Raw genomic sequence first — 55,021 nt, forward strand, 5'->3', positions numbered from 1 at the left:
CCATCCACAACCCACAATGTCACCCCAATGCACTGTCATTCAGCACTAACTGAACGGTATTGGGTGTAGCCCACATCCACGATGTCTCGAAACCTGCTGTGCGACCAGGTCGAGTTGAAGTCGCCGCTCACTATCACTCGGGGTAGCCCCGCGGATGCCGTCACCTCCTGCTTCAGCAGTTCCATTTCCGAGGCCCATACCGGCGTGGGGGACGGGTAGGGCGGTACGGGGTGCACCGAGTACACCCGGATGGGCGGGCCGGTGCCTACGTCGATGTCGGTGGACAGGTTCCACAGCAGGAACGTCGGTAGTTCTCGTTCGTTCGTCAGTGGGAAGCGGCTGTAGATGCCGGCGCCGCCTCCGCCTTCGGGGGTGGGACGGGTGAACTTGTAGGGCAGCAGATCTTCCAGACCCGCGGCGTCGAGGCCACTCAGGGCGCTGCTCGTGAGTTCTTGGACGGTGAGGATGTCGATGTCACGATCGATGACCTCGCGGACGATCTGATCGGGATCGGCCAGCCCGAGCATGAGGTTCGACTGCATGATTCGCAGAGTCGGGCCAGTGGAATCCTCCGATGCTGCGGCGGTCGAGCCGGGGACGTACAAGGGAGCGAAAAGCCCGACCCCCGTCGCGAAAGCAGCCGCCGACGCTGCGAAGAGGATCCATCGTCGTCCGAATGCGGCTACAACAGCGCCGATCACCGAGACGGAGAGAAGGAACGGTGTGAACGATGCGAGGGCCACGACATATCGGTTGTCGACCCGAGAAAAGTAGGCAAGCAACCCCAACAACGAGATCGACAGGCAGACCCCCGCCACCAATCTTGTAGCTGTTGTCCGCATTGTGCGGATCTTAACCGCACCGTTGGAAAGCACACCGCCCTAGCTCAGGAAGACCGCTGCTCGGTCGGCGAGGTCGAGTAGCGGGCCGGGAAGAATACCGAAGACGACGGTCGCGCCCACACCGATTCCGATCGTCAAGGTTGTAGCAACGCTCGGAGTCACTACCGTCGCGGTGCCGCTATCGGTGGGAGCCGGCTCGGAGAAGAACATCAGCACGATCACCCGGATGTAGAACACCGCAGCAATCGCGCTGCTCACTACACCCACCACGACAAGTGGTGCTGCGCCACTCTGCGCGGCTGCCTGAAAGACAGCGAACTTTCCAAAGAAACCACTTGTCAGCGGAATTCCGGCGAAGGCCAATAACAACAGTGCGAAGACCCCGGCGAGCAACGGTGACTGTTTGCCCAAGCCCGCCCAGCGTGAGATGTCGCCGACCTCACCGAACTCGTCCCGAACAACTGTAACCACTGCAAATGCCGCGACAGTGCTGAATCCGTAGACGAACAGATAGAACAGCGTCGAGGACAGTCCGGCAGCGTCGACGGCGATGAATCCGGTCAGAATGAAGCCGGCGTGCGTAATCGACGAATACGCGAGCATGCGTTTGATGTCGGTCTGTGTCACGGCCAGGATGGCGCCGATCAGCATCGTTGCGATTGCCACAGCCCACAGCGCTGGTCGCCATTCGGAACGGAGATCCGGTAGCGCTACGTAGAAGACCCTCGTCATAGCGCCGAACGCGGCGACCTTCGTTGCTGCCGCCATGAAAGCCGTGATCGGCGTCGGGGCGCCCTGATAGACGTCGGGGATCCACGAATGAAAAGGAATTGCACCGATCTTGAACAAGAGACCGACTCCCACCAGTGCGGTACCGAGTACCGCCAGGGCGTCGTTCCCGGTGCCAAAGGACACAGCATCACCGATATCACCGAGCGTGACGGAGCCGGCGTATCCGTACAGCAACGCCGATCCGAACAGGAAGAAGGCCGAAGAGAATGCGCCCAGAAGAAAATACTTCAATGCCGCTTCCTGTGACAGTAAGCGCCTTCGTCGGGCGAGTCCGCAGAGAAGATAGAGCGGAAGTGACAAGACCTCGAGGGCAACGAACATGGTCAACAGATCGTTCGAAGCCGGGAACAGCAGCATGCCCCCCAACGCGAACATCGTCAGCGGGAACACCTCGGTCTGGGCGACGCCGGCGTGCGTTGCTTGCCGCTCAGCCAGAGATCCTGGAACAGTCGAGGCTTGTGGCGCAAACGAATCCGCACGTGGTGGCGCTTTCTTGGGCGCGGCGCCCAGGCTCGGTTCGACCCTTCGCTCGGCGATCAGTAGTACCGAAGGGATCGCGATCAACAACAGGGTTCCCTGCAAGAACAATGCCGGGCGGTCGATGACAACCGAACCCATCATGGCAAGGCTGCCGGCGGAATCGCTTCCGTCCAAGGACAACGCAAGCACGACAACCGCTGCCAGAGCCGCGCCGATACCACCGATAGCGAGCCCGACATGTGCCGGATATCTGGCGGACCTGGGAAGAAATGCCTCCACGAGAACTCCGAGAACCGCGACACCGAAGATGATGAGCATCGGTGCCAGCTGGCTGTACTCGATACTCGGGGCCACCACAACTGCGTCACCGGTCATCTGATTCCTGCCTGTCCGTCAGCGGTGAGATCGTCGGAGTCGACCGAAATCACCGTCGTCGCTACCGCGGGCGAGATTATGTCGAGGATCGGTTTCGGGTACAGCCCCAACACGATCAGAAGCGTTATCAATGGCACCATCACGGCCAGCTCGCGTGGAACGAGGTCGTGCACATCGGCGTTCTTTTTTTCGAGTGGACCGGTCATGACCCGTTGATAGAGCCACAGGATGTAGACGGCCGACAGAACGAGCGCTGACGTCGCGACGACTGCCGCAACCTGGTAGCGGGTGAACGTTCCTATCAGGACCAGGAATTCACTGACGAAAGGCGCCAACCCGGGGAGCGAGAGAGTCGCCAGGCCGGCAATGAGGAAGGTACCGGCGAGGACCGGGGCGACCTTCTGGATTCCGCCGTAGCTGTCGATCGCGCGCGTGCCGCGACGCGAAACCAGGAACCCGGCGACGAGGAACAATGCTGCAGTGGAGATTCCGTGATTGACCATGTAGAGCGTCGAACCGGTCTGGCCCTGACTGGTCATAGCGAAGATCCCGAGGATGATGAAGCCGAAGTGCGAGATCGACGTGTAGGCGATCAACCGCATGACGTCGGTCGAAGCGATGGCAAGGATTGCGCCGTAGACGATTCCGATCACTGCCAGCGTCACGACGAGCGGTGCGAAATATTTCGATGCGTCGGGGAAGAGCTGTAGGCAGTAGCGGAGCATGCCGAATGTTCCGACTTTGTCCACGACGGCCATCATCAGTACCGCCGTTGCGGGTGTCGATTCGACTGCGGCTCCCGGCAGCCACGAATGGAACGGCCACAGTGGGGCTTTCACAGCGAAGGCGAACATGAAGCCGAGGAACAGTGCATTGAGCAATCCAGGTGAAACTCCGAGATCGCCGGCTGCCGCGGAAGCTGCTATCTCTCGAAAGTCGAATGTTCCTGTGCATACGTACAACCCGATGACGGCAGCGAGCATGACGAGTCCACCCAGGAGGTTGTACAACAGGAATTTCACTGCTGCGGATGCGCGGTGCGTGCCGCCGAACCCACCGATGAGGAAGTACATCGGAATGAGCATCGCCTCGAAGAATACGTAGAACAGCAAAATGTCGAGGGCACTGAACGACATCAACACCATCGATTCGACAGCGAGAATCAACGCGACGTAAAGGTGTGCCGACCGTCCGATCCGTGGGTCGTTCCACCCGGCAACAAGAAGCAGTGGCAGCAGAACCGCGGTCAGGAGGATCAACACCACGGCAATGCCATCGACCCCCAGCTCGTAGCGGGCACCGAATGCCTCGATCCACGAATGGGATTCGACGAACTGGTACCTTGCGCCTCCAGGCTCGAACCGAACCGCCACGACTACGGCGACGACGAGTGTGAGCAGCGACGCCACGAGCGCCACTACTTTCGCCCACCCTGCCCGTGCTTTCGGCATGGCAAGCGCAGCTGCCGCACCGATGATCGGCAACACCCACAATGTCGTCAACCAAGGAAAGGAATTCACCACACCATCACCGCCACCATCATCGCGAGGAACACAGCCGTGCCGAGCAACATCGTCAGCGCGTAGGTACGTACGAAACCGGTTTGCAGCCGGCGGATTCGGGTCGATACCGCTGCGATGATCGACCCGAGAGCGACGGTGGCGCCGTCGATTGCAGTGTCGTCGAATACCTTCGCGGCCTGGGTGATCTTCTGGCCGGGACGCATCAGAGCGGCCTCGTTGAAGGCGTCGCCGTACAGATCCCGTCGTGCCGCCGTCGTCACCAGCGAGACCGGTTCAGGTGCTGTGGTCGGTATCGGCGATCGCGCATAGCGGAGGTACGCCACGAGTACTCCGACCGCGACGACAGCAAGCGCCATGGATGTCACCAGCCAGGCTGGAAGTGTGTGTGACTCTTCGACTTCGCCGAAAACGGGCTCCAACCATGACGTCAACGATCCTCCGAGGGTCAACAGCGCCCCCGCACCGACCGACCCGATCGCGAGCACGACCATCGGCCCGGTCATCACCGAAGGCGACTCGTGCGGGTGTGCATCGGGGGCCCACCGCGCAGTGCCGAAGAAGGTCATCAGCATTACCCGCGTCATGTAGAACGCGGTCAGACCGGCTCCGAACAGGGTGACGACGCCGAGCACGACGCCGGCCACGCCACCTGCACCGAAGGCGACCTCGATGATCTTGTCCTTGGCGAAGAAGCCGGAGAAAGGTGGAACACCGATGATGGCGAGGTAGCCGAGGCCGAACGTCACGAAGGTGATCGGCATCGACTTCCGCAGCGCTCCGTATCGGCGCATGTCGACTTCGTCGTTCATACCGTGCATGACGGACCCGGCACCGAGGAAGAGGCCGGCCTTGAAGAAGCCGTGTGCGAGTAGGAGCATGATCGCGAAGGTGTATCCGGCAGGGCCGAGTCCGGCGGCGAGCACCATGTATCCGATCTGGCTCATCGTCGATGCGGCCAACGCCTTCTTGATGTCGTCCTTGGCGCACCCGATGATCGCACCGAAGACGAGCGTCACCGCGCCTACGACGACGACCGCGGTCTGAGCCGCTGGGGCCGCGGTGAAGATCGGTCCCGACCGAATGATCAGGTACACACCTGCTGTCACCATCGTGGCCGCGTGGATGAGTGCCGACACCGGGGTCGGCCCTTCCATGGCGTCGCCGAGCCAGGATTGAAGCGGCACCTGGGCCGACTTACCGCACGCCGCAAGGAGCAGCACCAAACCGAGTGCGGTCAGCGTCGACTCACTCACCGCATCGGTCCCCGTCAGCACCTCGGAAAAGGACACGCCACCGAACGTGGAGAACATGATCATCAACGCGATCATCAATCCGATGTCACCGACGCGATTGACGACGAACGCCTTTTTCGCTGCTGCGGCCGCCGAGGGCTTGTACTGCCAGAATCCGATGAGCAGATACGACGCGAGGCCCACGCCTTCCCACCCGACGTACAGGCCGAGGAAGTTGTCGGCCATGACAAGCAAGAGCATCGCGGCCAAGAAGAGGTTGAGGTATGCGAAGAATCGTCGACGATCGGGGTCTTCGCGCATGTAACCGATTGCATAGATGTGGATGAGTGAACCGACCCCCGTGATGAGCAACACGAAGCAGATCGACAACTGATCGAGTTGCAGACCGAAATCGACCTGCAGATCGGCAACGGGAATCCACCGGAACAAAGTCTGGCTCACGGCGCGGTCCTCGGCGGTTCGGCCGAGCATCTCCACGAAGGCGAGGACCGCGACGACGAACGACGCCGACGCCACGGCGGTGCCGAAGATATGTCCCCATCGGTCAGCGCGGCGCCCGCACAGCAGCAGGATGGCCGCGCCCAGTAACGGGAGGGTCGGTAGTAGCCACATATCAGTACTTCAGCAGATTCGCGTCGTCGACAGAGGCAGATCGGCGAGTACGGAATATCGTCATGATGATCGCGAGCCCCACGACGACTTCGGCAGCGGCAACGACCATGGTGAAAAACGCGAACACCTGACCGTCGAGATTGCCGTGCATACGAGCGAAGGTGACGAACGCGAGATTGGCAGCGTTGAGCATCAACTCGACACACATGAAGACCACGATTGCGTTGCGTCGAAGCAGTACTCCCGCAGCGCCGATCGTGAAGAGCAACACGGCGAGGTACAGGTAGTTCTCCGGATTCACGGCGCCTCACCTCGGTGTCCACGGTGCATCGGGTTGATCGAGAGCTCCGACGGCGATCCGTCCGGCAACCGAGCCGGCCAATCGACGGCATTGTGCCTTGCATACACGCCAGGGCTGGGCATGGGCGTGACGTGTGTGCCTTCGCGGAATCGCTCCACGGACAACTCCCGTTGGCCCTTGCGGGGGTGAAAGTGCTCTCGATGGGCCAGCACCATCGCACCGACCGTAGCGATGATCAGTAGTGCGCCCGTCAATTCGAAAGCCCAGAGGTACCGGACAAAGATGAGCTCGGCCAGGCCCTCGACATTGCCACCCGAATTCGCGTCGTCGAGTCCGACGAAGTCCGGTCTGCCCGACTCCACCGATGCGTTGCCGATAGCACCGATCAGTACGAGACCGAACCCGACTCCTGCCGCGACGGCGGCAGGGCGCTGCCCCGTCAGGGTCTCGACCAACGAGTCCGCGGAATCGACACCGACGAGCATCAGAACGAACAAGAACAGCATCATGACGGCACCGGTGTAGACGACTATTTGGACGACACCGAGGAAGAGCGCTCCCTGAGCGATATAGAAGATGGCAAGAATGATCATCGTCACGGCCAGAAAAAGAGCCGAATACACTGCCTTGGAGGCGCACACCATTGCGAGCGCCCCGAGGACGGCCAACCCGCCGAGCAGCCAGAATTGGACGGCCTCGGCGGTCGATGTGGTCACTGGACCGTGCCGCGGTAATAGTCCGCGGCCGTGGCATTGTCGGCCATGGGGTGAGGGGCCGGCTCCATTCCAGGCTCCAACGGAGCCAACAGGCGATCCTTCTCGTAGATCAGATCTGCTCTGTTGTCGTCCGCGAGTTCGTATTCGTTGGTCATCGTCAATGCCCTTGTCGGACACGCTTCGATGCACAACCCGCATCCGATGCAGCGCAGGTAATTGATTTGATACACCTGGCCGTACCGCTCACCAGGAGAGAATCGTTCCTCCTCGGTGTTGTCGGCGCCTTCGACGTATATCGCATCGGCCGGGCACGCCCAAGCACACAGTTCGCAACCGATGCACTTCTCGAGCCCGTCGGCGTACCGATTGAGTTGATGCCGACCGTGGTAGCGGCGCGCGGTCGGAACCTTCTCCTCCGGGTAGAACTCGGTGACCGGCTTCTTGAACATCGTCGCAAACGTCACGCCGAATCCGGCTACGGGGCCTAGAAATTCAGGCATCGCTTCGCTCCTTGTCGTCAGTCGGAAGATTCTGTCCGGGCATCGGTGGTACCGGGAAGCCGCCGGCCATCGGATCGAACGGTGAGGGACCAGCGGCCTCGGTCGGTGGCGGCGGTGACGGCTTGCGTCGCCGTCGGCGCACAAGAGCGACGACGGCGAGAGCGGCGACTACTGCGCCCGCGACGAACAATGCGACCGTCCACGATCCGTAGCCTTCGATGCGCAAAGCTCGGACCGTCGCGACGAGCATGATCCATACCAGGGACACCGGAATCAGGACCTTCCAGCCGAGATTCATGAATTGGTCGTATCGAAGTCGCGGAAGTGTGGCGCGGAGCCAGATGAACACGAACAGGAATCCCCATACCTTGAGGGTGAACCACAGTACGGGCCACCATCCGGAATTCGCGCCGTCCCACAAGCTCAGTGGGAAGGGCGCATGCCAGCCGCCGAGGAACAGGGTCGTCGCGAGAGCCGACACAGTGACCATGTTGACGTATTCGGCGAGCATGAACATCGCGAAGTTGAGCGAGGAGTACTCGGTGTGGAAGCCGCCCACCAGCTCACCTTCGGCTTCGGGTAGGTCGAAAGGGGCGCGGTTGGTTTCGCCGACCATCGAGGTCAGATAGATGAGAAACGATGGGAAAAGCAGAAAGATGTACCAGGTGTTCGATTGTGCTGCAACGATTCCTGAGGTCGACATGGTGCCCGCATGGAGGAACACGGCGGTAAAAGACAACCCCATCGCAATCTCGTACGAAATGACCTGAGCGGTGGACCGAATTCCGCCGAGGAGAGGGTATGTGGAGCCGGAGGACCATCCGGCCAGCACGATTCCGTACACACCCACCGACGTGACGGCCAGGATGTACAGCACCCCGACGGGTAGGTCGGTGAGCTGGAGCGGTGTCAGCCGGCCGAATATCGAGACTTCGGGGCCGAACGGAATGACCGCGAAAGCCATGAATGCCGGGACGGCGGCAATGACCGGCGCCAGCAGGTAGATCGGCTTGTCGACGCCCTTGGGGATGATCCCTTCCTTGAGGGCCAACTTCACACCGTCGGCCAGACTCTGCAGTATGCCGCCAGGTCCGACGCGATTCGGTCCGACGCGCATCTGCATGCGCGCCATCACCTTTCGTTCGATGAGAATTGCCATCAACGGTGTCAGGATGAGGAAGACGAAGATGGCCAACGCTTTGGCGATGACGAGCCACCAGGGGTCGAGTCCGATTCCAGGAATCACCTACATCACCTCGTTCGCTGCTTCGATACGCACTACGGTTCCGATGCCGGATCCCAACTGGGTGTACACATGGGATCCAACCGAACGCATCGGGACCCACACCACACGATCGGGCATATCGGTGATCGTCAGCGGAAGTGTCACCGTGCCCCGCTCGGATCGGACAGTGACGAGATCGCCGTCGCCGACTGAACTCTCCCGCGCAGTCCCGACCGAGAGACGCACGACGGGTCGACGTGCGGTACCGGCCAGGTGCGGTTCCCCGTCCTGCATTCGTCCCGAATCGAGGAGCATCCGCCAGGTAGTCAGGACCGCTTCGCCGATGCCGGCTGTACGGGGCGCATCCAGTGCGGCATGGTGGTTCGGCGGGGAGGCCGGCTCACCCTTCCACGTCGACAGCACCGCAAGCTCGGCTCTGATGGCCGCGACATCGGGGGTGCCGAGGTCGACACCCATTTCGGCGGCAAGAGCATGAAGAACCCGACTGTCCGGTAGAGCCCGAACGTCGGTCAGTGCTGCCTCGAACGGCCGTGACCGTCCCTCCCAATCGAGGAATGTCCCTGCCTTCTCTGCCACCGTCGCAACGGGAAACACGACGTCTGCACGGTCGGTGACGTCGCTGGCTCGAATTTCGAGACTGACGACGAACGAGGCATTATCGACGGCCGCGGCAGCTGCCGCTGGATCCGGAAGATCTGCCAACTCGACGCCGCCGATCACGAGCGCGCGAAGGGACCGAGTCGATACCGCGTCGAGTAGCTCACTCGTGCCGAGTCCGGCGACATCGGGTAGCCCGCTCACGCCCCACATGTCGGCCATCTCTGTCCGAGCCCGCTGGTCGATCACCGGGCGCCCGCCCGGCAGAACATTCGGCATCGCGCCGGCCTCGATGGCACCGCGATCGCCTGCTCGTCGGGGAATCCAAGCCAGTTTCGCGCCCGTCGACTTCGCGAAACGGAGCGCTGCCGACAGTCCTCCGGGTGTGCACGCGAGTCGTTCGCCGACGATCACGACTGCACCGGCCCGACGGAAGAGGTCGATCTCTTCACGGTTCGACAGTGCCTCGAGTACCCCGATCTCACCGGTGGGAGCGCACTGCAACAGCTGGGCACCAAGCTTTTTCACGCCTGCGGAGGCAAACGGCGCGATCGAGACCACTCGTTGCCCGCGGGTTCGCACAGCTTTTCGCAAACGCAGGAATACGATCGGTGATTCCTCTTCCGGTTCGAAGGAGAGCAGGAGAACGGCGGGCGCCTGCTCGAGATCGTCGTACGTCACCGCCAACGACCGCCCGGCGACGCATGCAGCAAGGAACTCGCTTTCTTCCACCGAATGGGCCCGCGCTCGGAAGTCGATGTTGTTGTTGTCGAGCACGATTCGAGTGAATTTCGAGTATGCGTACGCGTCTTCGTGGGTCACCCGCCCACCGGCGAGAACTCCAACGTCGCGGCCGGCCGCGACGAGCCCGCGTGCAGCCACTGCCAAAGCCTCCGACCACGACGCCGGTTCCAACGCGCCGTTGTCGTTTCGAACCAGGGGAGTGGTGAGTCGGTCGCGTTCGGTTGCGTAGGTGAATGCCCAGCGACCCTTGTCGCAGTTCCATTCCTCGTTGACGGCGGGATCGTCACCGGCCAACCGGCGCAGTACTTTTCCGCGACGATGGTCGGTGCGTTGGGCACACCCACTCGCGCAATGCTCGCAGGTACTGGGCGTGGAGACCAGGTCGTAGGGGCGTGCTCGGAATCGGTATGCAGCGCCGGTGAGCGCTCCGACGGGACACACCTGAACGGTGTTTCCTGAGAAATAGGATTCGAACGGTTCGTTCTCGTAGATTCCGACCTGTTCCAGCGCGCCGCGCTCGAGTAACTCGATGAACGGGTCCCCGGCTATCTGCTGAGAGAAACGAGTACACCGTGCGCACAGCACACACCGTTCACGATCCAGCAGCACTTGCGAGGACAACGGTATCGGCTTCTGGAAAGTGCGTTTGACCTCGATGAATCGGGACTCGGAACGGCCGGCGGACATCGCCTGGTTCTGTAGCGGACACTCACCGCCCTTGTCGCAGACCGGGCAATCGAGTGGGTGATTGATGAGTAGTAGCTCCATGACACCTCGCTGTGCCTTGGCGGCTACGAGCGAGCTCTGCTGGGTATGGATCACCATTCCCTCCGTCACCGTAGTGGTGCACGAGGCGAGCAACTTACGTTGCCCTTCCACCTCGACGAGACACTGACGGCATGCGCCTACCGGCTCGAGCAGCGGGTGATCGCAGAATCGGGGGATCTGAATTCCGCTCAGTTCAGCTGCTCGAATGACCAATGTGCCTGCAGGCACACGGACCTCGATACCGTCGATGCTGATAGTCACAGTCTCCGTCGTGGTGGTCATGAGGTGAGTGCTCCCGCCATCAGGGTCGAACGATGTGGGTCGAACGGGCACGGCTTACCCAGGTGTTCGAGGTATTCCTCGCGAAAGTACTTCAGCGAGGAAGTGATCGGACTGACTGCGCCGTCGCCGAGCGCACAGAATGCCTTTCCGAGGATGCTGTCGGAGACGTCGAGCAGGGTATCGAGGTCGGCGAGTGTGCCCTGCCCGGTCTCGAGCCGCGCGTAGATCCCGACCAGCCAGTAGGTGCCCTCCCGGCATGGCGTGCACTTGCCGCAGGACTCGTGCGCATAGAACTCGGTCCACCGTCTCACCGCGCGGACCACGCAGGTGGTTTCGTCGAAGATCTGCAGCGCTTTGGTTCCGAGCATCGAACCGGCGGCGGCGACACCTTCGTAGTCCAAGGCGACGTCGAGGTGTTCGTCGGTGAATATCGGTGTCGAGGATCCACCCGGTGTCCAAAACTTCAGGGTGTGACCCGCGCGGACTCCGCCCGCGTAACCGAGCAACTCGCGCAACGTAATTCCGAGCGGAGCCTCGTACTGGCCGGGTTGGGTGACGTGGCCCGACAACGAGTAAAGGGTGAAGCCCGGCGACTTTTCGGTCCCCATCGACCGAAACCAGTCGACGCCGTTGCGTAGTACAGCGGGGACACTGGCGATCGACTCGACGTTGTTCACCACAGTCGGGCGCGCGTAGAGACCGGCGACGGCAGGAAACGGCGGACGGAGGCGAGGCTGCCCGCGTTTGCCTTCGAGCGAATCCAATTGAGCGGTCTCCTCGCCGCAGATATAGGCGCCGGCGCCGGCGTGCACGATCACCTCGAGATCGAAACCGCTGCCCAGGATGTCGCGTCCCAGATATCCCGCCGCATAGGCCTCGGCAACCGCGGCATGCAGTCTCCGTAGTACCGGAACCACTTCGCCGCGAAGGTAGATGTACGCACGATGCGCTCGAATTGCATAGCAAGCGATGACGATTCCCTCGAGCAACACCTGCGGTGTCGCCAGGAGCAGCGGCATGTCCTTACACGTGCCGGGCTCCGACTCGTCCGCGTTGACCACCAGGTAGTGCGCCTTACCGTCCTCCTGCGGAATGAAACTCCACTTCATTCCCGTCGGGAAGCCTGCCCCGCCGCGACCTCGAAGACCGGAATCCTTGACCGTGGCGATGACGTCGTCCTCGGGCATCGACAGCGCTCTATGCAGACCCTCGTAGCCGCCGTGGCGCAGATAGGTTTCCAGGGTCCACGATTGCGGATCGTCCCAGTAGTCACTGAGAACCGGAGTCAGGGGCACGTCAATTTCCCTTCTCGGGAGGTACTGATTCGCCGGGTGCAGGCGCTGGCTTGTTCTTGGTCGTTTCCGCTGCCGCGGCATCCGCCGACTCGAGGGGCGGCGCACCCTCGTCCGAGGGTTCGTGCGCCGTCGGGGCGGTCATCGACAGTGCGCGTGCGACGCGCAGGCCCGCGAGGGTCGGGCCGCCCGCAGTACCACCGGCCTCTACCGCGCCGGGGCGTTCGTCGGGGAAACCCGCAAGGATTCGCTCGGTCTCCCGGAACGTGCAGAGCGATGCACCCCTGCTCGGAACGACCTCGCGTCCCGAACGCAAGTCGTCGAGGAGGGTGCGCGCAGATTCGGGAGTCTGATTGTCGAAGAACTCCCAATTGACCATCACCACCGGTGCGTAATCGCAGGCAGCGTTGCATTCGATGTGCGTCAACGTGACGGGGTCGTCGACGCCTCCGGGGTGGTCCTCCAGGGCTTCGAGGATGGCATCGCCGCCCATCACTGCGCACAACGTGTTGGTGCACACTCCCACCAGGTAGTCACCTGTTGGTTCGCGCCGATACATCGAGTAGAAAGTTGCTACTGCGGTGACTTCGGCGCCGGTCAGTCCAAGCCGATGTGCGCAGAACTCGATACCTGTCGGAGTGATGTACCCGTCCTCGGCCTGGACCAGATGCAGGAGCGGAAGGAGTGCCGACCGAGCCATCTCCGGGTCGACATCCCCGGGCGGGGTGTACCTTGCGACGATCCTGTCCGCATCCAGCGACAACCGAGTCGCTGTGTCCGGTGGGTACGGGGCAGCACGGGTGGTCAGTTCCACATAGATGGGTTCGCTCATCGGTCCACACCTCCCATCACCGGATCGATACTTGCCACAGCAGCGATGACATCAGCGACCATGCCGCCTTCGCACGTGGCTGCAACCGCTTGCAGGTTGGTGAAGGATGGATCTCGGTAGTGCACCCGAAACGGTCTTGTGCCGCCGTCGCTGACCATGTGGACGCCGAGTTCACCGCGCGGCGATTCGACTGCGACGTACACCTGACCCGGTGGGACCCGAAAGCCCTCGGTGACGAGCTTGAAATGGTGGATCAACGATTCCATCGAGGTGTCCATGATTTCGCGCACGTGTTCGGCAGAATTACCCATACCGTCCGGTCCGACGGAAAGATCGGCAGGCCACGCTATTTTCTTGTCGTCCACCATGATCGGTCCTGGTCGAAGCCGGTCGAGGCACTGCTCGGCAATCTTGAGTGATTCCTTCATCTCGTCGATCCGCACGAGGTATCGACCGTAGGCATCGCAACCGGTGTCCGTGCACACCTCGAATTCGTAGTTTTCGTATCCGCAATAGGGTTCGGAGACGCGGAGGTCATGAGGGAGGCCGGTGGAGCGAAGCATCGGACCGGTGATTCCAAGAGCCATACAGCCAGTCAGATCGAGATAACCGATCCCTTTGGTCCTGGCCTTCCAGATCGAGTTCTCGTTCAGCAGATTCGACATATCGCGTAGGCGAACAGGCAAAGTTTTCAGTAACTCTCGCACTTTCGCCACCGCGTCTTCGGGTAGATCCTGGGCGAGTCCGCCGGGTCGAATGAACGCGTGGTTCATCCGCAATCCGGTGATCATCTCGAACACGTCGAGAATCAACTCGCGCTCACGAAACCCGAACAGCATCGCCGTAACTGCACCCAATTCCATTCCGCCGGTGGCCAGCGCGACGAGGTGCGAAGAAATGCGATTGAGTTCCATCAACAGAACCCTGACGACGGTCGCACGTTCGGGTACTTCCTCGGTGATATCGAGAAGCTTTTCGACACCGAGACAGTACGCAGTTTCGTTGAAGAAGGGGGACAAATAGTCCATCCTGGTCACGAAGGTCACGCCCTGCGTCCAATTTCGAAACTCGAGATTCTTTTCGATTCCAGTGTGCAAGTAGCCGATTCCGCATCGTGCTTCGGTCACGGTTTCGGCTTCGATCTCGAGAATCAAGCGAAGTACCCCATGCGTCGACGGGTGCTGTGGCCCCATGTTGACGACGATGCGCTCTTCGGAGGAGCCTGCAGCCGATTCTGCTGCAGCAGCGACTATGTCGTCCCAATCTTGCCCGGAGACGGTCAACGATCGTTCGCTCATCACTTGTACCCCCGTCGTTGGTCCGGTGGAGGAATACTCGCACCCTTGTACTCGACCGGGATTCCTCCGAGTGGATAGTCCTTGCGTTGTGGATGGCCCTCCCAGTCGTCGGGCATCTGAATTCGAGTCAACGAAGGATGACCGTCGAACTGGATTCCGAAGAAGTCGTACGTTTCACGTTCGTGCCAGTCGTCGGTCGGATAGATCTCGACCAGCGACGGCAGGTGCGGATCGGCATCCGAAACCGATACTTCGAGACGGATTCGACGATTGTGGGTTATCGACATCAACGGAAATACTGCGTGTAATTCTCGGTCGACCTGCTGGGGATAGTGGACGCCACTGACACCCAGGCACAGTTCGAATCGAAGTTCCGGTTCGTTGCGGAGCGTTGTCGCCACCGCAAGAAGGTGTTCGCGTCGAACATGCAGGGTGAGTTGACCGCGGAAGACCACGACGGCTTCGATTGCTTCATCGATCGTCGTGTCGAGTCGGGGAAGTGTGCGTTCCAATTCATCGGCAATGACATCGAAGTATCCGCCGTAGGGTCGGGATGCGCTCTCCCGCAGCAGCGTAGGTGGCACCAACCTCCCATACCCGGATGTGTCACCGGTACCCTTCACACCGAACATTCCACGTCGATCGGACGTCACCGCAGCAACCCCTTGAGTTCGAAAGTAGGTGTCGACGCCAATGCGGCGGCTTCCGCTGCGCGGGCGACCGTTTCGCGGTTCACGCCGAGCGGCATCTCCTGTATTTTCTTGTGCAGTTCGAGGATTGCATCGAGCAGCATTTCCGGTCTGGGCGGGCACCCGGGCAAGTAGATGTCCACCGGAACCACATGGTCGACGCCTTGGACGATCGCGTAGTTGTTGAACATGCCGCCCGAGGACGCGCATACCCCCATGGCCAGAACCCATTTCGGCTCAGCCATCTGATCGTAGATCTGACGAAGCACGGGCGCCATCTTCTGGCTGACCCGGCCGGCGACGATCATCAGGTCCGCCTGCCGCGGGGAGGCACGAAATGCTTCCATACCGAATCGGGCGATATCGAATCGGCCGGAACTGGTAGCCATCATTTCGATTGCGCAGCAGGCGAGGCCGAATGTGGCGGGCCAGAGTGAGCCCTTCCTGACGTATCCGGCGAGGCCTTCGACCGTACTCAGCAGAAAGCCACTCGGTAGCTTCTCTTCGAGACCCATATCTGACCCTTCCGATTCAAAGTTCTTGAAAGTGGCGAACCTAATCCCAGCTGAGCCCGCCGCGACGCCATTCGTAGGCGTAGGCGACTGCAGCGCTGACGACGAACAGTCCCATCGCGAGAAGCCCGAATACGCCGAGCGCGTCGAAATGCACGGCCCAGGGATATAGAAAAACGATTTCGATGTCGAAAATGATGAACAGCATCGCCGTCAGATAGAACTTCACGGGGTAGCGACCTGCACCCATCGGTTGAGCCGTCGGCTCGATACCGCATTCGTAGGCATCCATCTTCGCCCTGTTGTACCGCTTCGGGCCGACTACCGAGGCGATGACGACGGAGACGAGAGCGAAGGCGACGGCGACAGCACCGAGGACAAGGATGGGAATGTACTCGTTCATGCTGTTCGCGCCTCCGTGCATGCCTTGTGGGCAGCCTGTAGGAATGTGAGCTGAAACACAGCCTACCGGTGCGATGCCCCGACGTGTCTCGATTTCGGACTGCGAGGAAGGAGTGTCGGGTCCACTACGCGGGAAAAGTTTGGGACGGTGGCACTTTCGGTAGGTTTTCGAGCAGTTTCACGACCGTTTCCGCCAACACGAACGGGTCCAGCGGATGTGGCACTGCGGCGTCGGCGCCGGACCAATCTGCCAACCATCTGTCGTCCGGTCGGCCGGTCAGAACCACCAACGGTGGACAGTGTGCGAGCTCGTCCCGCAGTTGCTTCGCCACGCCCATTCCCCCGGCCGGCGCCGACTCCCCGTCGAGGATGGCGAGGTCGATGCCCCCGCCGTCCAGATAGTGAATCACCATCGGGGCCGATGCGACTTCGAGATAGTCGAAGGTTCCGAGCGTCGCTTTCGGGTGTGTGCCGATAGCCGTCGTCACATACGTGCGCGTGTCGGAGTTGCTGCTGTACACGAGAATGCGGAGAGCAGGGGTCACGGGACCTGATGCTACGACCGGGGATGCAGGAGACGTGGGCGATTCATGTTTCCAAGGGCGTTCCACTTGGGATAAAAGTGTAACGTTCCTTGCTTGTCGGGGGATAGACCGTCGAACAGAGTCGCCACCGAGCGACAGCGGCCGAAAGGAACCTCGATGCAGGATCAGCACGTTCCACAATTTCCGCACGTGTTCGGTCCGAACGAGGACGTGCTGACCGAGTTCGGTGTGAGTCGGCAGAGCTTCATGGCCCGATTACGAGAGATTCTCCTGCAGGATCCACCCCCCAAGGGCCTCGATCGCACGGATGTCGCTGCACTGCTGAGGGTCTGTCGCGCCTGAGGATCAGGCCCTCGCGTACTCCAGAATTGCGTTGCCCTTGGACGTCCCGCGCACGCTGCGCAACTCGAGCTTGGTGAGCGGGTCACCGGGTTCGAACATCTTTCGACCCGATCCGGCAATCACGGGGTGTGTCATCAGCGTCAGAGAGTCGAGGAGTCCGGCGAAGAACAGGTGGCGCACGATCGAAATGCCGCCGACCACAGCGATCTCTCCTCCTTTCGACGCCTTCAAATCGTGAACGAAGTCATTGAGATCCCCGTCGATGAGTGAGGCATTTTCCCAGGTTAGTGGACCGGTGAGCGTCCTGGAAGCGACGTGCTTGGGTACAGAGTTGATGAAGCCCCCGAAGCCGTCCTCGTCCCCTGCGGTCGGCCAATATCCCGACCACTGCTCGTAGCCGACTCGTCCGAGAATTACCGCGTCCACTCGCTCGATCATCGCCCCCAGCAGACCCCCCATTTCTTCGTCGAAACTGTCGAACTGCCATTGTTCGGGGGACTCGACCACTCCGTCTACGGAGTGAAACAGACCTGCTGTCAGTGTGCGCATCGATCTTCTCTTTTCGTGGTTGTCGGGGCTCTTCTCGTTCGACCTGCGGACTCGGTGAAACTCATCGGTACGCGAGCGTGCCGCAGAGGTAGCAGACTGGTGCCGTGACCGATGCCACCGAACCACCGCCCAAGCCGAGGACCGCCGAGCATTCGCGGCTCGCCGAGTCGCCCGGCGTGTCCGGGCCCTGGCGTCAGTGGGGCCCCTATCTCGCCGGCCGGCAGTGGGGCACAGTCCGTGAGGACTACTCGATCGATGGGGACGCCTGGCAGTCCTTTCCCTTCGATCAGGCGCATGCACGGGCCTACCGGTGGGGAGAGGACGGATTGGGCGGGATCTGCGATCGTTTCGGGTTTCTCAACTTTGCTTTCGCGCTGTGGAACCGCAAGGACCCCGTCCTCAAGGAACGACTCTTCGGTCTTACCAACGGTGAAGGCAACCACGGCGAGGACGTCAAGGAGTACTGGTGGGTCGTCGACGGCACACCCAGCCACAGCTGGATGCAATGGCTCTACCGCTATCCGCACGCCGAGTACCCGTACCGGCAGCTTCGTGAAGAGAACGCGCAACGAGGGCGCGACGAACGGGAGTACGAACTCTCCGATACCGGAATTCTCGACGAGAACCGATTCTTCGACGTGCAGGTCACCTACGCCAAAGCAGCCCCGGACGATATCGCCATCGTTATCTCGATCACCAATCATGGCCCCGAGGCCGCGTCGGTCGATCTGCTGCCGCATCTCTGGTTGCGCAACACCTGGGCGTGGGGTCGCGACGACCGTGGCGGCGCCCTCTCGGAAATGACGGCCCCCGAATTGCAGTCCGGCCGGGTGCGCGCAATCGCAGCCGAACATGGCTTTCTCGGAAAGTATTATCTCAGCGCCGAAGGGGAACCCGAGGTCCTCTTCTGTGACAACGAAACGAACTCGGCGCAGCTCTGGGGTCAGGAGAATGCAAGCGCGTACTGCAAAGACGGAATCGGCCGCCGCGTCGTCGAAGGTGACACCGGCGCGATCAACCCTGAGCAGACGGGCACGAAGTCGGCGTTCTGGTTTCGATTCGACGACATCGCACCCGGCGCTACGGTCGAGGTCAAGTTGCGTTTGTCTCACAACGAACCGGACGCACAGACCTTCGGGCGTGGGTTCGACGCCATTGTTGCCGACCGACGTTCGGAAGCCGACGACTTCTTCGGTGTCGTGATCGGATCCGATCTGGACGAGAATGATCGCCATATCGCTCGGCGAGCGTACGCGGGGCTTTTGTGGACGAAGCAGCTCTACCGTTACGACGTCGAGCAATGGCTCGAAGGCGACCCGGTGGGTGAGCCCGCACCGCCGTCGCGGCGCGATCCCGCGGCGCGAAATACGCACTGGCGTCACCTTGCCCTCGCTGACGTGATATCGATGCCCGACGAATGGGAGTATCCGTGGTTTGCTGCTTGGGACTTGGCTTTTCATACCATTCCTCTTGCCCACGTGGATCCGGATTTCGCGAAGGAACAGTTGGTGCTGATGTGCCGGGAGTGGGCGATGCATCCCAACGGTCAGCTCCCCGCTTACGAGTGGGAGTTCGGTGACGTCAATCCACCGGTCCATGCGTGGGCGGCGTGGCACGTCTACCGCATCGACGGATACCGTGACCGAGAATTCCTGGTGCGTGTGTTCACCAAGCTGCTGTTGAATTTCTCTTGGTGGGTGAACCGAAAGGACTCGGCGGGTTCGAACATCTTCGAGGGTGGCTTCCTCGGAATGGACAATATCGGCTTGTTCAACCGCTCTGCGCCCTTGCCGCCAGGATTTCGGCTCGAACAATCCGACGCCACGAGTTGGATGGCGTTCTACTGCCAACAGATGTTCAAGATTTCGCTCGAGCTCGCGCGTCACGACAATGCCTGGGACGACGTCGCGACGAAGTTCTTCTCGCACTTTCTGTCCATCGCGAAAGCTGTCAAATCTTTTGGATCGCAACATATTTCACTATGGCACGAAGAGGACGGGTTCTTCTACGACGTCCTCGTTTCGCCAGAGGGTGACGCGGTACCGATGCGGGTACGTTCGATGGTCGGACTGCTCCCGATTCTCGGTGCTACCGAGATTCCGTCGTGGGTCGAGGAGGAATGCCCTGATCTGACCGCACGTCTGCGGTGGGTGCAGCATCGTCGACCTGACATGGTCAGTCCGTTGCTCGCACGGAAGGACGGCGACGAAATTCGAGTGCTGCTCTCCCTCGTCGAACCGGAACGACTCAAGCGTGTGCTGGCCAGGATGTTCGATTCGGAAGAGTTCCTGTCGCAGTACGGAATCAGGTCACTGTCGGCGTCGTACCGGGACGGCGTCACGTTCGATGTCGACGGCCGCAGTCTGTCCATCGAGTACGAACCCGGCGAATCACGCACGGGCATGTTCGGTGGCAACTCGAACTGGCGTGGCCCGATCTGGTTCCCGGTCAACGTGTTGTTGGCCGACAAGTTGCGCGCATACGGCCGTCACTACGGCGAATCCTTCACCATCGAGATTCCCACCGGATCCGGCAATCACCGCACCTTGACGCAGGCAGCAGATTTGATCGACAGCGGGTTGGCGTCGCTGTTTCGGCCCGTGAACGGCAAGCGTCCTGCGGACGGTGCGCGAATCGAGGCGAGCGAGGACCCGTTGTGGACCGTGCACCCCACCTTCAACGAGTATTTCGACGGTGACACCGGGGAAGGCCTGGGAGCATCGCACCAAACTGGTTGGACGGGACTGGTGGCGCATCTGCTGAGGCCGCGTCTGCCGTTGTAGGCGCGGCGCGTCCTAGAGTGGGTAAATGAAGATTCGCGGCGCAGTGCTCGAGGAAATCGGACGGTCTCGGCCGTTCGCCCAATCTCGGCCGATCACGATTTCGGAACTCGATCTCGACCCGCCCGGTGAGGGGGAATTGCTCGTCCGAATCGAGGCCGCCGGCCTGTGTCATTCCGATCTGTCCGTGGTCGACGGCAATCGGATCCGGCCGGTTCCGATGTTGCTCGGGCACGAGGCAGCCGGACGCGTCGAGGCGCTCGGGTCCGGGGTCGAGGACATCGCACTAGGCACCCGCGTGGTGATGACCTTTCTGCCTCGATGCGGAGAATGCGCTGGCTGCCGGACCGACGGGCAGATGCCTTGCGTGCCAGGCAGTGCGGCGAACAATGCTGGTGAATTACTCGGTGGCGGTGGGAAATTGGCGCGTGCGGGCTTGGAAGTCAAACACCACCTCGGGGTTTCCGGATTTGCAACACATGCGGTAGTGAGCCGCAAATCGATCGTAGCCGTCGACGACGATATTCCGGCCGACATCGCGGCGGTGCTCGGCTGTGCAGTATTGACCGGCGGTGGCGCAGTCCTCAACGCCGGTGCGCCCAGGCCCGGCCAGTCCATCATGGTGGTCGGTCTCGGTGGCGTCGGAATGGCCGCTGTACTGACGGCTGTATCCGTGGGCGCCGGTGAGGTCATCGGAGTCGATGCAGTGGCTGAGAAGCTGGCAACCGCTCGCGAACTCGGTGCGACTCGGACGTATTCACCTGCCGAGCTGCATGAGCTGGGTATCAAAGCGGACATCGTGATCGAGGCTGCAGGAAACGCGCGCGCCTTCGAAGCAGCCGTCGCCGCGACGGCACCCGGCGGCAGGACGGTCACCGTCGGCCTTCCCTCTCCCGACGCCAGATCCTCGATATCGCCTCTCGGACTCGTCGCCGAAGCGCGCACGATCATCGGCAGCTATCTCGGTTCTGCAGTGCCCGAGCGTGACATTCCAAAGTATGCGCAGCTCTGGCGTGAGGGCAGGCTACCTGTCGAGAAGCTGATCTCCTCGCGAATCCGGCTCGAGGACATCAACTACGGCATGGACGAACTCGCCGACGGCAGAGCGATCCGTCAGGTCATCACCTTCGACGAGCAGTAGCGACCCAGCGGCCGTTGCTGCGTCCGATCTCGATGGGATGGTCGAAGCACGCGCTGATGTTCTCGGTCGTCAGTACGTCCTCGACGAGGCCGTCGACCATGATGTGGCCGTCGCGAATGAGCACGGCATGCGTCGTGGACTTGGGAATTTCCTCCAGATGATGCGTCACAAGGATGCTCGACAATGATTCGTGCTGTGCGCGCAGATTGTCGAGCGCGGCGAGAAGTTGTTCGCGAGCAGCGAGGTCGAGTCCGGTTGCAGGTTCGTCCAGAAGCAGAAGCGCAGGGTTCGACAGGAGTGCTCGCGCGATCAGCGCGCGGCCACGTTCACCCTGCGAAAGTGTGCGCCAAGACGAGTCGCTGCGATCCTCGATACCGAGGGAGGCGATGAGCGATCGGGCCCGGTCTTTCTGCTCGGAAGTGGCCGACCATCGCGGAATCAGATCGGGGGTGTTGGTGAGCCCGGTGAGAACAGTCTCGAAAAGCGTCAATGGGGCCTCGATACGCAGTCGAGGATCGACGTGGCCGATATGGGTGCGCAGCTCGCGCATGTCGACACGGCCGAGTTGGTGACCGAGGACATGGACGGTGCCCCGAGTGGGGTGCACTGACGCGCCGAGCATGCTCAGCAACGTGCTCTTACCTGCTCCGTTGGCACCGAGCAGCACCCAGTGCTGCCCCTGTTCGACCTGCACCGATGCGCCGCGCAGTAGATGTCGTCCGCCTCTGACCAGGTCGACGTTGTGGGCGCGCACGACACTTTCCGTATTCACCGGTCGACAGTATCTTGACACCGAGTCCGGTTTGCGGCCTGCCCGACGACTACCGATTTCCAACCGGCGTAGTACGGGTACCTCGCAAGTCAGTAGGCTTGCCGAAGCCGTCAGTGTCAGCGAAAGCAGTGTCAGCGAAAGAGAGTGGAAACAGTCGTGAGTGCACAAGCGCCTATTCGAGTCGGCGTCCTCGGGGCCCGCGGCAAGGTGGGGCAAGCCATCTGCGACGCCGTCACGGCAGCAGACGGGCTCGAATTGGTTGCCACGGTCGATCAGGGCGACCCGATTTCGACCTTTGTCGACGCAGCCACCGAGGTCGTCGTGGACTTCACGCATCCGGACGTGGTGATGGACAACCTGAAGTTCCTCGTGGAGAACGGTATTCATGCCGTTGTCGGAACTACGGGCTTCGACGAGGGACGCCTCGATACCGTCCGGTCATGGCTGGCGAACTCGCCCCGGACCGGTGTCCTGATCGCGCCGAACTTCGCTATCGGCGCCGTACTGACGATGCGGTTCGCCGAGCAAGCAGCACGATTCTTCGAATCTGTCGAGGTGATCGAACTACACCACCCGAACAAGGCCGACGCGCCGTCCGGTACCGCCTACCGCACGGCCCAGGTCATCGCCGACGCCAGGAAGAAGGCCGGCGTAGGCCCGAGTCCGGATGCCACCACCACGAAGTTGGACGGTGCCCGAGGCGCCGAGGTAGACGGCGTTCGCGTCCACTCCATTCGGCTCGCCGGACTGATTGCCCATCAGGAAGTTCTGCTGGGAACGCAGGGGGAGACGCTCACCATCCGGCACGACTCGATGGACCGCTCGTCCTTCGCTCCCGGGGTCCTACTCGGTGTGCGTGAAATTTCCGGACGACCCGGGTTGACGGTCGGACTCGACCCCTTCTTGGATCTGTAGCGAGGTTGCGATGAACAAGGCCACCAAAGTTGTGCTCATCATCGGCGTCATGGTGCTGGTTCTGGGCTTCTATTTCTACCTTCTCGGAAGTCGCGGACTATCGCTGATTCAGACCGGCGGCCCGGTCAACATCGGTCTCGGAATAGGCGTCATTCTGTTGCCCATCCTCGGAGTATGGATTGTCGGCGCCACCCTCAAAGCAGGGTTCGATCATCAGCATCTGGCCAGCCGGATGCGCGAGGAGAACCTCGAACTCGACGTCTCCGATCTGCCGACGATGCCGTCGGGTCGTATTGCCCGCGACGCCGCCGACCAACTCTTCCAACAGATCAAAGGTGAGTGGGAGAAGGATCCGGACAACTGGCGCAACTCCTACCGATTGGCGCGAGCCTACGACTACGCAGGCGACCGAGGCAGAGCCCGCGAAACGATGAAGCGGGCAGTAGAACTCGAACGGCAGGAATCCGCGGACCGATGACCGCCACTCTGCTCGTCGTCCACCACACACCGTCGCCGGTGACGCGTGAGCTTCTCGAAGCGGTGCTGGCGGGTGCGAATGATCCCGATATCGAGGGCGTGACAGTTCGGAGCGTTCCCGCGCTGAGTGCAACGATCTCCGATGTCCTGAGCGCCGACGGCTACCTTTTCGGAACACCGGCGAATTTCGGCTACATGAGCGGTGCTCTCAAGCATTTCTTCGACACCACCTACTATCCGTGTCTTGACGCAGTCGCCTCCCGCCCGTACAGCATGTGGGTTCACGGCAACAACGACACCGTCGGCGCAGTATCGGCGATAGCGAAGATCGCCACCGGGTGGGCGCTGGAAAACGTTTCCGCTGCACTGGAACTGACGACCGCGGATAAGGCCGCCAAGGATTCTTGCTACGAACTCGGCGGCACGTTGGCAGCAACTCTCATGAGCTGAACCGCCATGTCTTCAGAACGGTGGGGGCTCGGCGCGTTCGCGTAGTCGAACGACTGCGCCGTGTTCGCGGAATCGGCGTCGCAGATTTTGGATTCGCGCCCGCGCAACATCGGTCGCGGCGTCTCGGAGGTCCTTGGTCGTAGGTGGTTGCGTGCCGGGCGATTGATTCTTTTCCCACCAGGTCACCGTGACCGGATCGGGCTCGGGTTCCGAACCTCGTTTTCCGCGTCGGCGGGCTCTGGGTAAGCCCAGCCCTCCCGGATCCGGGAGCGAGATCCGCCGGTATCCGGAGCGGCTCGTCCACAGGATCGCGCAGCCCTGCAGGAGGGCGACGGTCCAGCTGCGCGATGTCTTGGCCTGGTGGTGGCGGGTGCAGACGGGGTGCAGGTTCGTCTCGATAGTCCACCCCCCGCGCTCGGGGTTGTTGTGGTCGAACGGGACGATGTGGTCGAGTTCGCACTTCGTGGAGGAGACATCGCAGTGTTCGAAGGTGCACGTCCGGTGGCTCATCCGTACACGTGCTGCGGTCTCGGTCGAGGGCTTGTACGTCAGCGCGCCCGGCGGTGGGCAGGTAAGACCACCGTGTCCGTCGGGAAACATTCCCGCGGCCAGTGTCGGGTCGTTCTCGATGGTGGCGAGTAGTTCGGCGGAGAACTTTGCTCGGACCGATTCGCTGATTTCCGATCGTGCAGGGCCGAACGTTCGGGGAAATGCGCGGGGGACAATGCCACCTCGGCGCACCCGACCGCGTCCGATCAGATGCTCCGAGAGGGGTTGACCGACAGTCGAATTCGATAACAGAGCAGCAGGGCGTCGAATATCCCCACCACCTGGAACAGCCACACCCGAGGACGTCAGAACGGTCACGAGTTCGGTCAGCAGCGCTTGCCACTGAGTATCCTTGGCGACCAGCCGGGCCAGGTCCGCGTCGAGTGGTGTCCCATCCGCCAAGACAGCCGGGCTCGAGGTCAGACCCAACAGGGTTTGCACATCGACAAGGATCTGGACGAGATGTCCACGTCGCGGAGGCGGTGCGTCGGTGATGCCGAACACGGGGCACTGTTCACCGCGGTCACAGTGGCATTCGAGAACTTCTTCGCTGTGTAGAAGGGCCAACAGTCCGTCGACACGCAGTTGTCGTAGCGACCTCGGATCGGACTTGCACACGGTCCCGGCGATCTCCTCGATCAGCGCGTCGGCTTCGGCACCTTCGAGGTCGGTCAACTGCGCGTGCAAAATCGCTGTTCCATCTCCTTCCTGCCGGACCGACACCTCTCTGCCGGCGCGAGCGGACAGAGCCCGAGCTACCGCGGCCTCGTCGGGGTTGTGCGTCATCCACAGTCGCCACAGCTTTTTGCGGAGTGACGGTGCGTTGAAGCGTGCGGCTGCAGCAACGGCGTCGGACTCGATGGCCTTGATCGTCTCATCACTGGCATAACCGAGAACCGAGGTCATTACCGTGACGTGGGACCAGTCGAGCATTCCGCAACTGAATCGAATGGCGGTCAAAGGCAATCGGTCCAATTCGAAGCCGGTGTCGGTGAACGCCCGGATCTGGCGCCACGACATGCGTAGTGCTCCCGCTGCCTCGCACACCGCATCGCGCAACGCGTCGGAGGGATCGCCGCCGCGGTCATCGGCATCGGCGAGGCGGATCTCTACGACGTTGCAGACCGATTCCACCACGCGAACTCGGCACAAATTCTCTCGATGGCGATCTCGGCCGGCAACTGCGAGCAGTCCTGCCACACAGCTGTTGCCGTCGATGATGCCAGCTCCGAAATCCCCCGATTCGAACATACTTGCGAGTGTAAGCCCCCCTACCGACACGTTTTGACGGTCCACAGCCACACGACCACTTGCCAAGGCGGAATCTTCTTCACGTCTCGGCTCGGCAGCGACGGTGATCTCTGTCTAGTCTCGCTCCCATGACGTCAGACGCATATGCGCGGTTCCTTCCTGCTGGGTACCAAACCTTCCTCCAACCGGTCTCGACGACCTGGCAGTGGCGTGACACCTCAGTTCATATTGCCCGGGCGCGCAACAGCGATGCGGCTGTCAAAGTTCTGGCGATTCATGGTGCAGGTGGGCATTCAGGCGCACTGTGGCCGTTCGCGGCAGTCGCTGCGAAGCGTGGAGCCGATGTGTTGTTTCCTGATATGCCGCTGCTCGAACCAGGTTGCCGACGTCATTGCTACTTGTCTTCTGGATCCATCGGATCCCGATGCTCGATCTGCCGCTGCGCGTTTCGGTGTTCTCGGCCCAATATCCCCCCGATTGCTGAAGGCAGGTTCGGCGGTGCTCGGCAGCGTCCGTGTGCCCGTGCGGTGGTTGATGGATATCGACAACATGAGTGCGAATCGAGAGCTGTCGCAAGCATGCGCGACGGATCCACTCGGTGGTGGAGTGTCCCTACCGCTCGGATTTCTCAACAGTTTCATGTCATTCGAACACGTGGCCCCCGAGAAATATCAAGGCCCGAAAGTGACGTTGACACATCCTGCAGAAGACACGTGGACCCCGGCGGAATTGAGCATTCGATTTCTTGACAGGATCGCCGCGCCGACATCGCTGGTAATGCTGGAAGGGTGCGGTCACTTTCCGATCGAGGAACCTGGATTGTCTCGGCTGGCGTCCACGATGGAGGACATCGCCTGCTCCCACGGTTGGGCTCCGTAGCGAAGAGAGTCGTCGGACCCTCGTGGCACAGTGGCGTCATGCGTGAGATGAGTGCATCGATGGCACGCCGCACCGCCCTGGCTGCGCAGGGGCTGGCGTCTGCGCGTGTTGTGAAGGAGGGGCTGGCGTCCACACGCGCAGTGCACAAGGTGATTGCACAAACGCAGTTGCTCCAGATCGACTCGGTGTCGGTGCTCGTGCGCGCCCACTATGCGCCGGTGTTCAGTCGAATCGGCAAATACGACCGAACTGTGATCGATCAGGCTGCGTGGACCGATACTGCGCGACGCCCTCGGAAGCTTGTCGAGTATTGGGGACACGAGGCCGCGCTGATACCGGTCGAGGATTGGCCATTGATGGGCTGGCGCACAAGGTTGTACGAGCACGGTCGTTGGGGAGGAGCTGGCAAAGTTCTGGAACGGAACCCTGCGCTGGCCGATGATGTTCTTGCTGTCATCGGAGATGTCGGGCCGTCGAGTGCCGGTGACATCGAGCGTGCGCTCGAGGTCGAACGTCCTGGACGCAAGGGCCCGTGGTGGGACCGCAGTGACGTCAAGGTCATGTGCGAGCAATTGTTCGCGGCCGGCATCGTTTCGGTTGCCACTCGCTCCGGCTTCGTCCGGCACTACGACCTGACGGAGCGGGTGATTCCGCCCGATATTCTTTCTCGCACGGTGAACGAGGCCGATGCAGTAAGGGAATTGGTCAACAAGTCTGCGGTGGCGCTCGGTATCGCAAGCGAACCCGATCTTCGTGACTACTACAGACTTTCGCAGAAACAATCGAAAGCCGCTGTCGCCGAACTGGTGGAGGACGGTGTCCTCGAACCCGTCGAAGTACGCGGATGGGACGTGCCCGCGTATCTGCATGTCGATGCTCGCATTCCCCGGTCCGTCCGGGGGAGTGCGCTGCTGTGTCCGTTCGACCCGATGATCTTCTACCGTCCGCGCGTGGAGCGCATCTTCGATTTTCGCTATCGCATCGAGATCTACACCCCACAGCACAAGCGGGTGCACGGCTACTACGTCTTCCCGTTTCTGATGGGAGACGAGTTGGTCGCGCGGCTCGATCTCAAGGGTGATCGGGTGCGCTCGGAACTGCAGGTGCTCGGCGCGTTCGTCGAAGGTGAACGCGCCGCCGGTCCCATCGCCGTTGCGCTGGCGCAGGCCCTGCGTGAAATGGCGGACTGGCTGGGTCTCGACGCCATCGTGATCGGTGAACGCGGCAACCTCGTGACTGCCCTCGCAAGCGCTATGTAACCAATCGTGTGTTCGGGCAGCGGGATGTACTCGATGGTGCGAACATCGTAAGTGTGACTTCACGAGTGTCCGTCTCCGACAGTGAACTGCCCCCACAGGTCGTGGTGCTCTTCGGAGCAACAGGCGACCTGGCACGCCGCAAACTTCTTTCGGGGATGATGCACCTGGCGTTGTCGGACCTGGCTCCACGAATTCGTGTCGTCGGAACTTCGCTGGAAGAGATGACAAGTGACGAGTTTCGTCAGATGGCCCTGGAGTCGGTCGTCGAATTCTCCACTCGAACCGTCTCCGACGAGCATTGGAGCGAGTTCGCACGCAAGCTGACCTATGTATCGCAGAAAGCCGGGCCTGCGGCGCTCAGTGACGCTGTTGCGCACGCCGAGATGGAGTTGGGTCCGGGAACCCGGCGCCTGCACTACCTCAGTGTTCCTCCGAAAGCTGCTCTCGCCGTGGTCGAGATGCTCGGCGCCGCCGATCTGGTCGAACGATCGCGCATCATCATGGAGAAGCCGTTCGGTACCGATCTCGACAGTGCGATAGCCCTCAACGCCACACTGCACGAGACGTTCGAGGAAGCTCAAATCTTTCGGATAGATCACTTCCTCGGAAAAGAGCCTGCACAGAATATCCTGGCTTTCCGGTTCGCCAACGGTCTGTTCGAGCCGATCTGGAACCGGAACTTCATCGACCACATTCAGATCGACATACCCGAGAAGTTGGGACTGGACGGTCGGGCGAACTTCTACGAATCCACGGGAGCTTTCAAAGACATGGTGGTGACGCACCTGTTTCAAGTTCTCGCGTTCATGGCAATGGAGCCACCGACTGCCCTCGAACCCGGAGCGATCGGTGAGGAAAAGAACAAAGTATTCCGCTCGATGATTCCTTTGGACCCGAAAAATGTTGTGCGCGGACAATATTCCGGCTATCGGTCGGAGTCCGGGGTAGCTGACGATTCCGATACCGACACTTTCGTCGCACTCCGATGCGAAATCGACAACTGGCGGTGGGCGGGGGTTCCGTTCTACCTACGGACAGGAAAGCGGCTGGCCGAAGGACAACGGATAATTTCCATTGCCTTCCGTGAGCCACCCAAATCCATGTTCCCGGCAGGATCGGGCGTCGGTGCGCAGGGGCCGGACCACCTGACGTTCGACCTAGCCGACGCCTCGAAGGTGTCGCTGTCGTTCTACGGCAAGCGGCCGGGGCCGGGGATGCGGCTCGACAAATTATCGATGCAGTTTTCCATCCAGGACACCGAACGGGTCGGCGACGTTCTCGAAGCGTACGAGCGCTTGATTCTCGACGCCATGCATGGAGACCACACACTGTTCACGACGGCAGAGGGCATCGAGCGACTGTGGGAGGTGTCGGCGCCGCTCCTTGCCGATCCGCCACCGGTGCGACTGTATTCACCTGGCTCGTGGGGACCCAATGCCATTCATCAACTCGTCGCCCCGCACGCGTGGCGGTTGCCGTTCGAACGTGCGTGGCGCGAGAAGAAGTGACATCAGAAGCCGCTGCGGTCCTTGCGTATCTGATCGCGCAGTGCCCCTTGGACTGCTTGTGAGAGCCATGAATTGAGCGATACCCCATTGGTGGAGGCTGCTTCTTCGGCGCGCTCCTTCATGTGTTCGACCATACGAAGGGTAACTCGGCGCATTTCGCCGGTGACCTCGTCCATGGTCGGATGGTCCTCGGAAGAGCTGCCGTTATCCGATGGTGCTGACTCAGCGGACGTGGGAGACATTCGGATTTCACCGAAGACGTCGCCGCCGTCCAGGCGGACGTGGACCGAGCGGTCGCCGAGTTGCTCGTTCAGTTCGCCGGCGAATTCCGACAGCGCGCCCATCAGCATGAGTTTGGCCGACGCTTCGGCAGCTGCGCCGAGTGCTTCGGCAGTCTGTCTCGTATGTTCGTCGCCCAGTGCAGCGGCCGCGAGCAGATCGGCGCGCAGCGAGGCGGTGTGCTTGTTCAGTTCCATGACGCCATCGGTGACGTCATGCAAGGTGTCACGATGTTCATGGATAGGCTGCAGCGACAGACGGGCCAGCTCGAGTGGAGGAACTGCGGTGCCGAATACGGTGTCACTGAACGTGCAATTGGTTGCCAAAACCGAATTCTCGGGGCCACCCGACATCCCGTGGGAGACCGATGCCGACGGCGGTCAGGCCTTGGTCGAGTTTGCTGGTCGCGCCTGCTATCAGAGTTGGTCCAAGCCCAATCCGCGCACCGCGACCAACGCGTCGTATCTGCGGCACCTTCTCGATGTCGGGCACCTGTCGGTGCTCGAACACGCGAGCGTCAGCTTCTACATCACCGGCATTTCTCGTTCGTGTACCCACGAACTGATCCGGCACCGGCATTTTTCTTACTCGCAGCTGTCGCAGCGATTCGTCCCCGAGAACGACGCCAAAGTCATCGTTCCCCCGGCCATCGAGGGTGACCCGCATCTGGAGGCTCTCTTCGAACGAGCTACCGACGCCAGTCGGGCCGCCTACGTCGAACTGCTGGATGCTCTCGATCACAAGCTCGAGAGCGTCACCAATTCGGCGTTGCGGGGTAAGCAATCGCGTCAGGCCGCCCGATCGGTGTTGCCGAACGCGACCGAAACACGTTTGCTCGTCACCGGCAACTATCGGGCGTGGCGTCACTTCGTCTCGATGCGAGCTTCCGAACACGCGGACATCGAAATTCGGCGACTCGCCGTGGAATGTCTGCGTCAGTTGGCGGAAGTGGCACCGGATGTATTCGGCGATTTCGAGATATCGACATTGGCCGATGGTTCAGAGGTGGCGCACAGCCCATTCGTGACCGAGTTGTGAGGACCGCCGGTAGCACCGGGTAACCTTGCTGACCATGACATACGGTGACGCCGCTCCTCCTATCCAGCCACCGTTCGGCACGGTGCTCACCGCTATGGTGACGCCATTCACTGCCGACGGGAAGTTGGACATAGATTCGGGAGTGCGTCTCGCTCATCACCTGGTGGAACAGGGAAACGACGGCCTGGTTCTGGCTGGAACAACCGGAGAGTCACCGACCACCACCGAGAACGAGAAGCTCGAATTGATGCGGGCGGTCATCGCCGCTGTCGGACACCGCGCGCGGATCATCGCCGGCGCGGGCAGCAATGACACAGCACACAGCGTCGAACTCGCTCGTGATGCCGCGCGGGCAGGCGCACACGGCCTCCTCGTCGTGACGCCGTACTACTCCCGTCCGCCGCAGGTCGGTCTGTATGCGCATTTCACCGCGGTTGCCGACGCAACCGATTTGCCTGTCATGTTGTATGACATCCCGCCGCGGTCGGTCGTCCCGATCGAGACCGAGACACTACGCCGGTTGGCCGAGCATCCCAGAATTCTTGCCGTCAAGGATGCGAAGGGCGATCTCAATGCCGGCGCCGAACTGATAGCGTCCACTGGTCTGCAGTTCTTTTCGGGAGACGATCCACTCAATCTCCCGTGGCTGTCCGTCGGAGCCACCGGTTTCGTCAGCGTCATCAGCCATCTTGTCCCGGCTCGCGTCCGCGAACTGCACACCGCATTCATGGTTGGTGACATTGCGCGCGCGCAGGCCATCAATGCCAGCCTCATCCCCGTCATTCGCTCGGTCTCTCGCCTCGGCGGGGTCAGTGCAGCGAAGGCGGGCCTACGCCTCATCGGAATCGATGTCGGCGAACCCAGACTTCCCCAGGTGCCACCGAGCATCGACCAAATCGAATTGCTCGCAGCTGACCTGCGAGCAGCAGGAGTGCTTGTATGAGTAGACCACCCAGATCACGCGGCCGCGCTACCCGAAATGCCGGACCTCCGGCTGAACGACCCGCTCAGTCGTCACGTCCCGTGGCGCAGAACTCGGCGAAGACGCAACGCCCGGACAACCGTAAAGCCATCGACCCGACAGCACGCCTCGGATTACCTCCCAAGGCTCCGTCCAAGGGGCTACGCATCGTTGCCCTGGGCGGCATCGGTGAAATCGGCCGGAACATGACCGTCTTCGAGCATCAGGGCAAGCTCCTGATCGTCGACTGCGGCGTGCTCTTCCCCGAAGATCAGCAGCCTGGCGTCGACCTGATCCTTCCGGACTTTCGGCACATCGAGAACCGGATGGCCGACGTCGAGGCCGTCGTTCTCACTCACGGTCACGAGGACCACATCGGTGCCGTGCCTTTCCTACTGCGACTGCGCCCGGACGTTCCTGTCATCGGCTCGAAGTTCACGCTGGCCCTCGTGGCAGCAAAATGTCGCGAGCATCGTCTGCGGCCGAACCTCGTCGAGGTCGTCGAAGGCCAGAAGACGAGCCACGGACCGTTCGAGTGCGAGTACTTCGCCGTCAACCACTCGATTCCCGACGCGTTGGCCATCGCGATACGTACCGACGCAGGCGTCGTTCTGCACACGGGCGACATCAAGCTCGACCAGTTGCCGCTCGATGGCCGGTTGACCGACCTTGCAGGCTTCTCACGTCTCGGTGACGAGGGAGTCGACCTCTTCTTGGTGGACTCCACCAACGCTGAGGTTCCCGGATTCGTCACACCCGAGCGCGAGATCGGTGGCGTGCTCGACACTGTCATCGGCAAGGCCAAGCAGCGTGTCATCGTGGCATCTTTCGCAAGTCACGTGCATCGAATCCAGCAGGTCATCGACGTCGCAGAGCGGTACAACCGTCGAATCGCCTTCGTCGGTCGTTCGATGGTCCGCAATATGCAGATCGCTCAGGATCTGGGTTACCTCCGTGTGCCCGAAGGCCTCGAGGTCAACGTCGACACTGCCGCGACGCTTCCCGACGACCGGCTCGTGTTGATTTCGACGGGCTCTCAGGGTGAGCCGCTCTCGGCATTGTCACGGATGGCTCGCGGCGAACACCGGCAGATCAACGTCAAGGCCAACGACCTCGTCGTGCTGGCATCGTCGCTGATCCCCGGCAACGAGAACTCCGTCTTCGCCGTCGTCAACGGTCTGGCCAAGCGTGGAGCGACGGTCGTGACCCAGCAGAACGCGAAGGTCCATGTGTCGGGCCACGCGTCTGCGGGTGAACTGCTTTACCTGTACAACGCGGTCCGTCCCACGAACGTCATGCCTGTGCACGGCGAGTGGCGTCACCTCCGTGCGAACGCAGCACTCGCCAAGGCCACCGGCGTTGCCGAGGACCGTGTCGTGCTTGCCGAGGACGGCGTCGTCGTCGATATGGTCGACGGTCTGGCTCGCATCGTCGGTCAGGTCCCGGTCGGGCACGTCTACGTGGACGGATTGTCCGTGGGCGACGTGGGCGATTCGACACTGTCGGATCGTCTCGTTCTCGGCGAAGGCGGCTTCATCGCCATCACCGTCGCCATCGATTCGACAACAGGGCGGGCGGTCACGACTCCTGAAGTGTCCGGTCGCGGATTCTCCGACGATCCGACTGCCCTCAAAGCCACCGTTCAACTTGTGGAGGCCGAGCTGCAACGCCTTTCCACCGACGGTGTCACCGACACCCATCGCATCGCGCAGGCCGTGCGACGCGTAGTCGGCCGGTGGGTTGCAGACAAGTACCGCCGTAAGCCGATGATCGTTCCGACAGTCATGGCAGTGAACTGACAGTTTCGCTGTCTCCATCCGACTCCGCCCCGCAGAAGCACGAGAGCTGCGGGGCGGAGTCGTCTGCTTTCACTTGCGAGTGAAGGACTAGGCGAAGATCAGCCGCCACAGTCCGATGAGGCCCAGGACGACGATTGCGCTCCGCAATGCCCATGGTGAGAGCTTTCGTCCGTATCGGGCACCCACCGACCCGCCCAGGACCGATCCGACGGCTATCAAACCTGCTGCAGCCCAGCTGATCTGGTCGAACGCGAAGATCGTGTAAGCGAGGGCCGCGACGACGTTGACGATGAGCGAGAGCAAGTTCTTGGCCGCGTTCATTCGCTGTATCGACTCGGGAAGCAGCACCCCCATGACGCCGATCAGTAGGATCCCCTGCGCTGCAGTGAAATAACCGCCATAGATTCCGACCACGAATGTCCCGATGGTCAGCAGTATCAGCTTCGCCCGGCTGACATGGTCAGCGGCTTCACCGGCCGCCTCCGAGCGGCGCCTCGCCCACGCCTGGATGCGAGGCTGGAGGACCACGAGAACCAATGCGGCGATGAGAAGTACTGGAACCACCGCAATGAAGACGGACGGGGGAAGATGCAGTAGCAGCCACGCGCCGAGTAGCGCACCGAAGAACGATGCGGGTATCTGCCAGCGCAACCGGTGCCATTGCCCTGCGAGTTCTCGGCGATATCCCCACGTGCCGGAGGCGCTACCGGCGACCAATCCGATCGCGTTCGACATCGTCGCGATCTGCGGGGGATACCCGAAGGCGACGAGAGTTGGAAAGGTGATCAGAGTTCCGGAACCGACGACGGCATTGATGGCTCCAGCGCCGAAGCCTGCTACGAGAATGACGAGAACTTCCGATACAGGCACCGAACCGAGGTTACGGACGCCGCGCCGAAGACTGTGCACGGGGGACGTACGCACGTACGGTGGTTCGATGTGAGCCTTGCACAGGATGAACGCGCAGCCCTAGTACATACATTGGAAGAGTTGGGGGAGGACACACCGACGCTGTGTGGTGGGTGGACGGGCCGTGATCTCGCCGCGCACCTCGTCGTTCGGGAGCGTCGCTTGGATGCCGCACCTGGAATTTTGATTCCGTTCCTCGCCGGATACACCGAGAAGATCCAGAGCCAGGTAGCTGCCAGGCCTTTCGGCCAGCTGGTCGAGGAGATTCGGACGGGACCGCCCATCTGGTCACCGTTCAAGATTCTCGATCCGTTGATCAACGTAGGTGAAATGTTCGTTCATCACGAAGACCTGCGTCGAGCGCAACCCGAGTGGTCACCGCGAACTTTGCCGCGAGCGATGGAAGACAAATTGTTCTCGACCGTGGGGTTGATCGGGCGCAAGTCCTATCGCCGAGCTCCGGTCGGGGTCGAGTTGCGTACGACCGATGGACGGTCTGTGACCGTGAAGAAGAGCTCACGCGGTCAGGTGACTCTGATCGGACCACCTTCGGAACTGTTGCTCCATGCATTCGGTCGGAGCGCTGTCCGGCTCGAGAAGGAGGGTGATCCCCGCGATATCGAGGCGCTCGACGCGCTCGATCGGAGCCTCTGAGCCCTGTTGCTCGTGTTGCGGATGGTTTCGAAGGTGCCCTTGCGACTAACCTAGGGGTATGGCAGGAAAGACCAGCACTCGAAGTTCGGGTACCGGCGGCGCCGGTACCTCGTCGACGTCGCGGGCTTCGGGGGGATCACGCAAGTCTTCCGGGGGGCGCACGGTGAGCACACCACGTAAACCCACAGCCCCACGCACGTCGACAGCCCCACGCACGTCGACATCAGCACGCAAGGCGGCACCAGTGCGTGGTGGAGCCGGTTCTCGTGGGGGTGCTCGTCGACCGGCCAAGAAGAACACCGGTGGTGTGGTCTCTGCCGTGGGACGCGGGATTTCCTCGGCGTGGTCGATGGCGGCCAAAGGGCTCGGTGCAACGACGAGAACCGTCAGCAAGGCCAAGGACATCGACCACGGCCACCGACGCGACGGCATAGCGCTGGGTCTGATCGCTCTGTGTGTCGTCGTCGCAGCAGCCGTGTGGTTCAGCGCGGGCGGGCCCGTAGGGGAGGGGATCGAGATCGCGGTCCGCGCCGTCATAGGTGGAGCCGGATACATAGTGCCGGCGCTCGGAGTCGCGATCGCGGTCGTCCTGATGCGCTCGGAACCGAATCCGGACATCCGCCCGCGACTGGTCCTCGGGTCGATCTTGCTCGCGCTTCCGATTTTGGGACTGTGGCATCTGGCTGCGGGCTCACCGTCCGACTCGGCCGGCCGCTCCGATGGTGGCGGTTTCGTCGGGTACGTCGCGGGAGGCCCGATCACCGACGGTCTGACTGTGTGGCTCGCCGTGCCGCTCCTGTTGTTGGCAGGTCTGTTCGGCGTGCTTCTGTTAACTGGCACCACGGTGCGCGACATTCCGGATCGTCTGCGGTCGTTGTTCGGGACGGACAGTCGAGGCGATGAATACGGAGACTACGACCCAGCCGATTTCGGGGCCGATTTCGGCGACGACTACAGCGACCGTGAGAGCTCCGGTTTCGACGCCGACGGATACCCCGTCGACGGACCGAACGCCGATCCGTACGGCAACTACCCGACCGAAGAATATGTTCCGGTCAAGAAGCCTCGGGCGCGAAAAACAGCGCCCCTGGTCGACGAGCCCACCGAGGTCATGGAGCCTGCAACACAGGCGCCGACCGCACCTCCCGCTCGCCCTAAGCCCAAGCCGATCGTCAAGGCCGCTGAGCCCAAGCCCGAAGCCGAGGAAGACAAAATCGTCGTCGACCGCGTCGTCGACGGGGACTACACGCTGCCGCCGCTGTCACTGTTGATCGACGGCGATCCACCCAAGACTCGTAGCCAGGCCAACGACACGATGATCGAGGCCATCTCCGAGGTTCTCGACCAATTCAAGATCGATGCGGCAGTAACGGGCTTCACCCGTGGACCGACCGTCACCCGGTACGAGGTAGAACTAGGGCCCGGTGTCAAGGTCGAGAAGATCACCGCGCTCGCGCGCAACATCGCGTACGCGGTCGCAACCGACAATGTGCGCCTACTTGCGCCGATCCCAGGAAAATCTGCAGTCGGTATCGAGGTGCCGAACTCGGACCGCGAGATGGTCCGACTCGCCGATGTGCTCACCGCGACATCGACCCGTAAGGATCATCATCCGTTGGTGATCGGGCTCGGCAAGGACATCGAAGGGAACTTCCAAAGCGCCAACCTGGCCAAGATGCCGCACCTTCTCGTTGCCGGTTCCACCGGATCCGGTAAGTCCAGCTTCGTGAACTCGATGCTCGTCTCCCTCCTCGCACGCGCGACGCCGGACGAGGTTCGCATGATCCTGATCGACCCGAAAATGGTCGAGCTGACGCCGTACGAAGGTATTCCGCACCTGATCACCCCGATCATCACGCAGCCGAAGAAGGCTGCTGCCGCGTTGGCATGGCTGGTCGAGGAGATGGAACAGCGGTACCAGGACATGCAGATCAACAAGGTTCGGCACATCGACGATTTCAACAAGAAGGTCCGATCCGGTGAGATCACCGCGCCGCTCGGAAGCGAACGTGTCTACCGGCCGTATCCGTACATTCTCGCGATCGTGGACGAGCTCGCGGATCTGATGATGACCGCTCCGCGCGACGTCGAAGATGCCATCGTCCGCATCACCCAGAAGGCTCGTGCGGCTGGGATCCACCTCGTCCTTGCTACGCAGAGACCCTCCGTCGACGTCGTTACCGGTCTGATCAAGACCAATGTGCCCTCACGCCTTGCGTTCGCGACGTCCTCGCTCACCGACTCCCGAGTCATCCTCGACCAGCCCGGCGCCGAGAAGCTGATCGGTATGGGCGATGCACTCTTCCTGCCGATGGGTGCAGGTAAACCGACTCGTCTCCAGGGCGCCTTCATCACCGACGAAGAGATCTCGGCAGTAGTCGACTTCGCCAAGAACCAGGCAGAGCCGGAGTACAACGAGACGGTCACCGCGGCGAAGGCGTCGGAGAAGAAGGACGTCGATCCCGACATCGGCGATGATCTCGATGTCCTGCTCCAGGCCGTCGAACTGGTGGTGACCAGCCAGTTCGGTTCGACGTCCATGTTGCAGCGCAAGCTGCGCGTCGGATTCGCCAAAGCCGGGCGTCTGATCGACCTGATGGAGAACCGAGGAGTAGTCGGGCCCAGTGAGGGCTCGAAGGCTCGCGAGGTTCTGATCAAGCCCGACGAGCTCGACGGGTTGCTGTGGTCTATTCGAGGTGGCGACCCGGATGAGGCGCCTGCCGACGATGCCTAGGCAAACGCGCCCATGACCGGTTTCCATTCGGTGACAACCGACGTCTCGATCAAGTTTTCGGTTGCGAACGGATCTTGCGCGAACAATGTCTTCACCGAGTCGACGTCGGTTCCGTCGACGATGATCAAAGCGCCGCTGCCATCGGTGTAAGGGCCGCTGGATACGAGGGTCTTCTTCTCCAGCAGGTCTGCGAGCCAGGCCCGATGGTTGGCGCGATGAGAGTCTCGCCCGGCAGTCGTACTGGGGGAGTATGTGTAGACAACGGCGAACAGTGCCATGAGGTGTCGTCCTTTGGATTGGGCGAATCTGGTTCGCGCTGGATTGTTTCGGACAGTTGGATTGTTCCAGGGGGTCCGCTTGATTCAGAGGGGAAGCAGCATTCGGGTGTTGCCCAGGGTGTTCGGTTTCACGTAACTCAGGTCGAGGAACTCAGCCACACCGGTGTCGTACGACCTGCACATTTCGGCATAGACCTCCGCAGTGACGGGTGTTCCCTCGATCTCCAGAAAGCCGTGCCGTGTGAAAAAGTCCACCTCGAAGGTGAGTACGAAGAGCTTCTGAAGAGCCAGATCGCGGGCTACTCGGATCAAAGTATCGACGATGAGACTGCCGGCGCCGAGGCCCTTGGCTGCCGGATCGACCGCGACCGTGCGTACTTCACCGAGGTCAGCCCACAAGACGTGGAGCGCACCACAGCCGACGACGCTGTCTCCTCGTTCGGCGACCCAGAACTCCTGAACAGCCTCGTACAGTGTGACCAGGTTTTTCTCGAGCAGAATCTTTCCGGCATAGATGTCGATCAGTCGCTTGATCTCCGGGATGTCGGAGGTTCGAGCACGGCGGACGACCACGTCGTCGCCGGGACGAGAGGTCTCGCGGCGTTCGAGTGCTGCATCGAATGCCGTGTCGTGTGCGTTGTCGGACGTTCCGTCGACGTGGTGTCGACTCGCCCGGTTCGGCCCAGAAGTCATGTGGTGAACAGTAGTCAACGTTGCAACGGATATTCTTTTCGTGTGTCCGTAACCGAACTGGTCCGAAATGAATCAGGACACCTTTGTCGGCGTATCGGTACCAAGGGCTCGACGGCATGAGCGAACCCCTGGCTTCCGGCCCGAATCTGCCACACGGCAACTCGAGCACCGGGGACGTCGAACCTGTTCCGATCCTCAATATCGCCAATATTCTGACGATGCTCCGGATTGCTCTCGTTCCCGTGTTTCTCGCTGTCCTCTTCGTCGGAGACGGTCACGACAGCGGATGGCGCATAGGTGCGACGGTGGTATTTGCTGTCGCGGCGATCACCGACCGGATCGACGGGCAGCTCGCCCGCAAGTACGGGTTGGTCACCGATTTCGGGAAGATCGCGGATCCGATCGCAGACAAGGCGCTGATCGGTGCTGCACTCGTCGGACTGTCGATCCTCGGAGACCTCCCCTGGTGGGTCACCGTGGTGATCGCGGCACGCGAAGTGGGCATCACACTCGTCAGATTCGCGGTGATCCGGCACGGTGTGATCCCGGCGGGACGCGGTGGCAAGCTGAAGACTTTGGTGCAGAGTTTTGCGATCGGGATGTATCTCCTGCCCTTGCCCGACGAGGTGCGAGGGGTATCCGTCGCGCTGATGGGCCTGGCGGTGATCTTGACCGTCTACACCGGGCTCGACTACGTGGTCCAGGCCATTCGCCTGCGCCGAAAGGTGAGGTCGTGACCGATCCGCTCGTCGACGGGTCGGGACGGTCGCGAGGTGGGGCGGTCTTCGTCGCCGTCGCGGGCCCCGACGGGACTCAGGTGTAGAAACTCCGACTGTCGGGCGACTGTTGGACCATCCGGCGCGATACAGTCCGTAGTGCGATCTCGGAGCTGTTTCGACGGGTGAGCCGGCGTGGCGACATAATGGGTCGGGAACCAATCGGGCCCCACCCAGCGTTGTAGCTGAAGATGGTCGATATAGCTGTAAACGAACGAGACATGGATTCGAACGAGGAGGAGCGAGATGGCGCTGCTATTGCGTGAAGCACTCGGCGACAGTCTGCGGCGTACTCGCGTTGCACAGAGTCGCACACTGCGTGAGGTCTCGAACACCGCGCGCGTCAGCCTCGGATATCTGTCGGAAGTCGAACGAGGCAGGAAGGAGGCGTCGAGCGAACTCCTCGCAGCCATCTGCACCGCGTTGGCGGTTCCGTTGTCCGACGTGATGAGCGACGTCAGTGACTCGCTGCTCGTGTCCACCGGATCTGCCTCGACGGCCGATGGCATCGCGCTGCCTACCGCCGACAACGGACCCAAGAAAAGCAGTAATGGGTCGCCACGTATTGCGGGTGAGACCCGCGTCGTCATCCCGGCGCCCGCACGTGCACTCGCAGCAGCCTGACACCGGATAGCCGCAACCAGTATCCTTTTCCACACGTGCATGTTCACCCACTACGCGTGCAACGCGGCGCCAAAGATGGAGGCAGGATCAACCCATGGCTAATCCTTTCGTCAAAGCCTGGAAGTACATGATGGCGCTCTTCAATTCCAAGATCGACGAGAAGGCCGACCCCAAGGTTCAGATTCAGCAGGCAATCGAGGATGCACAGCGGCAGCACCAGGCGCTGTCTCAGCAAGCGGCCTCGGTTATCGGCAACCAGCGTCAGCTGGAGATGAAGCTGAGCCGTCAGCTCGACGAGGTCGAGAAGCTGAATGCGAACGCTCGCCAGGCAGTCACGCTTGCCGATCAGGCGTCCTCTGCAGGCGATGTCGACAAGGCGACGCAGTACACCAATGCTGCCGAGGCATTCGCAGCTCAGCTCGTGACCGCCGAGCAGGGTGTCGAGGACCTCAAAGTTCTCCACGACCAGTCTTTGCAGGCAGCGTCGCAGGCAAAGAAGGCCGTGGAGCAGAACGCGATGGCTCTGCAGGCCAAGGTGGCAGAGCGGACGAAACTGCTCAGCCAGCTCGAGCAGGCGAAGATGCAGGAGAAGGTCAGCGAATCGCTTCGCTCGATGGACAGCACTCTTTCCGCGCCAGGCAATACCCCGAGCCTCGATGCGGTTCGCGACAAGATCGAACGTCGCTACGCTGATGCTCTCGGCTCGGCCGAACTCGCGCAGAACACCGTGTCGGGTCGCATGATGGAGGTTCAGCAGGCTTCGGTTCAGATGGCCGGACACAGCCGTCTGGAGCAGATTCGCGCTTCGATGGCAGGTGACGCACTCCCGTCCGGCAACGCGACGGGAACATCCAAGCCGTCGATTGCCAAGTCAACCAACGCGACTCCGGAACCACCTGCGCAGCACTGACGCATAGACGACTTGGATCCTGCAAGTAATGACGAAACAACACCATGGCCGACCACCTACGTGGTCGGCCATGTCTGTTTCCAGCACGATCTCGGCCGCCAAGGATGCTGCAGACTCGGCACGCCGAATCGGCGAGTCCCTCGTCGAAGCTGCAGGTAGATGGAGCGATCCTCGTCAAAGGCAGATTCGGCGAGTTCGTCGAGCACGCCGGCGTGGATCATGGTTCGGCGGAGCCACCGGCGCTTCCGCGCTGTCGACGGCTGGGCTTGCCGTGGCGTCTGCGCCGGAATGGACGATGATCGCAACCGGCGGCGGCGCCGCACTTCTCGCCGTACCCACTGTTTTCGCGATCACCCGGTACAAGCAGTTGAAGTCCGAGCCACTACCTGCTCGGAAGCCGGGGAAGAGCATTCTTCCTGCGCGGCACTCGTCGGCATTTACGTCGATGAACCGCCTGGCAGGTGCGCAACGGAGCCTGTACGAGCTGACCGGAGTTCTGCTGAGATCCGAATCGATCGCCTCCGAGGACATTCTGGAGACCACCGAGGTGTCCTACTCCGCGGCCGCCGCGCTGACCGACATGGCAGCCGACATAGTCGCGATGGAGCGTGCAGCGGAGTCCAACACACGAGCCGGTGCCCATTTGACCAGCTCGATCAGTGGAGCCGCCGCCGAACTCGAAGCCGGTGTGGATCAATACGAGGAACTCGTAGAAGCGGCCGCGCGGCTGACCTCTCCGGCCGGAATGCCGTCGAGTGCGGTCGCTGCCCGGCGCGCAGAGCTTTCGTCCGCTACGGACAGACTCCAGGGCTGGGCCTTCGCGCTGGAGGAACTAGCCGAGATCCGGCGCCGTCACCCCTGAATGAGACCACGTCTGAACAGGCGACCTCGTCAGGGTGATCACCCATCTTTCCCTGATCTCGTTGCCGATCCGGTGATGTCGTGTATCCGGCATGTCAGGATCGGTATCGACACAAGCAAAAGGGAGATGGAAAAAATGTTCTGGAAAATCCTCGGCATCATCGCTTTGGTATGGCTCGCATTCGCCATCTTCGGAGCAGTGATCAAAGGACTGTTCGCGATAGCCGTCGCCGGTGCCATCGTCTTCGGTTTGTACTGGTTGTTCAAGGCGGTCACCGGTAAAGAGAATCGAGACTTGACCAAGCTCTAGATCGGCGATGGACGGGCTGGGCAGCTCGACGGTCGGGTAGTCGAACATGAACTACAATTTTGCACATCGATCATGTGTGCACCCTGGGTGTGGTGAACGCTTTGGATCGGCAAACGAATCACGGCGATGAACGGGGTACTGGAGTGAGCCAGCAGACCGCGCTGGGCGAGCCCTTTGCCGATGGCATCGCCATTTCCTCGGTCGAGAATCAGGTGCTCGACGCCGCTCGCTCGTGCATTCTCGAATACGGGGTCCGCCGAACGACTCTCGCCGAGATCGCCCGTCGAGCGAAAGTCAGCAGGCCGACCGTCTACCGGCGTTGGTCCGACACCCGAGCGGTTGTCTCGAGCCTGCTGACCCGCGAGATCGGTGCCGTGATGCCGACTTTCGATCCCGCTGCCTCGGCTCGTCGGCAGATCACGACCTCGGTGTCGGCGGTAGCCGATGGCATACGCATCCATCCATTGTTCGTCAAAATTCTTCGTTCCGATCCCGAAATCCTCGCGACCTACATCCTGCATCGTCTCGGTAAGAGCCAGGCGCTGATCATCGACGGCCTGGTGCCCATCATCGAGGGTGGTCAACGGGACTCGTCTATTCGCGATGGCGTACCGAGCCATATGGCGACCGTGTTGCTGTTGATGGTCCAGTCCGCGGTGCAGTCGGCAGAGATGGTGTCGGGTCGGATCCCGGGTGACGATCTGATTGCCGAGTTCGCCCATGCCGTCGACTCGTACCTGCGTCCGCTCGATCGGTGATGCCCGAAGTCGACTCGACTCAGAGCAGGCAGGTGCTCGCTGACCACGTGGGTATGGCACTCTGAGCGGCGTGCGAGTAGCTGTGGTAGCCGGCCCCGACCCAGGGCATGCCTTTCCTGCTATTGCGCTGTGCCACTTGTTCGCCTCCGCAGGCGACGTGCCGATACTCTTCACCGGTTCGAGGTGGATCGATGCGGCCACGGCCGTTGGAATCGACACTCGGTTGCTCAAAGGACTGACACCACGGCCCGAGGACGACGACATGGATGCAGGCCAGCGGATTCATTCGCGGGCAGCTTTCATCTCCACCGAACTGTTGCCTGATCTGAAGAATGCCGACGTTGATCTGGTCGTATCCGACATTCTCACTGCCGGAGGCGGGTTGGCCGCCGAACGGCTCGGTATACCGTGGGTCGAATTGTCACCGCACCCGTTGTATGCACCGTCCAGGGGATTGCCTCCGATCGGAAGCGGCCTTGCCCCGGGAACAGGTGTTCGGGGTCGACTACGGGACACGTTGATGCGTGCTGCTACCGGCAGATCCATAGCCCAGGGAAAGTCCCAGCGCGGAGCCGCCCGTGTCGGTGTCGGCCTGCCCGCGGAAGACCCGGGGCCCGCTGCGCGTCTGATCGCCACCATCCCCGCCCTGGAGGTTCCCAGGCCGGACTGGCCGATCGAGGCGCACGTCGTCGGACCGCTGCTGTGGGAGCCGACAACAGAAACCCTGCCGATTCCGCCTGGCGACGGTCCCGTGGTCATGGTGGCTCCATCGACTGCGTTCACCGGCGCCCAAGGAATGCTCGAAGCTACCTTGCAAGGCCTCGAGGGGAGCGGGGTGCGGTTGGTCGCTTCGATGCTCGACGAGCCCCCGGCCGAACTACCGGGCTGGGCTACAGCTGGGCTCGGCCGACAGGACCATCTTCTCGACCAAGCGGACGTCGTCGTATGCGGGTCCGGGCACGGGTTGTTGGCGAAAGCATTGATCCACGGAGTCCCTGTCGTCGCGATCCCCGGTGGCGGAGATCAATGGGAACTGGCCAATCGCGCGGCACGGCAGGGGAGCGCGGTCATTGTTCGTCCGCCGACCCCCGGAGCAATCGCGGACGCCGTCCTCCGTGTCCTCGGGGACGGGAGTTTCACCAATGCTGCACACTCGGCGTCGGCGAGTGCCGCCGAGGTGAAGGATCCCGTAGAGGTGTGCCGCGAAGTTCTACGGTGACGCGTCCTCGGTTACGGTTGTCCAGTGCGATTGACCGAGTTCCAGGAATTGCTCGTCGAGGAGTTCGGCCGGATGCGTGGTGACTCGATGCTGGTCGATCACGTCATCACTGGCCTGAACGGCATGACGGGAGCAGAAGCGATCGAGGCGGGTGTCGATCCCCGCGATGTGTGGCGCGCTCTGTGTAGTGAATTCGACGTGCCCAAATCCCGGTGGTGATTCTCTCCGGCGTGTCCGGAAGCCGCCTGATGCAATCGAACAGGTGTTCCCCTATGCTGGTGTCATTCGGTTACACAGCGGTCTCGGGCAGTTCTTGTCGGTACCCAGCTCTACCGTTACCGACAACACGCTCAACGAGACCACGCTGTCACAGACCACACTGAGGAGATCACGATGGCTGCATACGATCGCGACAAAGCACTCGATCTCGCACTTGCGCAGATCGACAAGAATTTCGGTAAGGGATCGGTGATGCGCCTCGGTGACGAGGTCCGCCAGCCTATTGCTGTCATCCCCACCGGTTCCATTGCTCTGGACGTCGCGCTCGGTATCGGTGGGCTGCCGCGTGGCCGTGTCGTCGAGGTGTACGGCCCGGAGTCCTCGGGTAAGACGACCGTTGCACTTCATGCTGTGGCCAGCGCGCAGCGCGCAGGCGGAATCGCTGCGTTCATCGACGCCGAGCACGCTCTCGATCCTGACTACGCACAGAAGCTCGGTGTCGATACCGACGCATTGCTCGTCTCGCAACCGGATACCGGTGAGCAGGCGCTCGAAATTGCCGACATGTTGATCCGTTCGGGCGCTCTCGACATCGTGGTAATCGACTCGGTGGCCGCTCTCGTGCCTCGCGCCGAGATCGAGGGCGAAATGGGTGACAGCCACGTCGGTCTTCAGGCCCGCCTGATGAGCCAGGCGCTGCGCAAGATGACCGGTGCCATGAGCAACTCCGGCACCACGGTGATCTTCATCAACCAGTTGCGTGAGAAAATCGGCGTCATGTTCGGCTCACCCGAGACCACTACCGGCGGTAAGGCGCTCAAGTTCTACGCCTCCGTTCGCCTCGACATCCGGCGCATCGAGACGCTCAAGGACGGCACCGAAGCAATCGGTAACCGCACCCGCGTCAAGGTCGTCAAGAACAAGGTTGCGCCGCCGTTCAAGCAGGCAGAGTTCGACATCATTTACGGCAAGGGCATCAGCCGTGAAGGCTCGCTCATCGACATGGGGGTCGAGCACGGATTCATCCGTAAGTCCGGATCCTGGTTCACCTACGAGGGGGATCAGTTGGGTCAGGGCAAGGAGAACGCCCGCAAGTTCATGCTCGAGAATCCCGATATCCGTGACGAGATCGAGAAGAAGATCATGGAGAAGCTGCAGATCGGTGCCGTCGTCACGGCAGCCGATGACGAGAAGGCTGCTCCGGTCGAGTTCTGACACAGGTGACCAGCTGTGAAGCAGCGATCCGAACAAGAACAAAGAGATGACGGCGGCGGCACCGAAGCGCAGGCGAAAGATGTCTGCCTTCGGCTCCTCACCGATCGTGCGCGAAGCCGATACGAACTCGAGACCCGCCTGAGTAAGAAGGGTTTCAGTCCGGAAGTCGCGGATGCAGTCCTGACGAGGTTGGAAGCCGCGCACCTTGTGGACGACCAGGCCTTTGCGGAGCAGTGGGTGCATTCACGCCATACCTACTCGGGCAAAGGCAAGCGGGCTCTGAGCGTCGAACTGCGAACCAAAGGTGTCAGCAACGAGGATGCGCTCAACGCTCTCGATCAAATAGACGCTGAGGACGAGCGCGTTCGGGCAACTGAACTTGTCCACAAACGCTGCCGCAACCTGACAGTGCCGGGAGGACCCGGTGCTGATGTCCGTGCCGAACGAGACAAAATTGCGCGAAAACTAGTCGGAATGCTGGCTCGACGCGGCTACTCGGCAGGAATGGCGTACGCAATCGTAAAAGCCGAGCTCGCACGGATCGGGGCCGAGGACTCGGACGCCGACCATCTCGATACCCAGGATTTCGACGGTGACGAGTTCGGGTGATCGTCCACCCGGAACGATTGCCGTCGATACGGAAGAAGCCCGCAACACCGAGTCGTGTTGCGGGCTTCTTCTCTCGGTCCGAGACCAGCCGGCCCGGTGACCGGCACGGTCCGACAATTCAGGCTGCGCCCTCGGGGCCCCCGCCGAAGTCCGACACCGCGAGCACGGTCCCACCGGTCTTCCGCTTCTTCTGACGTAGTCGACGCTCGACAACCGTCGCCAGTTTGGTGAGCAGCGAGTTGATAGCGATCATGATGACTGCGACGATGACGAGCGAGGGGAGGTAATTGCCATAGAACGCACCGACCTGCTGACCGGCTCGTACCACTTCGACGTAGCCGATGATGTAGCCCAATGCCGAATCCTTCAGCGCAACGACCATCTGCGAAATGATCGCCGGCAGCATCGCGGTGATCGCCTGAGGCAACAAGATGATCCGCATAACCTGGTTCTTGCGCATACCCAAAGCGTCGGCAGCTTCGGCCTGCCCCTTCGGTAGCGAATTGACACCGGCCCGAACGATCTCGGCGATGACAGAGCCGTTGTAGAGAGTAAGACCGGTCACTACCGCAGCCAGAGCGAGGTAACTGACCTTGAAGACCTGATACTCGGCATAGACCGCGTACAAGAAGATCATCAAAATCAGCACCGGGACAGCGCGGAACAACTCGACCAGCACACCGCTCACGATGCGGATAGCTCGATGATCGGACAATCTGCCGATACCGAGAACAGCGCCGAGGATCAACGCGAACACGATCGAAAGCGCCGCCGCGATCAGAGTTCCCTTGATACCGGGAAGCAGATACGTAGTCCACGTGCTGGCAGTGACGAACGGATCCCACTTGTCAGCCGTCAGCTGACCTTTGGAATCGAGCGCCAAGTAGATGAGATACGCGATGCCCAGAGAGACGAGCAGAACAACACCGGAGAGGATCCGATACCTCAGTTTCGCCTTCGGCCCCGGGACATCGTAGAGAACAGCTACAGCATCACTCATCACTTCACCGCCAATCGCTTGCTGAGGTACCCGAACAGGAGTCCGGTCGGAAGCGTCAGGACGACGAAGCCGAGCGCAAAGATTCCACCGACGACGAAGATCGCGGCTTCGTTCTCGATCATCGTCTTCATGAGCAGAGATGCTTCCGCGACACCGATCACGGAGGCGATGGTCGTGTTCTTGGTCAACGCGATCAACACACTGCCCAGCGGTGCGATGACAGCGCGGAACGCCTGCGGGAGAACGACGATCGTGATGTTCTGAGTGAAGGTCATGCCCAGAGAACGGCCCGCTTCCGCCTGGCCGACGGGCACGGTGTTGATGCCGGACCTCAACGACTCCGCGACGAACGACGCGGTGTAGACGCTCAGGCCGAGAACCGCGAGCCGGATGTTGTTGTCCACCAAAAATGTCGGCGAATTCTCCGGAGCAAGACTGACACCCATCGTCTGATACAAGCCGAACGAGGTGAACAGGATGATCAGCGTCAGCGGAGTGTTACGAAAGATCGTGACGTAAGCAACTGCGATGCCGCGTGCGACAGGGATAGGCGAAACGCGCATCGCCGCGATGATCGTGCCGAGGATCAATGCACCCACGGCGGACAGAACCGTCAGCTTGATCGTCATGATGAACGCGTCGACGAGTTGATCGCCGTACTTGCTCAATAAGTTCAATGGAGGAATGTCCTATCGGCGTGGGCGGTTCGACCGGCGTCGGGGCGGCGGGCTACTCGAACTGCAGTTGCCCGGGCCCCGACGTCGGCGAGCGTCAGTAGCGGTCGACGGTCGGCGGTGCCGGAAGCGGGTAACCGGAAGGTCCTACGGTCTCCTCGAACGCAGTTTTCCATGCCCCGGTGGACACCATCTCCTCGATGGCGTCGTTGATCTTGTCACGTCCTTCGGTGTCGTCCTTGGACAAGCCGATTCCGTAGTTCTCGGTGGTGAAAGGCTCGCCGACGACCTTCAATTCGCCCGGGTACTGAGCGGCGTAGCCGGCGAGGATGATGTCGTCGGTCGTCACTGCGTCGACTGCGCCGTTGCGCAGTGCTTCTACGCATGCCGAGTAGGTGTCGAACGGCTGGAGCTGAACGCCTGGGTACTCGTCGGCGATGTTCTGTGCGGGTGTGGACCCGGTGACCGAGCACAGCTTCTTGCCGCCGCTGAGTGAATCGGGGCCGGTGATGTCGGTATTGCCGTCGGCAACCAGCAGGGACTGGCCTGCGACGAAGTACGGTCCAGCGAACCCGACCTTCTCCTTGCGCGTATCGGTGATCGAGTAAGTAGCGACGATGTAGTCGACCTCCCCGTTCTGAATGAGCGTCTCACGCTGAGCCGACGGGGATTCCTTGAACTCGATGTTCTCTTCCGACACTCCGAGCTGGCCTGCAACGTACTTGGCCACCTCCACGTCGAAGCCGCTGAAGGAACCATCCGGGTTGCGGAGGCCGAGGCCGGGCTGATCGAATTTGATTCCGACGATCAGGTTGCCGTTTTCTGCACTACTGCTGACATTGCGGGCTTCTTCGCCCCCGCCACAGGCGGTAGCGACGACGGCGAGTGCGGCGATGCCGACCCCTAGACGGATCGAGCGAGTAATTCTCACTGGTTAATCCTCCATGTTGTTTTCACGTGTTGGTACGTGCGAAAGAGTGTGGCGAGAAATAGAGGGATCTTTGGTCAGTGACCGAGAATTTTGCCCAGGAAGTCCTTGGCGCGTTCGGATTTCGGTGCGGTGAAGAAGCTGTCGGGGTCGGTGTCCTCGACGACGGCGCCATCGGCCATGAAGATGACCCGGTCGCCGGCCTTGCGTGCGAATCCCATCTCGTGGGTGACGACGAGCATCGTCATGCCCTCCTTGGCCAACGACGTCATCACGTCGAGAACTTCGTTGACCATTTCGGGATCGAGAGCCGACGTCGGCTCGTCGAACAACATCACCTTGGGGTTCATGGCGAGTGAGCGAGCAATCGCCACCCGCTGCTGCTGTCCACCGGAGAGCTGAGCTGGATATTTGTCGGCCTGATTTGCGATGCCGACACGTTCGAGCAGTGCCTGGGCGGATTTACGAGCCTCGTCTTTCTTGAGCTTGCGCACCTTGAGGGGCGCGAGCATGACGTTCTCGAGGATGGTCTTGTGCGCGAAAAGGTTGAACGACTGAAAGACCATTCCGACGTCGGCGCGAAGCGCGGCGAGCGCTTTACCTTCGGCAGGAAGGGCAGAGCCATCGACCTCGATGGAACCGGAGTCGATGGGTTCGAGTCGGTTGATCGTCCGGCACAACGTCGATTTCCCGGACCCGGACGGTCCGACCACAATGACGACCTGGCCGGGAGGGACCTCGAGGTTGATGTCCTTGAGGACGTGCAGATCACCGAAATGCTTGTCTACCGATTTCAAGGAGATCATGGAGGGTCGGTCGGCAACTGCACCGGAAGCCGGCGCGTCGGTGGCATGCGTCATAGAGCAGAACCTTATTCGTAGTTTGGTCGTCGACAACGCCGTTAACGCGACATTCCTCGATTATGTAATGGAAACTTTACTGTCGGTGCACTCGGCCCGGCGAGATCGAACGCCGAAGTCGCGTATCCCCGGCGCCGGACGGTCTCGCCGGGCCGTACCCTGGCAGTGTGGAAACGAGTGACCAGATGACCCAGAGGAGCTACGAGGTTCGCACGCACGGGTGCCAGATGAACGTGCACGACTCGGAGAGACTGTAGTCCCTGACCACCGTGTAGTTTCCTGATTTTAGGAGACTACGATGGACATTCGGACCTTGTGTGCGCAGGTTGCCAGGGAGAAGAACCTTAGGCAAAGTACCGAGTTTTCCTATCGGCGGCTGTTGCTGAGTGTCGGCATCACCGATGATTCATTGGGCCGCGACGAGGTTGAAGCATTGCTCTACAACCTCGACAACGTTTCAACACGCCGTGCTACTGCGATCGCGGTTCGGTCGGTACTCGGACACATGATCAAAATTCCCAAAGCGCCCAAACGCCGCTACGTTCTGCCCGATGAGCAATCTATTCGCTTAGCGTTGCTTACGAGTCCGCACGAGCTTAGAGGGCTTCTGATGATGTACGCGGGGCTACGCGTCGGTGAAGCATGTGCCGTGACTGGCAAGGCGGTGACAGGGGACAGGCTGTTAATTGACCGCCAGGTGGTGCAGTTGTATGCCTCAAGTCGTGAAACTGGCTCAGAGGCGAAATCAGTACTCAGAATCGGCCCGGTGAAGACGGGTGAGGCTGAGGTAGTCGTACCGTTTTGGCTGGCTGACTTAGTGAAAACGATAACCGACACCGCCCAACCTTCTATCGTGCGTGAGTCGTTGCGTCGGGCTGGTAGCCGCGTAGGTATCAAAATCAATCCGCACATGCTCAGGCATTGGTATGCGACAACCATGCTTGAACGTGGTGCTCCGCTGACGCTGGTGCAGCAGCAGATGAGACACAGCGATATTGCTACGACGCTCAGGGCGTACTCGGAACACAGCACCGAGGATATACACAAGATGTTCGACTAAATTGCGGCTCGTGATGTAGATCGGTCACGAATAAGCCACTCGCAGAATGTCGATTCCTGCCGTGTGTTAGCCGTTCTGACGAAATAGAATGCGCTTAGGGTGTATTTGTATGCACACTAGGCGCATTTTTCGTTAGATGTGTAGTTGGAAAGTTTCGAGGTCACACAGCGTGCACAGTGTTCAACTGACATCTTGATACTTTAGGTATCAGTCGCCGATATTTGCTATAATGGATTTAGTGGTTTTAGACCACGAGGGAAAAGATGAAGAACTCTGCCGGGTTCAAAATCTGGATAACAATATAAGTTATTCATACCCACAAGACCAGTCACTGCCATGTGACCGACAAAGCCAGCAACCAACCTCCATAAAAACAGTTGCTGGCTTTGTTGTATCATTAGAAGTAGGCACTAATGAACCGATCAGTCAGAGAAATCCATTTAGTAAGTCATTATTGACATTTGCGTATTTACCACCAGACAACTAGAATTAAATAGTAGGCAGAACGCATTGATTGTTTGAAAATGGTCCGCGAAAAAGCCAGTCTCAACTTGCATTAGTGCAGTCTAATGTGGGATAATAGATATAGACAAAAGATCACTTCTACTAGCAGGGAAGAGAGTCCACAAGTTTTCCTCACCGAAATAAATGAGAAAGACCGTATTGAAGTTTGTTCCCTGCTACGGAGCTTCAATACGGTCTTTTTTCTTTTGTATATAGTTTGAGCTATTGACGCTATTAATTAAGGCAGACCCGATGCAGGTAAGGTCCACCGACTATTGCAATCAAAACCATAATTCCCTGTCAAACTTGTATCAAAAATATCTTACCTTGAAAGGAGGTTTCAATATGAAGAAGAATTTCAATAACCGTTATAAGAAGAAAGATTGGTCTACTTCCGAACTATCCAGTAGTTACTGTAGTAATTGTCACTACACACTATGGAAGAATGAGATAGACGATCCTGAGTTACCTAAAGATAGACATAGAAGTTGTCTCGTAGCTCTTCGAGATTCTACCGATAGAAAACTTGACCATCTTATTGAAATAGAGATTAGTCGTAAGAAAGTCAATAAGAACAAACTTGCTAGGATGTTAGATGATACTGTTGGCGCTACGCGCCGGTAGTTCGTTACAAATATTCCATCTTGACTCTATAGAAGAACAGACCCTCTCAGTATTGAACTAAATAGAACTAAAGAGTTTTTGTGTTGGTGGTTGTTGGTTGGTTCTGTGCCCCGGCCGGGGCTGTAGTTCATTATCACTATTCTCTATTTTCTCTTTGGATTTAAACCTACAGGGTCTTTTTCTCTATTGAAGAAAAATAGGCTAGTGAATTTTCTACGATAGTCCGTAGGACCCAATATTGCAGTTCTGTCTTTTCTCTATTTTAGGTTTTGACCGCTGAATGAGCGTAGCGAATGAAGCGGAACAGTAGTAACTAGTGAATCAGTACCGCCGATTTTGGATCGGAACGATCCCGTTTCGGCAATATTACATATTAGGAATGATGACAATGAAGAAAGATAAAGAAGCACCAAAAAGGATACGCACGACTACAGAAATGCAGAAAGCCCGCGGCGATGTTCCAATCACTGAACAAAATTGGATAAGTTTAGACGAGTACCGAGAATTGCATCCACGAGCTGATCACGATGACTGAAAAGAATCCGGCGACATATGCGCGGGACAGACGAGCAGAACTTGTCTCACAAAAGTTCGAGCAAATAGATTCACTATTGACTGAAATTGTTGAACTTGGAGCAAGCAGTCAGCGCATGAAAATGGGCTTACAACATTTGTACATGAAGTACAGCAGAAAACGAACGCTGTAAGGCTGTTTGCTGGCACAGCACATACCGACGGAGACACTAGAATGCAGGTTACGACAACTTGTGTGGCCAACACATTCTGGTGTCTCAAATCGGTTTATATGCTTCTGGCGGTACATAAGCAGTTCGAGCGCGGAATAGTATAATAGTGCTATAATTAGATAGAGCGAATGCCTTAGGCAAATCTAACGCTCGTAAGGAAAAACTAATGAACGATGATAGTGTAGTAATTTGTTTGGTTTGTAATGATCCTGAGAATTGTGATCACGACCAGAAATTGCAGTTGAGTGCGATATGAACGAGCAACACGACGAGCAAGATTTGGCGGCAGAGATAGCCGAGACCAAGGCCTATTGCAAAATGCTATTAGGTGGTACTGGTGAGCAGTGAACAGTTCGTAGAACTCGTCTGGCTGGCGGCTCAACACGGCATGCACTACCAGAACACTCAACTGTTGGAGAGTGTCAGTGCATGAGCGACAGCATAACAATTGATGAGTACGACCTAAAATTAGAATACGAGCGTGTTGGTGACTGCTGGTTATGGACGGGACCGCTGGATAGTCAGGGCTACGCTCAATTGACGATAGAGCGTAAGCGTTGGCAGTTACACCGTCTGATCTACACAGAATTTGTGGGACCGATACCGCCAAACAAGCGTGTTAAGCATCTGTGTGAGAATCGCGGTTGTCTCAGAGATACACATCTGTCGTTAGCCATACCAAAGCAACGTATAGAAAAACCTAAGAAGATTGCTAAGCCACGTTACGTACCAAAACCAAAGCGCACGCATTGTTCGGCGGGTCATCTATTAGCCGATCCAAATGTGTATTACAGCAAGACCGGCAAGGTATGCAGGCGATGTAAATTAGCCAAGGTGGGTAAGTCCCATGACGTGGTGGACATTCGGTGAGGCGGCGTAGCCGCTGCTCGGGCGTGTCGTACCCGTGTTGTGGGTGGGCCATCGCGTAGTGATGAACGAGTTACCGCCAAAGTGACTCGACCAAAGGACCACGCGATGACCCACGACCATTCTGCCCTGATCACCCAGCTCGACGCACTCAAGGGCGCCGACCCGGCGAGTGTGTTCGCCGAATTGATCCGCGCCGGCTTACAGACCCTGATCGACGCCGAGGCCACCGAGGTCCTCGGTGCCGGCCGCTACGAACGGACCACCGAGCGAACGAACTACCGCAACGGCACCAGGCCGAAGACAGTAGCGACGACCAGCGGCGACATCGAAGTCCAGATCCCGAAGCTGCGCACCGGGTCGTTCTTCCCCAGCCTGCTCGAACGCCGCCGTCGCATCGATCAGGCCCTGTACGCGGTGATCATGGAGGCCTACGTCCATGGCGTCTCGACCCGCAACGTCGACGACCTCGTGACCGCATTGGGGGTCGACTCGGGGGTCTCGAAGTCGACCGTCTCGCGGATCTGCCAGGGCCTCGACGTCGAGATCGCCCGCTTCCGCGAGCGTTCGTTGACGCACACCAGCTTTCCCTACATCTTCCTCGACGCCACGTACTGCAAGGTCCGGATCGGTGCGCACGTCGTCTCGCATGCTCTCGTCGTCGCCACCGGGGTGTCCATCGACGGGACCCGCGAAGTATTGGGCACCGCAGTAGGAGACAGTGAGTCGTTCGACTTCTGGCGCGAGTTCCTCATCGGACTCAAAGCCCGCGGTTTGTCGGGGGTGCATCTAGTGATCTCCGATGCGCATGCGGGGTTGAAAGCGGCGGTGGCGCAGCAGTTCACGGGTGCGTCGTGGCAGCGGTGCCGGGTGCATTTCATGCGGAACGTCGGCTCGGCGGTGTCGTCGAAGCAGGTGCCGCCGGTGATGGCTGCGATCAAGACGATCTTCGCACACACCGAGCCCGATGCCGTTGCGCAGCAATGGGATCAGGTCGCCGACACTCTCGCTGGCTCGTTTCCGAAAGTCGCTGCGATGATGCGTGATGCGAAGGAGGACGTGCTCGCGTTCCGGTCGTTCCCGAAGGCACATTGGCAGAAGATCTGGTCGAACAATCCGATCGAACGACTGAACAAGGAGATCAAACGCCGCGCCGATGTCGTGGAGATCTTCCCGAACCCGGCAGCGTTCCTACGCCTGGCGACGGCGGTGGTGATCGAGGCGCACGACGAGTGGCAGGTCACCCGCCGCTACGTCTCCGACGTCTCCATGGACGAACTGAGGGTCGTCATCGCACGAAAGGAACGCGCTACAGCCGCCGACACGGACACCGAGTCGTTGACACCCAAACTCGAATCCGCATAACATACAACACAACTCGTTGATCACGAACCAGATGGTTCACCGATCCGAACTACACCACGCCATGGGGCACTATC

At 60.5% G+C, this 55,021-nt stretch carries 53 protein-coding genes and 1 pseudogene; 27 read left to right on the forward strand and 27 right to left on the reverse strand.

All coding sequences use genetic code 11. The features are described 5' to 3' along the window. Nucleotides 1-35: 35 nt before the first annotated feature. The 16 genes and pseudogenes from BJI47_RS13885 to BJI47_RS13960 form a co-directional block, all read right to left on the reverse strand. Nucleotides 36-842 (reverse strand): endonuclease/exonuclease/phosphatase family protein, encoded by an 807-nt coding sequence (locus BJI47_RS13885; RefSeq protein WP_125458733.1) that lies wholly within the window; start codon nucleotides 840-842, stop codon nucleotides 36-38. 39 nt (nucleotides 843-881) lie between these two features. Beyond that, on the reverse strand, nucleotides 882-2,489 hold the full coding sequence (gene nuoN / locus BJI47_RS13890; protein WP_088944285.1) for an NADH-quinone oxidoreductase subunit NuoN: 1,608 nt from the start codon (nucleotides 2,487-2,489) through the stop codon (nucleotides 882-884). Then, a complete protein-coding gene (locus tag BJI47_RS13895) occupies nucleotides 2,486-4,009 on the reverse strand; it encodes an NADH-quinone oxidoreductase subunit M (protein WP_176224857.1) in 1,524 nt (507 codons plus the stop codon). Before BJI47_RS13895 ends, nuoN begins: the two co-directional genes overlap by 4 nt. Then, on the reverse strand, nucleotides 4,006-5,877 hold the full coding sequence (nuoL, locus tag BJI47_RS13900) for an NADH-quinone oxidoreductase subunit L (RefSeq protein ID WP_088944287.1): 1,872 nt from the start codon (nucleotides 5,875-5,877) through the stop codon (nucleotides 4,006-4,008). Before nuoL ends, BJI47_RS13895 begins: the two co-directional genes overlap by 4 nt. Nucleotide 5,878: 1 nt before the next feature. Further along, nucleotides 5,879-6,178, reverse strand: a complete 300-nt coding sequence (gene nuoK, locus BJI47_RS13905) for an NADH-quinone oxidoreductase subunit NuoK (RefSeq protein WP_088944288.1) — start codon at nucleotides 6,176-6,178, stop codon at nucleotides 5,879-5,881. Beyond that, complete coding sequence (locus BJI47_RS13910) at nucleotides 6,175-6,894, reverse strand: NADH-quinone oxidoreductase subunit J (protein ID WP_088944289.1); 720 nt, start codon at nucleotides 6,892-6,894, stop codon at nucleotides 6,175-6,177. The genes nuoK and BJI47_RS13910 overlap by 4 nt, the downstream gene beginning before the upstream one ends. Beyond that, entirely contained in the window at nucleotides 6,891-7,394 is a 504-nt protein-coding gene (gene nuoI / locus BJI47_RS13915; RefSeq protein WP_088944290.1) for an NADH-quinone oxidoreductase subunit NuoI, read from the reverse strand. Before nuoI ends, BJI47_RS13910 begins: the two co-directional genes overlap by 4 nt. Further along, on the reverse strand, nucleotides 7,387-8,640 hold the full coding sequence (gene nuoH, locus BJI47_RS13920; protein ID WP_088944291.1) for an NADH-quinone oxidoreductase subunit NuoH: 1,254 nt from the start codon (nucleotides 8,638-8,640) through the stop codon (nucleotides 7,387-7,389). Before nuoH ends, nuoI begins: the two co-directional genes overlap by 8 nt. Continuing rightward, entirely contained in the window at nucleotides 8,641-11,031 is a 2,391-nt protein-coding gene (locus BJI47_RS13925) for an NADH-quinone oxidoreductase subunit G (protein ID WP_088944292.1), read from the reverse strand. Next, nucleotides 11,028-12,326, reverse strand: coding sequence for an NADH-quinone oxidoreductase subunit NuoF (nuoF, locus tag BJI47_RS13930; RefSeq protein ID WP_176224858.1), 1,299 nt, complete (start codon nucleotides 12,324-12,326; stop codon nucleotides 11,028-11,030). The genes BJI47_RS13925 and nuoF overlap by 4 nt, the downstream gene beginning before the upstream one ends. Nucleotide 12,327: 1 nt before the next feature. Continuing rightward, a complete protein-coding gene (gene nuoE / locus BJI47_RS13935) occupies nucleotides 12,328-13,155 on the reverse strand; it encodes an NADH-quinone oxidoreductase subunit NuoE (RefSeq protein WP_088944294.1) in 828 nt (275 codons plus the stop codon). Next, entirely contained in the window at nucleotides 13,152-14,453 is a 1,302-nt protein-coding gene (gene nuoD / locus BJI47_RS13940) for an NADH dehydrogenase (quinone) subunit D (protein WP_088944295.1), read from the reverse strand. The genes nuoE and nuoD overlap by 4 nt, the downstream gene beginning before the upstream one ends. Further along, nucleotides 14,453-15,094 (reverse strand): annotated as a pseudogene (locus BJI47_RS13945) (NADH-quinone oxidoreductase subunit C); the annotation flags it as partial. The gene nuoD and the pseudogene BJI47_RS13945, both read right to left, overlap by 1 nt. A gap of 8 nt (nucleotides 15,095-15,102) precedes the next feature. Further along, entirely contained in the window at nucleotides 15,103-15,657 is a 555-nt protein-coding gene (locus BJI47_RS13950) for an NADH-quinone oxidoreductase subunit B family protein (RefSeq protein ID WP_084348670.1), read from the reverse strand. A gap of 40 nt (nucleotides 15,658-15,697) precedes the next feature. Then, on the reverse strand, nucleotides 15,698-16,057 hold the full coding sequence (locus BJI47_RS13955) for an NADH-quinone oxidoreductase subunit A (protein ID WP_088944297.1): 360 nt from the start codon (nucleotides 16,055-16,057) through the stop codon (nucleotides 15,698-15,700). 124 nt (nucleotides 16,058-16,181) lie between these two features. Continuing rightward, complete coding sequence (locus BJI47_RS13960; protein WP_088944298.1) at nucleotides 16,182-16,601, reverse strand: response regulator transcription factor; 420 nt, start codon at nucleotides 16,599-16,601, stop codon at nucleotides 16,182-16,184. Nucleotides 16,602-16,757: 156 nt separating this feature from the next. On the opposite strand from BJI47_RS13960, the gene BJI47_RS13965 reads away from it, so the two are divergent. After that, complete coding sequence (locus BJI47_RS13965; RefSeq protein WP_088944299.1) at nucleotides 16,758-16,943, forward strand: hypothetical protein; 186 nt, start codon at nucleotides 16,758-16,760, stop codon at nucleotides 16,941-16,943. A gap of 3 nt (nucleotides 16,944-16,946) precedes the next feature. On the opposite strand, the gene BJI47_RS13970 is transcribed toward BJI47_RS13965, so the two are convergent. Beyond that, a complete protein-coding gene (locus BJI47_RS13970; RefSeq protein ID WP_088944300.1) occupies nucleotides 16,947-17,492 on the reverse strand; it encodes a dihydrofolate reductase family protein in 546 nt (181 codons plus the stop codon). Nucleotides 17,493-17,596: 104 nt separating this feature from the next. On the opposite strand from BJI47_RS13970, the gene BJI47_RS13975 reads away from it, so the two are divergent. Continuing rightward, nucleotides 17,597-20,275, forward strand: coding sequence for a glucosidase (locus BJI47_RS13975; protein WP_088944301.1), 2,679 nt, complete (start codon nucleotides 17,597-17,599; stop codon nucleotides 20,273-20,275). A gap of 25 nt (nucleotides 20,276-20,300) precedes the next feature. Next, complete coding sequence (locus BJI47_RS13980; RefSeq protein ID WP_088944302.1) at nucleotides 20,301-21,413, forward strand: zinc-binding dehydrogenase; 1,113 nt, start codon at nucleotides 20,301-20,303, stop codon at nucleotides 21,411-21,413. Here the strand turns inward: BJI47_RS13980 and BJI47_RS13985 are convergent. Beyond that, entirely contained in the window at nucleotides 21,394-22,185 is a 792-nt protein-coding gene (locus BJI47_RS13985) for an ABC transporter ATP-binding protein (protein ID WP_088944303.1), read from the reverse strand. The genes BJI47_RS13980 and BJI47_RS13985 overlap by 20 nt on opposite strands. Before the next feature lie 156 nt (nucleotides 22,186-22,341). On the opposite strand from BJI47_RS13985, the gene dapB reads away from it, so the two are divergent. From dapB to BJI47_RS14000, 3 genes are read left to right on the forward strand one after another with little or no spacing between them, the layout of a single operon-like run. Further along, complete coding sequence (gene dapB, locus BJI47_RS13990) at nucleotides 22,342-23,100, forward strand: 4-hydroxy-tetrahydrodipicolinate reductase (protein ID WP_088944325.1); 759 nt, start codon at nucleotides 22,342-22,344, stop codon at nucleotides 23,098-23,100. Between the two features lie 10 nt (nucleotides 23,101-23,110). Next, nucleotides 23,111-23,578: a tetratricopeptide repeat protein gene (locus BJI47_RS13995; RefSeq protein WP_088944304.1), complete on the forward strand. Its 468-nt coding sequence runs from the start codon at nucleotides 23,111-23,113 to the stop codon at nucleotides 23,576-23,578. Further along, the gene (locus tag BJI47_RS14000; protein WP_088944305.1) at nucleotides 23,575-24,027 is read left to right on the forward strand and encodes a flavodoxin family protein; all 453 of its coding nucleotides are present in this window, start codon (nucleotides 23,575-23,577) and stop codon (nucleotides 24,025-24,027) included. Before BJI47_RS13995 ends, BJI47_RS14000 begins: the two co-directional genes overlap by 4 nt. A 12-nt stretch (nucleotides 24,028-24,039) precedes the next feature. Here BJI47_RS14000 and BJI47_RS14005 read toward each other — a convergent pair whose 3' ends face one another. Beyond that, nucleotides 24,040-25,827 carry an HNH endonuclease signature motif containing protein gene (locus BJI47_RS14005; RefSeq protein ID WP_088944306.1) on the reverse strand — a complete coding sequence of 596 codons (1,788 nt, stop codon included), beginning with the start codon at nucleotides 25,825-25,827 and terminating at the stop codon, nucleotides 24,040-24,042. 477 nt (nucleotides 25,828-26,304) lie between these two features. On the opposite strand from BJI47_RS14005, the gene BJI47_RS25015 reads away from it, so the two are divergent. From BJI47_RS25015 to zwf, 3 genes are read left to right on the forward strand one after another with little or no spacing between them, the layout of a single operon-like run. Beyond that, nucleotides 26,305-26,706 (forward strand): hypothetical protein, encoded by a 402-nt coding sequence (locus BJI47_RS25015; RefSeq protein ID WP_368655895.1) that lies wholly within the window; start codon nucleotides 26,305-26,307, stop codon nucleotides 26,704-26,706. A 38-nt stretch (nucleotides 26,707-26,744) separates the two neighbouring features. Next, nucleotides 26,745-27,965, forward strand: a complete 1,221-nt coding sequence (locus BJI47_RS14015) for a winged helix-turn-helix domain-containing protein (protein ID WP_088944307.1) — start codon at nucleotides 26,745-26,747, stop codon at nucleotides 27,963-27,965. Between the two features lie 53 nt (nucleotides 27,966-28,018). Further along, nucleotides 28,019-29,473: a glucose-6-phosphate dehydrogenase gene (gene zwf / locus BJI47_RS14020; RefSeq protein ID WP_088944326.1), complete on the forward strand. Its 1,455-nt coding sequence runs from the start codon at nucleotides 28,019-28,021 to the stop codon at nucleotides 29,471-29,473. A 2-nt stretch (nucleotides 29,474-29,475) separates the two neighbouring features. On the opposite strand, the gene BJI47_RS14025 is transcribed toward zwf, so the two are convergent. Next, nucleotides 29,476-29,949: a hypothetical protein gene (locus tag BJI47_RS14025; RefSeq protein ID WP_088944308.1), complete on the reverse strand. Its 474-nt coding sequence runs from the start codon at nucleotides 29,947-29,949 to the stop codon at nucleotides 29,476-29,478. Between the two features lie 88 nt (nucleotides 29,950-30,037). On the opposite strand from BJI47_RS14025, the gene thyX reads away from it, so the two are divergent. Genes thyX through BJI47_RS14040 form a run of 3 tightly spaced genes read left to right on the forward strand, consistent with a single transcriptional unit; the run spans nucleotide 30,038 to nucleotide 33,550 of the window. After that, nucleotides 30,038-30,790 carry an FAD-dependent thymidylate synthase gene (gene thyX, locus BJI47_RS14030; RefSeq protein ID WP_088944309.1) on the forward strand — a complete coding sequence of 251 codons (753 nt, stop codon included), beginning with the start codon at nucleotides 30,038-30,040 and terminating at the stop codon, nucleotides 30,788-30,790. 34 nt (nucleotides 30,791-30,824) lie between these two features. Beyond that, a complete protein-coding gene (gene dapA, locus BJI47_RS14035) occupies nucleotides 30,825-31,733 on the forward strand; it encodes a 4-hydroxy-tetrahydrodipicolinate synthase (protein WP_088944327.1) in 909 nt (302 codons plus the stop codon). Further along, entirely contained in the window at nucleotides 31,730-33,550 is a 1,821-nt protein-coding gene (locus BJI47_RS14040; RefSeq protein ID WP_254900597.1) for a ribonuclease J, read from the forward strand. The genes dapA and BJI47_RS14040 overlap by 4 nt, the downstream gene beginning before the upstream one ends. A gap of 87 nt (nucleotides 33,551-33,637) precedes the next feature. On the opposite strand, the gene BJI47_RS14045 is transcribed toward BJI47_RS14040, so the two are convergent. Continuing rightward, on the reverse strand, nucleotides 33,638-34,420 hold the full coding sequence (locus tag BJI47_RS14045; protein WP_088944328.1) for a sulfite exporter TauE/SafE family protein: 783 nt from the start codon (nucleotides 34,418-34,420) through the stop codon (nucleotides 33,638-33,640). A gap of 69 nt (nucleotides 34,421-34,489) precedes the next feature. Here BJI47_RS14045 and BJI47_RS14050 point away from each other — a divergent pair, with 69 nt between their 5' ends. Together BJI47_RS14050 and BJI47_RS14060 are read left to right on the forward strand one after the other, a co-directional pair. Then, nucleotides 34,490-35,113: a TIGR03085 family metal-binding protein gene (locus tag BJI47_RS14050; protein ID WP_088944329.1), complete on the forward strand. Its 624-nt coding sequence runs from the start codon at nucleotides 34,490-34,492 to the stop codon at nucleotides 35,111-35,113. Nucleotides 35,114-35,171: 58 nt separating this feature from the next. Then, nucleotides 35,172-37,847 carry a DNA translocase FtsK gene (locus BJI47_RS14060; RefSeq protein ID WP_176224859.1) on the forward strand — a complete coding sequence of 892 codons (2,676 nt, stop codon included), beginning with the start codon at nucleotides 35,172-35,174 and terminating at the stop codon, nucleotides 37,845-37,847. On the opposite strand, the gene BJI47_RS14065 is transcribed toward BJI47_RS14060, so the two are convergent. Next, nucleotides 37,844-38,125, reverse strand: a complete 282-nt coding sequence (locus tag BJI47_RS14065; protein WP_088944311.1) for a YciI family protein — start codon at nucleotides 38,123-38,125, stop codon at nucleotides 37,844-37,846. The genes BJI47_RS14060 and BJI47_RS14065 overlap by 4 nt on opposite strands. Nucleotides 38,126-38,209: 84 nt before the next feature. Next, the gene (locus BJI47_RS14070; RefSeq protein ID WP_254900600.1) at nucleotides 38,210-38,698 is read right to left on the reverse strand and encodes an amino-acid N-acetyltransferase; all 489 of its coding nucleotides are present in this window, start codon (nucleotides 38,696-38,698) and stop codon (nucleotides 38,210-38,212) included. Between the two features lie 236 nt (nucleotides 38,699-38,934). On the opposite strand from BJI47_RS14070, the gene pgsA reads away from it, so the two are divergent. From pgsA to BJI47_RS14120, 10 genes are all read left to right on the forward strand, one after another. Beyond that, complete coding sequence (gene pgsA, locus BJI47_RS14075; RefSeq protein WP_088944313.1) at nucleotides 38,935-39,555, forward strand: CDP-diacylglycerol--glycerol-3-phosphate 3-phosphatidyltransferase; 621 nt, start codon at nucleotides 38,935-38,937, stop codon at nucleotides 39,553-39,555. A 285-nt stretch (nucleotides 39,556-39,840) separates the two neighbouring features. Continuing rightward, the gene (locus tag BJI47_RS14080) at nucleotides 39,841-40,218 is read left to right on the forward strand and encodes a helix-turn-helix domain-containing protein (RefSeq protein WP_088944314.1); all 378 of its coding nucleotides are present in this window, start codon (nucleotides 39,841-39,843) and stop codon (nucleotides 40,216-40,218) included. A gap of 94 nt (nucleotides 40,219-40,312) precedes the next feature. After that, nucleotides 40,313-41,128, forward strand: coding sequence for a PspA/IM30 family protein (locus BJI47_RS14085; protein ID WP_088944315.1), 816 nt, complete (start codon nucleotides 40,313-40,315; stop codon nucleotides 41,126-41,128). 70 nt (nucleotides 41,129-41,198) lie between these two features. Further along, nucleotides 41,199-41,990 carry a hypothetical protein gene (locus BJI47_RS14090; RefSeq protein ID WP_088944316.1) on the forward strand — a complete coding sequence of 264 codons (792 nt, stop codon included), beginning with the start codon at nucleotides 41,199-41,201 and terminating at the stop codon, nucleotides 41,988-41,990. A 135-nt stretch (nucleotides 41,991-42,125) separates the two neighbouring features. Continuing rightward, nucleotides 42,126-42,299 carry a hypothetical protein gene (locus BJI47_RS24125; RefSeq protein ID WP_176224860.1) on the forward strand — a complete coding sequence of 58 codons (174 nt, stop codon included), beginning with the start codon at nucleotides 42,126-42,128 and terminating at the stop codon, nucleotides 42,297-42,299. A gap of 143 nt (nucleotides 42,300-42,442) precedes the next feature. Further along, complete coding sequence (locus BJI47_RS14100) at nucleotides 42,443-43,057, forward strand: TetR/AcrR family transcriptional regulator (RefSeq protein WP_254900598.1); 615 nt, start codon at nucleotides 42,443-42,445, stop codon at nucleotides 43,055-43,057. Nucleotides 43,058-43,127: 70 nt separating this feature from the next. Further along, complete coding sequence (locus tag BJI47_RS14105) at nucleotides 43,128-44,276, forward strand: nucleotide disphospho-sugar-binding domain-containing protein (RefSeq protein WP_176224861.1); 1,149 nt, start codon at nucleotides 43,128-43,130, stop codon at nucleotides 44,274-44,276. 24 nt (nucleotides 44,277-44,300) lie between these two features. Then, nucleotides 44,301-44,495 (forward strand): DUF3046 domain-containing protein, encoded by a 195-nt coding sequence (locus tag BJI47_RS14110; RefSeq protein WP_084348687.1) that lies wholly within the window; start codon nucleotides 44,301-44,303, stop codon nucleotides 44,493-44,495. A gap of 174 nt (nucleotides 44,496-44,669) precedes the next feature. After that, nucleotides 44,670-45,710 (forward strand): recombinase RecA, encoded by a 1,041-nt coding sequence (gene recA / locus BJI47_RS14115; RefSeq protein WP_088944318.1) that lies wholly within the window; start codon nucleotides 44,670-44,672, stop codon nucleotides 45,708-45,710. A gap of 15 nt (nucleotides 45,711-45,725) precedes the next feature. After that, complete coding sequence (locus BJI47_RS14120) at nucleotides 45,726-46,319, forward strand: regulatory protein RecX (protein WP_088944319.1); 594 nt, start codon at nucleotides 45,726-45,728, stop codon at nucleotides 46,317-46,319. A gap of 118 nt (nucleotides 46,320-46,437) precedes the next feature. On the opposite strand, the gene BJI47_RS14125 is transcribed toward BJI47_RS14120, so the two are convergent. From BJI47_RS14125 to BJI47_RS14140, 4 genes are all read right to left on the reverse strand, one after another. Then, nucleotides 46,438-47,319, reverse strand: a complete 882-nt coding sequence (locus BJI47_RS14125; protein WP_088944320.1) for an amino acid ABC transporter permease — start codon at nucleotides 47,317-47,319, stop codon at nucleotides 46,438-46,440. Further along, complete coding sequence (locus BJI47_RS14130; RefSeq protein WP_084348691.1) at nucleotides 47,319-47,996, reverse strand: amino acid ABC transporter permease; 678 nt, start codon at nucleotides 47,994-47,996, stop codon at nucleotides 47,319-47,321. Before BJI47_RS14130 ends, BJI47_RS14125 begins: the two co-directional genes overlap by 1 nt. Nucleotides 47,997-48,090: 94 nt before the next feature. Continuing rightward, nucleotides 48,091-48,924 (reverse strand): glutamate ABC transporter substrate-binding protein, encoded by an 834-nt coding sequence (locus BJI47_RS14135; RefSeq protein WP_088944321.1) that lies wholly within the window; start codon nucleotides 48,922-48,924, stop codon nucleotides 48,091-48,093. 74 nt (nucleotides 48,925-48,998) lie between these two features. After that, nucleotides 48,999-49,727 carry an amino acid ABC transporter ATP-binding protein gene (locus BJI47_RS14140; protein WP_176224863.1) on the reverse strand — a complete coding sequence of 243 codons (729 nt, stop codon included), beginning with the start codon at nucleotides 49,725-49,727 and terminating at the stop codon, nucleotides 48,999-49,001. A 352-nt stretch (nucleotides 49,728-50,079) separates the two neighbouring features. On the opposite strand from BJI47_RS14140, the gene BJI47_RS14145 reads away from it, so the two are divergent. From BJI47_RS14145 to BJI47_RS14155, 3 genes are all read left to right on the forward strand, one after another. After that, nucleotides 50,080-50,841, forward strand: a complete 762-nt coding sequence (locus BJI47_RS14145; protein ID WP_088944323.1) for a tyrosine-type recombinase/integrase — start codon at nucleotides 50,080-50,082, stop codon at nucleotides 50,839-50,841. A gap of 2,303 nt (nucleotides 50,842-53,144) precedes the next feature. Next, nucleotides 53,145-53,585 carry an HNH endonuclease gene (locus BJI47_RS14150; protein ID WP_088944324.1) on the forward strand — a complete coding sequence of 147 codons (441 nt, stop codon included), beginning with the start codon at nucleotides 53,145-53,147 and terminating at the stop codon, nucleotides 53,583-53,585. A gap of 105 nt (nucleotides 53,586-53,690) precedes the next feature. After that, entirely contained in the window at nucleotides 53,691-54,947 is a 1,257-nt protein-coding gene (locus BJI47_RS14155) for an IS256 family transposase (RefSeq protein ID WP_088943966.1), read from the forward strand. Nucleotides 54,948-55,021: the final 74 nt, after the last annotated feature.

The sequence above is a fragment of the Rhodococcus sp. 1168 genome, from assembly GCF_002091955.1.
Taxonomy (GTDB): Bacteria; Actinomycetota; Actinomycetes; order Mycobacteriales; family Mycobacteriaceae; genus Rhodococcoides.

Coding starts and splice junctions, on each gene's coding strand:
- BJI47_RS13885 (WP_125458733.1), bottom strand. CDS start 842: ATGCGGACAACAGCTACAAGATTGGTGGCGGGGGTCTGCCTGTCGATC.
- nuoN (WP_088944285.1), bottom strand. CDS start 2,489: ATGACCGGTGACGCAGTTGTGGTGGCCCCGAGTATCGAGTACAGCCAG.
- nuoL (WP_088944287.1), bottom strand. CDS start 5,877: ATGTGGCTACTACCGACCCTCCCGTTACTGGGCGCGGCCATCCTGCTG.
- nuoI (WP_088944290.1), bottom strand. CDS start 7,394: ATGCCTGAATTTCTAGGCCCCGTAGCCGGATTCGGCGTGACGTTTGCG.
- BJI47_RS13925 (WP_088944292.1), bottom strand. CDS start 11,031: ATGACCACCACGACGGAGACTGTGACTATCAGCATCGACGGTATCGAG.
- nuoE (WP_088944294.1), bottom strand. CDS start 13,155: ATGAGCGAACCCATCTATGTGGAACTGACCACCCGTGCTGCCCCGTAC.
- nuoD (WP_088944295.1), bottom strand. CDS start 14,453: ATGAGCGAACGATCGTTGACCGTCTCCGGGCAAGATTGGGACGACATA.
- BJI47_RS13950 (WP_084348670.1), bottom strand. CDS start 15,657: ATGGGTCTCGAAGAGAAGCTACCGAGTGGCTTTCTGCTGAGTACGGTC.
- BJI47_RS13955 (WP_088944297.1), bottom strand. CDS start 16,057: ATGAACGAGTACATTCCCATCCTTGTCCTCGGTGCTGTCGCCGTCGCC.
- BJI47_RS13965 (WP_088944299.1), top strand. CDS start 16,758: ATGCAGGATCAGCACGTTCCACAATTTCCGCACGTGTTCGGTCCGAAC.
- BJI47_RS13970 (WP_088944300.1), bottom strand. CDS start 17,492: ATGCGCACACTGACAGCAGGTCTGTTTCACTCCGTAGACGGAGTGGTC.
- BJI47_RS13980 (WP_088944302.1), top strand. CDS start 20,301: ATGAAGATTCGCGGCGCAGTGCTCGAGGAAATCGGACGGTCTCGGCCG.
- BJI47_RS13995 (WP_088944304.1), top strand. CDS start 23,111: ATGAACAAGGCCACCAAAGTTGTGCTCATCATCGGCGTCATGGTGCTG.
- BJI47_RS14000 (WP_088944305.1), top strand. CDS start 23,575: ATGACCGCCACTCTGCTCGTCGTCCACCACACACCGTCGCCGGTGACG.
- BJI47_RS14005 (WP_088944306.1), bottom strand. CDS start 25,827: ATGTTCGAATCGGGGGATTTCGGAGCTGGCATCATCGACGGCAACAGC.
- BJI47_RS14015 (WP_088944307.1), top strand. CDS start 26,745: ATGCGTGAGATGAGTGCATCGATGGCACGCCGCACCGCCCTGGCTGCG.
- BJI47_RS14025 (WP_088944308.1), bottom strand. CDS start 29,949: ATGGAACTGAACAAGCACACCGCCTCGCTGCGCGCCGATCTGCTCGCG.
- dapA (WP_088944327.1), top strand. CDS start 30,825: ATGACATACGGTGACGCCGCTCCTCCTATCCAGCCACCGTTCGGCACG.
- BJI47_RS14040 (WP_254900597.1), top strand. CDS start 31,730: ATGAGTAGACCACCCAGATCACGCGGCCGCGCTACCCGAAATGCCGGA.
- BJI47_RS14060 (WP_176224859.1), top strand. CDS start 35,172: ATGGCAGGAAAGACCAGCACTCGAAGTTCGGGTACCGGCGGCGCCGGT.
- BJI47_RS14065 (WP_088944311.1), bottom strand. CDS start 38,125: ATGGCACTGTTCGCCGTTGTCTACACATACTCCCCCAGTACGACTGCC.
- pgsA (WP_088944313.1), top strand. CDS start 38,935: ATGAGCGAACCCCTGGCTTCCGGCCCGAATCTGCCACACGGCAACTCG.
- BJI47_RS14080 (WP_088944314.1), top strand. CDS start 39,841: ATGGCGCTGCTATTGCGTGAAGCACTCGGCGACAGTCTGCGGCGTACT.
- BJI47_RS14085 (WP_088944315.1), top strand. CDS start 40,313: ATGGCTAATCCTTTCGTCAAAGCCTGGAAGTACATGATGGCGCTCTTC.
- BJI47_RS14090 (WP_088944316.1), top strand. CDS start 41,199: ATGTCTGTTTCCAGCACGATCTCGGCCGCCAAGGATGCTGCAGACTCG.
- BJI47_RS24125 (WP_176224860.1), top strand. CDS start 42,126: ATGTTCTGGAAAATCCTCGGCATCATCGCTTTGGTATGGCTCGCATTC.
- recA (WP_088944318.1), top strand. CDS start 44,670: ATGGCTGCATACGATCGCGACAAAGCACTCGATCTCGCACTTGCGCAG.
- BJI47_RS14125 (WP_088944320.1), bottom strand. CDS start 47,319: ATGAGTGATGCTGTAGCTGTTCTCTACGATGTCCCGGGGCCGAAGGCG.
- BJI47_RS14140 (WP_176224863.1), bottom strand. CDS start 49,727: ATGATCTCCTTGAAATCGGTAGACAAGCATTTCGGTGATCTGCACGTC.
- BJI47_RS14145 (WP_088944323.1), top strand. CDS start 50,080: ATGGACATTCGGACCTTGTGTGCGCAGGTTGCCAGGGAGAAGAACCTT.
- BJI47_RS14150 (WP_088944324.1), top strand. CDS start 53,145: ATGAGCGACAGCATAACAATTGATGAGTACGACCTAAAATTAGAATAC.
- BJI47_RS14155 (WP_088943966.1), top strand. CDS start 53,691: ATGACCCACGACCATTCTGCCCTGATCACCCAGCTCGACGCACTCAAG.